The 55732-nt window shown below is 71.0% G+C and carries 56 protein-coding genes, 1 tRNA gene and 1 pseudogene (1 of these 58 only partly in view); 38 read left to right on the top strand and 20 right to left on the bottom strand.

All coding sequences use genetic code 11. From position 1 onward, the window contains the following. Nucleotides 1–322: the 5' end (the start) of a hypothetical protein gene (locus ABD371_RS09305; protein ID WP_344474755.1), read on the bottom strand. Its footprint begins 752 nt before the window's first position; 322 of the gene's 1074 nt are visible here — the first part of the coding sequence; it begins with the start codon at nt 320–322; its stop codon lies beyond the left edge, outside the window. 55 nt (nt 323–377) lie between these two features. Further along, a complete protein-coding gene (locus tag ABD371_RS09300) occupies nt 378–1490 on the bottom strand; it encodes a LacI family DNA-binding transcriptional regulator (protein WP_344474753.1) in 1113 nt (370 codons plus the stop codon). Nucleotides 1491–1731: 241 nt separating this feature from the next. On the opposite strand from ABD371_RS09300, the gene ABD371_RS09295 reads away from it, so the two are divergent. The 12 genes from ABD371_RS09295 to ABD371_RS09240 all read left to right on the top strand — a co-directional run bounded on the left by ABD371_RS09295 (nt 1732) and on the right by ABD371_RS09240 (nt 14106). Continuing rightward, nucleotides 1732–2994, top strand: coding sequence for an MFS transporter (locus ABD371_RS09295; protein WP_344475008.1), 1263 nt, complete (start codon nt 1732–1734; stop codon nt 2992–2994). Nucleotides 2995–3003: 9 nt separating this feature from the next. Continuing rightward, nucleotides 3004–4365 (top strand): Pup--protein ligase, encoded by a 1362-nt coding sequence (gene pafA / locus ABD371_RS09290; protein ID WP_190124426.1) that lies wholly within the window; start codon nt 3004–3006, stop codon nt 4363–4365. Between the two features lie 219 nt (nt 4366–4584). Next, the gene (locus ABD371_RS09285; protein ID WP_344474750.1) at nt 4585–5523 is read left to right on the top strand and encodes an FKBP-type peptidyl-prolyl cis-trans isomerase; all 939 of its coding nucleotides are present in this window, start codon (nt 4585–4587) and stop codon (nt 5521–5523) included. 111 nt (nt 5524–5634) lie between these two features. After that, entirely contained in the window at nt 5635–6006 is a 372-nt protein-coding gene (locus ABD371_RS09280) for an FKBP-type peptidyl-prolyl cis-trans isomerase (RefSeq protein ID WP_344474748.1), read from the top strand. A gap of 131 nt (nt 6007–6137) precedes the next feature. Continuing rightward, the gene (locus ABD371_RS09275; RefSeq protein WP_344474746.1) at nt 6138–7094 is read left to right on the top strand and encodes a helix-turn-helix transcriptional regulator; all 957 of its coding nucleotides are present in this window, start codon (nt 6138–6140) and stop codon (nt 7092–7094) included. 13 nt (nt 7095–7107) lie between these two features. Continuing rightward, nucleotides 7108–8103, top strand: a complete 996-nt coding sequence (locus tag ABD371_RS09270; protein ID WP_344474744.1) for a helix-turn-helix transcriptional regulator — start codon at nt 7108–7110, stop codon at nt 8101–8103. An 82-nt stretch (nt 8104–8185) separates the two neighbouring features. Next, on the top strand, nt 8186–8449 hold the full coding sequence (locus ABD371_RS09265; protein WP_190124421.1) for a hypothetical protein: 264 nt from the start codon (nt 8186–8188) through the stop codon (nt 8447–8449). Between the two features lie 10 nt (nt 8450–8459). Then, nucleotides 8460–8660 carry a hypothetical protein gene (locus ABD371_RS09260; RefSeq protein WP_344474742.1) on the top strand — a complete coding sequence of 67 codons (201 nt, stop codon included), beginning with the start codon at nt 8460–8462 and terminating at the stop codon, nt 8658–8660. A 247-nt stretch (nt 8661–8907) separates the two neighbouring features. Next, entirely contained in the window at nt 8908–9195 is a 288-nt protein-coding gene (gene tatA / locus ABD371_RS09255) for a Sec-independent protein translocase subunit TatA (protein ID WP_190124419.1), read from the top strand. Nucleotides 9196–9305: 110 nt separating this feature from the next. Further along, nucleotides 9306–10208 carry a twin-arginine translocase subunit TatC gene (gene tatC, locus ABD371_RS09250; protein ID WP_344475006.1) on the top strand — a complete coding sequence of 301 codons (903 nt, stop codon included), beginning with the start codon at nt 9306–9308 and terminating at the stop codon, nt 10206–10208. A gap of 116 nt (nt 10209–10324) precedes the next feature. Next, nucleotides 10325–11221: a diacylglycerol kinase gene (locus tag ABD371_RS09245; protein ID WP_344474739.1), complete on the top strand. Its 897-nt coding sequence runs from the start codon at nt 10325–10327 to the stop codon at nt 11219–11221. A 56-nt stretch (nt 11222–11277) separates the two neighbouring features. After that, on the top strand, nt 11278–14106 hold the full coding sequence (locus ABD371_RS09240; protein ID WP_344475004.1) for a DEAD/DEAH box helicase: 2829 nt from the start codon (nt 11278–11280) through the stop codon (nt 14104–14106). A 214-nt stretch (nt 14107–14320) separates the two neighbouring features. On the opposite strand, the gene ABD371_RS09235 is transcribed toward ABD371_RS09240, so the two are convergent. Then, nucleotides 14321–15166, bottom strand: a complete 846-nt coding sequence (locus ABD371_RS09235; RefSeq protein ID WP_344474737.1) for a siderophore-interacting protein — start codon at nt 15164–15166, stop codon at nt 14321–14323. Between the two features lie 88 nt (nt 15167–15254). Then, entirely contained in the window at nt 15255–16160 is a 906-nt protein-coding gene (locus tag ABD371_RS09230; protein WP_190124522.1) for a 5'-3' exonuclease, read from the bottom strand. A 297-nt stretch (nt 16161–16457) separates the two neighbouring features. Here ABD371_RS09230 and ABD371_RS09225 point away from each other — a divergent pair, with 297 nt between their 5' ends. The 4 genes from ABD371_RS09225 (at nt 16458) to ABD371_RS09210 (ending at nt 20970) form a co-directional block, all read left to right on the top strand. Then, nucleotides 16458–17609, top strand: a complete 1152-nt coding sequence (locus ABD371_RS09225; RefSeq protein ID WP_344474735.1) for a quaternary amine ABC transporter ATP-binding protein — start codon at nt 16458–16460, stop codon at nt 17607–17609. Then, on the top strand, nt 17602–19398 hold the full coding sequence (locus ABD371_RS09220; RefSeq protein ID WP_344474733.1) for an ABC transporter permease/substrate binding protein: 1797 nt from the start codon (nt 17602–17604) through the stop codon (nt 19396–19398). The genes ABD371_RS09225 and ABD371_RS09220 overlap by 8 nt, the downstream gene beginning before the upstream one ends. Before the next feature lie 208 nt (nt 19399–19606). Beyond that, entirely contained in the window at nt 19607–20200 is a 594-nt protein-coding gene (locus ABD371_RS09215; protein WP_344474731.1) for a helix-turn-helix domain-containing protein, read from the top strand. Between the two features lie 2 nt (nt 20201–20202). Next, complete coding sequence (locus ABD371_RS09210) at nt 20203–20970, top strand: helical backbone metal receptor (RefSeq protein ID WP_344474729.1); 768 nt, start codon at nt 20203–20205, stop codon at nt 20968–20970. On the opposite strand, the gene ABD371_RS09205 is transcribed toward ABD371_RS09210, so the two are convergent. Next, on the bottom strand, nt 20891–21985 hold the full coding sequence (locus tag ABD371_RS09205; RefSeq protein WP_344474727.1) for an SLAC1 family transporter: 1095 nt from the start codon (nt 21983–21985) through the stop codon (nt 20891–20893). The genes ABD371_RS09210 and ABD371_RS09205 overlap by 80 nt on opposite strands. 70 nt (nt 21986–22055) lie before the next feature. On the opposite strand from ABD371_RS09205, the gene ABD371_RS09200 reads away from it, so the two are divergent. After that, nucleotides 22056–23036 carry a LysR family transcriptional regulator gene (locus tag ABD371_RS09200; RefSeq protein ID WP_344474725.1) on the top strand — a complete coding sequence of 327 codons (981 nt, stop codon included), beginning with the start codon at nt 22056–22058 and terminating at the stop codon, nt 23034–23036. A 56-nt stretch (nt 23037–23092) separates the two neighbouring features. Here ABD371_RS09200 and ABD371_RS09195 read toward each other — a convergent pair whose 3' ends face one another. From ABD371_RS09195 to ABD371_RS09185, 3 genes are all read right to left on the bottom strand, one after another. After that, a complete protein-coding gene (locus ABD371_RS09195; protein WP_344474723.1) occupies nt 23093–23797 on the bottom strand; it encodes a gamma-glutamyl-gamma-aminobutyrate hydrolase family protein in 705 nt (234 codons plus the stop codon). Between the two features lie 33 nt (nt 23798–23830). After that, nucleotides 23831–25339: an ethanolamine permease gene (eat, locus tag ABD371_RS09190; protein ID WP_344474721.1), complete on the bottom strand. Its 1509-nt coding sequence runs from the start codon at nt 25337–25339 to the stop codon at nt 23831–23833. A 90-nt stretch (nt 25340–25429) separates the two neighbouring features. Beyond that, the gene (locus tag ABD371_RS09185; protein WP_344474719.1) at nt 25430–26155 is read right to left on the bottom strand and encodes a FadR/GntR family transcriptional regulator; all 726 of its coding nucleotides are present in this window, start codon (nt 26153–26155) and stop codon (nt 25430–25432) included. Between the two features lie 78 nt (nt 26156–26233). Here ABD371_RS09185 and ABD371_RS09180 point away from each other — a divergent pair, with 78 nt between their 5' ends. The 4 genes from ABD371_RS09180 (at nt 26234) to ABD371_RS09165 (ending at nt 30331) form a co-directional block, all read left to right on the top strand. Continuing rightward, the gene (locus ABD371_RS09180) at nt 26234–27598 is read left to right on the top strand and encodes a glutamine synthetase family protein (RefSeq protein WP_344474717.1); all 1365 of its coding nucleotides are present in this window, start codon (nt 26234–26236) and stop codon (nt 27596–27598) included. Between the two features lie 70 nt (nt 27599–27668). Further along, nucleotides 27669–29036 carry an aldehyde dehydrogenase family protein gene (locus ABD371_RS09175; RefSeq protein ID WP_344474715.1) on the top strand — a complete coding sequence of 456 codons (1368 nt, stop codon included), beginning with the start codon at nt 27669–27671 and terminating at the stop codon, nt 29034–29036. A gap of 6 nt (nt 29037–29042) precedes the next feature. Next, nucleotides 29043–29825 carry a 3-oxoacyl-ACP reductase gene (locus tag ABD371_RS09170; RefSeq protein ID WP_344474713.1) on the top strand — a complete coding sequence of 261 codons (783 nt, stop codon included), beginning with the start codon at nt 29043–29045 and terminating at the stop codon, nt 29823–29825. Nucleotides 29826–29872: 47 nt separating this feature from the next. After that, the gene (locus ABD371_RS09165; protein WP_190124406.1) at nt 29873–30331 is read left to right on the top strand and encodes a PPOX class F420-dependent oxidoreductase; all 459 of its coding nucleotides are present in this window, start codon (nt 29873–29875) and stop codon (nt 30329–30331) included. A gap of 20 nt (nt 30332–30351) precedes the next feature. Here the strand turns inward: ABD371_RS09165 and ABD371_RS09160 are convergent, their stop codons facing one another. Further along, nucleotides 30352–31554 carry an amino acid deaminase/aldolase gene (locus ABD371_RS09160; protein ID WP_344474710.1) on the bottom strand — a complete coding sequence of 401 codons (1203 nt, stop codon included), beginning with the start codon at nt 31552–31554 and terminating at the stop codon, nt 30352–30354. Between the two features lie 696 nt (nt 31555–32250). Between ABD371_RS09160 and ABD371_RS09155 the strand changes: the two genes are divergently transcribed. From ABD371_RS09155 to ABD371_RS09145, 3 genes are all read left to right on the top strand, one after another. Beyond that, the gene (locus ABD371_RS09155; RefSeq protein ID WP_344475002.1) at nt 32251–33621 is read left to right on the top strand and encodes an alkaline phosphatase family protein; all 1371 of its coding nucleotides are present in this window, start codon (nt 32251–32253) and stop codon (nt 33619–33621) included. A gap of 103 nt (nt 33622–33724) precedes the next feature. Next, on the top strand, nt 33725–34711 hold the full coding sequence (locus ABD371_RS09150; protein ID WP_381734825.1) for a sugar phosphate isomerase/epimerase family protein: 987 nt from the start codon (nt 33725–33727) through the stop codon (nt 34709–34711). Between the two features lie 209 nt (nt 34712–34920). Beyond that, nucleotides 34921–35008, top strand: a tRNA-Leu gene (locus ABD371_RS09145). A gap of 88 nt (nt 35009–35096) precedes the next feature. On the opposite strand, the gene ABD371_RS09140 is transcribed toward ABD371_RS09145, so the two are convergent. Together ABD371_RS09140 and ABD371_RS09135 are read right to left on the bottom strand one after the other, a co-directional pair. Beyond that, entirely contained in the window at nt 35097–36368 is a 1272-nt protein-coding gene (locus ABD371_RS09140) for a tyrosine-type recombinase/integrase (protein WP_344474706.1), read from the bottom strand. A 5-nt stretch (nt 36369–36373) separates the two neighbouring features. Further along, entirely contained in the window at nt 36374–36748 is a 375-nt protein-coding gene (locus tag ABD371_RS09135) for a hypothetical protein (RefSeq protein WP_344474704.1), read from the bottom strand. A 367-nt stretch (nt 36749–37115) separates the two neighbouring features. Here ABD371_RS09135 and ABD371_RS09130 point away from each other — a divergent pair, with 367 nt between their 5' ends. The 7 genes from ABD371_RS09130 (at nt 37116) to ABD371_RS09100 (ending at nt 42395) form a co-directional block, all read left to right on the top strand. Then, complete coding sequence (locus tag ABD371_RS09130; protein ID WP_344475000.1) at nt 37116–37274, top strand: helix-turn-helix domain-containing protein; 159 nt, start codon at nt 37116–37118, stop codon at nt 37272–37274. Beyond that, the gene (locus tag ABD371_RS09125) at nt 37271–37786 is read left to right on the top strand and encodes a hypothetical protein (RefSeq protein ID WP_344474702.1); all 516 of its coding nucleotides are present in this window, start codon (nt 37271–37273) and stop codon (nt 37784–37786) included. Before ABD371_RS09130 ends, ABD371_RS09125 begins: the two co-directional genes overlap by 4 nt. A 273-nt stretch (nt 37787–38059) precedes the next feature. Beyond that, nucleotides 38060–38368, top strand: coding sequence for a helix-turn-helix domain-containing protein (locus tag ABD371_RS09120; protein ID WP_344474700.1), 309 nt, complete (start codon nt 38060–38062; stop codon nt 38366–38368). Nucleotides 38369–38399: 31 nt separating this feature from the next. Then, the gene (locus ABD371_RS09115; RefSeq protein ID WP_344474698.1) at nt 38400–38753 is read left to right on the top strand and encodes a hypothetical protein; all 354 of its coding nucleotides are present in this window, start codon (nt 38400–38402) and stop codon (nt 38751–38753) included. A 14-nt stretch (nt 38754–38767) separates the two neighbouring features. Next, nucleotides 38768–39682, top strand: a complete 915-nt coding sequence (locus tag ABD371_RS09110) for a phage major capsid protein (protein WP_344474696.1) — start codon at nt 38768–38770, stop codon at nt 39680–39682. A gap of 465 nt (nt 39683–40147) precedes the next feature. After that, the gene (locus ABD371_RS09105) at nt 40148–40894 is read left to right on the top strand and encodes an Lsr2 family DNA-binding protein (RefSeq protein ID WP_344474694.1); all 747 of its coding nucleotides are present in this window, start codon (nt 40148–40150) and stop codon (nt 40892–40894) included. A gap of 394 nt (nt 40895–41288) precedes the next feature. Beyond that, nucleotides 41289–42395, top strand: a complete 1107-nt coding sequence (locus ABD371_RS09100; protein WP_344474692.1) for a DUF3987 domain-containing protein — start codon at nt 41289–41291, stop codon at nt 42393–42395. A gap of 66 nt (nt 42396–42461) precedes the next feature. Here the strand turns inward: ABD371_RS09100 and ABD371_RS09095 are convergent, their stop codons facing one another. Together ABD371_RS09095 and ABD371_RS09090 are read right to left on the bottom strand one after the other, a co-directional pair. Further along, nucleotides 42462–42668 carry a DUF397 domain-containing protein gene (locus ABD371_RS09095; RefSeq protein ID WP_344474690.1) on the bottom strand — a complete coding sequence of 69 codons (207 nt, stop codon included), beginning with the start codon at nt 42666–42668 and terminating at the stop codon, nt 42462–42464. Beyond that, complete coding sequence (locus tag ABD371_RS09090) at nt 42665–43552, bottom strand: helix-turn-helix domain-containing protein (RefSeq protein WP_344474688.1); 888 nt, start codon at nt 43550–43552, stop codon at nt 42665–42667. Before ABD371_RS09090 ends, ABD371_RS09095 begins: the two co-directional genes overlap by 4 nt. Nucleotides 43553–44563: 1011 nt before the next feature. Between ABD371_RS09090 and ABD371_RS09085 the strand changes: the two genes are divergently transcribed. Further along, complete coding sequence (locus ABD371_RS09085; protein ID WP_344474686.1) at nt 44564–45739, top strand: methyltransferase domain-containing protein; 1176 nt, start codon at nt 44564–44566, stop codon at nt 45737–45739. Between the two features lie 128 nt (nt 45740–45867). Here ABD371_RS09085 and ABD371_RS09080 read toward each other — a convergent pair whose 3' ends face one another. The 4 genes from ABD371_RS09080 to ABD371_RS09065 are packed head-to-tail and all read right to left on the bottom strand — an operon-like array spanning nt 45868 to nt 48424. Continuing rightward, nucleotides 45868–46158 carry a hypothetical protein gene (locus ABD371_RS09080; RefSeq protein WP_344474684.1) on the bottom strand — a complete coding sequence of 97 codons (291 nt, stop codon included), beginning with the start codon at nt 46156–46158 and terminating at the stop codon, nt 45868–45870. Between the two features lie 49 nt (nt 46159–46207). Further along, the gene (locus tag ABD371_RS09075; RefSeq protein WP_344474682.1) at nt 46208–46732 is read right to left on the bottom strand and encodes a hypothetical protein; all 525 of its coding nucleotides are present in this window, start codon (nt 46730–46732) and stop codon (nt 46208–46210) included. A 4-nt stretch (nt 46733–46736) separates the two neighbouring features. After that, nucleotides 46737–47237, bottom strand: a complete 501-nt coding sequence (locus ABD371_RS09070; RefSeq protein ID WP_344474680.1) for an LIC_13387 family protein — start codon at nt 47235–47237, stop codon at nt 46737–46739. After that, complete coding sequence (locus tag ABD371_RS09065) at nt 47234–48424, bottom strand: FAD-dependent monooxygenase (protein WP_344474678.1); 1191 nt, start codon at nt 48422–48424, stop codon at nt 47234–47236. The genes ABD371_RS09070 and ABD371_RS09065 overlap by 4 nt, the downstream gene beginning before the upstream one ends. A gap of 70 nt (nt 48425–48494) precedes the next feature. On the opposite strand from ABD371_RS09065, the gene ABD371_RS09060 reads away from it, so the two are divergent. Further along, the gene (locus ABD371_RS09060; RefSeq protein WP_344474676.1) at nt 48495–49079 is read left to right on the top strand and encodes a TetR/AcrR family transcriptional regulator; all 585 of its coding nucleotides are present in this window, start codon (nt 48495–48497) and stop codon (nt 49077–49079) included. 386 nt (nt 49080–49465) lie between these two features. After that, nucleotides 49466–50902: an MFS transporter gene (locus tag ABD371_RS09055; RefSeq protein WP_344474674.1), complete on the top strand. Its 1437-nt coding sequence runs from the start codon at nt 49466–49468 to the stop codon at nt 50900–50902. Nucleotides 50903–51021: 119 nt separating this feature from the next. Here the strand turns inward: ABD371_RS09055 and ABD371_RS09050 are convergent. Continuing rightward, nucleotides 51022–51314, bottom strand: a pseudogene (locus ABD371_RS09050) (esterase); the annotation flags it as partial. A gap of 199 nt (nt 51315–51513) precedes the next feature. Between ABD371_RS09050 and ABD371_RS09045 the strand changes: the two are divergent. Next, nucleotides 51514–52230, top strand: a complete 717-nt coding sequence (locus ABD371_RS09045) for a DUF4158 domain-containing protein (protein WP_344474672.1) — start codon at nt 51514–51516, stop codon at nt 52228–52230. Continuing rightward, complete coding sequence (locus ABD371_RS09040) at nt 52221–52991, top strand: competence protein CoiA family protein (RefSeq protein WP_344474670.1); 771 nt, start codon at nt 52221–52223, stop codon at nt 52989–52991. The genes ABD371_RS09045 and ABD371_RS09040 overlap by 10 nt, the downstream gene beginning before the upstream one ends. A gap of 290 nt (nt 52992–53281) precedes the next feature. Here the strand turns inward: ABD371_RS09040 and ABD371_RS09035 are convergent, their stop codons facing one another. Both ABD371_RS09035 and ABD371_RS09030 read right to left on the bottom strand, forming a co-directional pair. Further along, nucleotides 53282–53764, bottom strand: a complete 483-nt coding sequence (locus tag ABD371_RS09035) for a hypothetical protein (protein WP_344474668.1) — start codon at nt 53762–53764, stop codon at nt 53282–53284. Between the two features lie 12 nt (nt 53765–53776). Next, nucleotides 53777–54244 (bottom strand): hypothetical protein, encoded by a 468-nt coding sequence (locus ABD371_RS09030; RefSeq protein ID WP_344474666.1) that lies wholly within the window; start codon nt 54242–54244, stop codon nt 53777–53779. A gap of 250 nt (nt 54245–54494) precedes the next feature. Between ABD371_RS09030 and ABD371_RS09025 the strand changes: the two genes are divergently transcribed. Together ABD371_RS09025 and ABD371_RS09020 are read left to right on the top strand one after the other, a co-directional pair. Next, nucleotides 54495–55016 carry a SigE family RNA polymerase sigma factor gene (locus ABD371_RS09025; RefSeq protein ID WP_344474998.1) on the top strand — a complete coding sequence of 174 codons (522 nt, stop codon included), beginning with the start codon at nt 54495–54497 and terminating at the stop codon, nt 55014–55016. Continuing rightward, entirely contained in the window at nt 55013–55591 is a 579-nt protein-coding gene (locus ABD371_RS09020; RefSeq protein ID WP_057660988.1) for a PASTA domain-containing protein, read from the top strand. Before ABD371_RS09025 ends, ABD371_RS09020 begins: the two co-directional genes overlap by 4 nt. Nucleotides 55592–55732 lie beyond the last annotated feature (141 nt).

The raw sequence follows: 55732 nt of genomic DNA, 5'->3' as shown, positions 1-55732 counted from the left end.
GGCGCGGTTCGTCGTGACAGCCGTGCCACGGGGTGTGCGGAAGCTCCCAGAGCGTCTTTCCGTCGGCGGTGACCCGGCGGACCCCGGCGGCCTCGCAGACGATCGCGCCGTCCTCCAGCGCGGCGGCGGTGGAGCGCGGCGGCAGGGGCAGGGTCCGCAGCGGGGCGAGGGCCCCGGAGAGAAAGGTCCTCGCGTCGTGGATCTCCAGCCGGCCGTCGTCCGTCAGGGCCAGCCGTCCGCCGGTGAGCGGGGTCACCGAACCGGTCGTGTGGACCGTTCCGACCAGGGTGGCGTCGATCGGCGTCTCCGCCGTACTCGTCATGATCACGATCGTTCCACGCGGCACGTGCGGGCTCAAGGGCCGTCCCGGCGGTCCGTCAGCGCACGGATCCGGGCACGGGACCGGTGGACTCGCGGACGACGAGCTGTACGGGAAGCTCGTCCCGCGCCGGGGCGCGCCCGTCGAGCACCGCGAGCAGGGCGTGCATGCCGCGCTCGCCGACCTGTTCGGCGGGGAGCCGTACGGTGGTCAGCTCGGGCTCGACGGCGGTGGCGAGGGCGAGATCGTCGAAGCCGGTGACCGAGAGATCCTCCGGGACGCGCAGGCCGAGCCTGCGGGCGGCCTTGCAGACTCCGGCGGCGAGCGTGTCCCCGTCGCAGACGACGGCGGTCGGCCGGGGTCCCGGCGCGGTCAGCGCCCGGTGGGCGGCCTCCCGGGCGGCGTCGACGGTGAAGGGCCCCCGGACGGTCCGCACACTCGCCCCGGGGACCGCGCCCACGGCGGCGGCCAGGGCGCGGGCGCGGACCTCGAAGGTCCAGGAGTCGATGGCCGGGGCGAGATGCAGATACCGGCGGTGGCCGAGGTCCAGCAGATGGTCCGCGACCCGGCGGACGCCGTCGGCGATGGCGAGGTTGACCCGCGCGGCGGCCCCCCGGTCGTCGGGGTCGCTGTCGAGCATCACGAGCGGCAGGCCGGAGGCGCGCAGGGCGGTGAGCGCGTCGGTGGCCATCGAGGAGGCGATCACGCCGTCCAGGGCCGCGCGGGCGGAGGCGAAGGGGTCCTTGGCGGGGCCGATGCCCCCGGGGGAGGGGTAGACGACCACGCCGAAGCCGTGCCGCTCGGCGACGGCGGCGGCACCGGTGTAGACGCGGGCGAAGAACTCGTGGGTGAGCGCCGGGACCACCAGGAGCGCGGTCCTGGTGTGGCCGAGCCGCAGATTCCGGGCGGCGAGATTGGGCCGGTAGCCCAGCGAGCGCGCGGTGTCGCGGACGGTGTCGGCGGTGCCGGGGGAGACCCGGCCGCGCCACTTGTCGCCGAGCACGAGCGAGACGGTGGCCTGCGAGACCCCGGCGGCCCGCGCGACGTCCCGGCTGGTGGGCCGGGCCCCGGGAGGGACGCCGTCGCCCGGGGGAGCCGGCTCCGCCTCCGGGGCCGTGACGCGGCGCGGTCCGCCCCCGCCGGGAGCGGGCGGGCGCTGCCCGTCTGCCATGGTGCCGTCCTTCGCTGCGCCGCCGTCCGCGCCGGGCGCGGGTCCGCGGCGAGGCGGTGCTGTGGACCCGCGGACTGTCGACATGGTACGTATGAGCCTCGACGTTATACGTAACACCTCGGCCGGGCCGGGGAGAGGGGGGCGGGACGTGGTGTCTGAAGCCACCGGAACCGGCGAAGCGACCGGGGCCGTCGGAGACACCGGGAGCACCGGGAGCACCGGGAGCGGCGGATACGCGGACATCCTCAGGGCCCCGCACGCCGCGCGGCTGCTCGCCGGCACGCTGGTGGGGCGGCTGCCCCACGCCACGGGCCCGATCGCCATCGTGCTGTTCACCCGGGCCGAGGGCGGCGGCTACACCCTCGCGGGCGCGCTCGCCGCCGTCTACGGCACAGCCACCGCGATCGGGCAGCCGCTGCTCGGACGCGCCGTGGACCTGCGCGGACAGCTCAGGGTCCAGCTCCCCGCCGCGGTGGTGTCCGCGCTGGGCATGGTGGTGCTGGCCGTCGCCGGGATCGGCTCGCTGCCCCTCGCGTACGCGGCGGTCTTCGTCGCCGGGCTGTTCACCCCGCCCCTCGAAGGAGGGCTGCGGGCCCTGTGGCCGAGCGTGCTGGGGAGGGAGGACCGGGTGCACCGGGCCTATGCCCTGGACGCGGTCGCCCAGGAGGTCATGTTCACCGTGGGGCCGCTGCTGATCACCCTGTTCGTCTCGCTCTGGTCCGCCGGGGCGGCGCTGATGGTGATCAACGCGATCGGGGTGCTCGGCGCGCTCGTCGTCGTGCTCTCCGAGCCGTCCCGCGCCTGGCGCTCGGCCCCCCGGGAGGCGCACTGGCTGGGCGCGCTGCGCTCGGGCGGACTGCTGGCCCTGCTCGGGTCGTTCTTCTTCGTGGGGCTCGCCCTCGGCTCCATCACCGTCGCGGGCGTCGCCTACGCGGACGACCACGGCCGGGACGCGATCTACGGCCTGCTGATGGCCGCCCTGAGCCTCGGCGCGCTGATCGGGGGCGTGTTCTACGGGGCCCGCCGCTGGGCCGGCCCCCCGGAGCGCCGGCTGCTGGTCATCGTGGCCCTGCTCGCGGTCGGCTATCTGCCGCTGGCGCTGACGCCCGGCGTCGCCGCCATGACGGCCCTGACCGCCCTCGCCGGGCTCTTCCTCGCCCCCGCGATCGCCTGCGCCTTCGTCGTCGTGGACCGGCACGCGCCGCGCGGCACGGTCACCGAGGCGTTCTCCTGGCTGGTGACCACCTTCGGCGTGGGCGCGGCGGCGGGCACCGCCGCCGCCGGTCCTGCCGTGGAACTGGGCTCCACCTCGTGGGGCTTCGCGGTCGCCGGGGCCGGCGGAATCCTCGCCCTGCTCGTTCTGACGGCCACTCAGAAGACCCTCGCCGGACCGGGCCGCGCGGTGGACGTCGCCCGCTCCCTTCCGGACCCGCCGGCGCGATCAGCCGAAAATGATCGCAATGGTGCCGCCGAACCCGGTTTCAGCTCAGGCCCTGAGGCGTAATGTTCAGACATGGACCGCCGCATTTTCGGGCTGGAGAACGAGTACGGCGTCACGTGCACGTTCAGGGGACAGCGCCGACTGTCACCTGACGAAGTGGCGCGCTACCTCTTCCGCCGAGTTGTCTCATGGGGCCGCAGCAGCAATGTCTTCCTGCGGAACGGCGCCCGCCTCTACCTCGACGTGGGATCGCATCCTGAATACGCGACACCGGAATGCGACAACGTGACCGAGCTGGTCACTCACGACAAGGCCGGAGAGCGGATTCTCGAAGGTCTGCTCGTCGACGCCGAACGCCGCCTGCACGAGGAGGGAATCGCGGGCGACGTCTATCTCTTCAAGAACAACACCGATTCGGCGGGAAACTCCTACGGCTGCCACGAGAACTATCTCGTCGCCCGCCACGGAGAGTTCTCCCGGCTCGCGGACATCCTCATCCCCTTCCTCGTCACCCGCCAGCTGCTCTGCGGCGCGGGCAAGGTGCTCCAGACCCCCCGCGGCGCGGTCTACTGCGTCAGTCAGCGGGCCGAGCACATCTGGGAGGGCGTCAGCTCGGCGACCACCCGGTCCCGTCCCATCATCAACACCCGGGACGAGCCGCACGCGGACGCCGAGCGCTACCGCCGACTCCATGTCATCGTCGGCGACTCCAACATGTCCGAGACCACGATGCTGCTCAAGGTCGGCGCGACCGATCTGGTGCTGCGCATGATCGAGGCGGGCACCGTGATGCGCGATCTGACCCTGGAGAACCCGATCCGGGCGATCCGCGAGGTCAGCCACGACATCACCGGGCAGCGCAAGGTGCGCCTCGCCAGCGGCCGTGAGGCCTCCGCCCTGGAGGTCCAGCGGGAGTACTACGAGAAGGCCGTCGACTTCGTCGACCGGCGCGGCATCCGCACCGGCACGGTCGAGCAGGTGCTCGAACTGTGGGGCCGCACCCTCGACGCGATCGAGGCCGAGGACCTGGACCGGATCGGCACCGAGATCGACTGGGTCATGAAGTACAAGCTCATCGAGCGGTACCGGGCCAAGCACAACATGACCATGTCGCACCCCCGGGTCGCGCAGATAGACCTTGCCTACCACGACATCCACCGCCGGCGCGGGCTCTACTACCTCCTGGAGCGCAGGGGGCAGGCCGCGCGGATCTGCAACGACCTCAAGATCTTCGAGGGCAAGTCGGTGCCCCCGCAGACCACCAGGGCCCGGCTGCGCGGCGACTTCATCCGCCGGGCGCAGGAGCAGCGGCGGGACTTCACCGTCGACTGGGTCCATCTCAAGCTCAACGACCAGGCGCAGCGCACGGTGCTCTGCAAGGATCCGTTCCGCTCGGTCGACGACCGGGTGGAGAAGCTGATCGCCGGCATGTAGCCGTCCGATCCCCCCAGGGCGACCCGGCCGGTGGGCACAGGAGTGCCACAGGTCGCCGGAACGTCACCCGGGCCCCGTACGTTGCTCGTGCGGGGCCCTCGGCACGCCCTAGAGTGTCGGGGACTCCAGGGGGTGTCGTGTGGTGGGGACTGCGCCGACGCCGCAGTCCCCACCACACGACACCCCCTCCACCCCGACGTCTGATGATCTGAGGAACACGTGCGCCGAATCGCCGGCCTTCTTGTCGTCCCCGCGCTGCTCTTGTCGACAGCGGCGTGCGGCAGCGAGGAAAAGGGCTCCGACTCCAGCCCCTCCCAGGGCGGACTGCCCGCCATCACCGAAGGTGCCAAGTTCGGTGAGAAGCCGACGCTGGCGAAGGGCGAGGGCACCCCTCCCAAGAAGCTGAAGGTCGAGGTCATCAGCGCGGGCAAGGGCGCGGTCCTCAAGAAGGGCGACCAGGCCCAGGTGAACTACCTCGGCCAGGAGTGGGACGAGAACAAGCCTTTCGACAACAGCTTCGACCGGGGCCAGCCCTTCGACGTGGCCATCGGCGGCCAGGGTGTCATCCAGGGCTGGCAGGAGGCCCTGAAGGGCCAGAAGGTCGGCAGCCGTCTGGAGGTCTCGATCCCGCCGGACCTCGGCTACGGCGCGCAGGGCCAGGGCGACATCAAGGCCAACGCGACGCTGGTCTTCGTCATGGACATCGTCAAGGGCACCACCGTCCCGGTCTCCGCCGACGGCGCGGAGGTCCCCCAGAACGACACCGCGCTCCCGAAGATCGGCACCAACACCGACGGCAAGGCCCCCTCGGTGACCATCCCCAAGACGGACGCGCCGAAGAAGCTGGTCTCCAACTACGTGCTGGAGGGCAAGGGCCCCGAGGTGACCGACAAGGACACCGTCGTCGCCAAGTACGAGGCGTACATCTGGAAGGGTGCCAAGCAGTTCGACAGCACCTACAAGGCGGACTCCACCGTCAGCTGGCCGCTGGCCCAGGTGACCGTCGAGGGCCTCAAGGAGGGGCTGATCGGCAAGAAGGTCGGCAGCAGGGTGCTCCTGGTGATCCCCTCCGACAAGGCCTTCGGCGACAAGGACCAGAACGGCATCCCCAAGAACTCCACCCTGGTCTTCGCGGTGGATCTGCTCGCGAAGGCCTGATCCGGCCGGGAGCACGGCGGCCACGGCGGCCACGCCGGACTCGGCCCCCGGCCGGGCGAGGTGCGAGACTGTCCCGGTTGCCCGTACACCGTTTTACGAGGAGCAGTATCAGTGAGCATCGAGAAGCCCGAGATCGACTTCCCGGAAGGCAAGCCGCCGGCCGACCTGGAGATCAAGGATCTCTGGGAGGGCGATGGCGCGGAGGCCAAGGCCGGTGACTATGTCGCCGTCCACTACGTGGGTGTCGCCTTCTCCACGGGCGAGGAGTTCGACGCGTCCTGGAACCGCGGTCAGACCTTCAAGTTCCAGCTCGGCGGCGGTCAGGTCATCGCCGGCTGGGACCGGGGCGTCCAGGGCATGAAGGTCGGCGGCCGCCGCCGGCTGACCATCCCCGCGCACCTCGGCTACGGCGACCGCGGCGCGGGCGCCGTGATCAAGCCGGGCGAGACGCTGATCTTCGTCGTCGACCTGATCTCGACCTGATCCCGTCCGATCCGGTCCGCCGGGGCCCATGCTCTTCTCGGGAGCATGGGCCTCGGCTTTTGTCCCGACACCCCGGGGCGGTACGGTCGGCGGTGCGGAAGCGACTCAAGCAGAAGAGGTGCAGGGCGTCGATGGCCATTGCCAAGGCCGAGCGGCTGATGAATCTGGCGCTGTGCCTGCTCGGGACGCGCCGCCCGCTCAGCAAGCGTGAGCTGCGCGGGTCCATCGAGGCCTATCTCGAAGCGGGCTCGGACGAGGCCTTCAACCGGATGTTCGAGCGCGACAAGGACGATCTCCGCGAACTCGGCCTCGTCATCGCCACGGTGGAGAACCTCGACGGAGAGGTGGGCTATCTCGCCCGCCGCGACAGCAACCGGCTGCCCCCGATCACCCTGGACGCCGAGGAGGCCGCCGCCCTCGGGCTGGCCGCCCGGGTCTGGCAGCAGGCCAGACTGGCGGGGGCCGCGAGCGGCGCGCTCCAGAAGCTGCGCGCGGCCGGGATGCCCGAGGCGGAGGACGCCTACGACCTCCCGTACAGCGCCCTGGAACCCCGTATCCCGGTCCATGAGACCGCCTTCGAACCGCTGATGCTCGCCTGCCGCGACCGCAGGACCGTGGTCTTCGACTACCGCAAGGCGACCGCCGCCCGCCCCGAGCAGCGCCAGGTGGAGCCCTGGACCCTGGAGTGCTGGCGCGGCCACTGGTATCTGGCGGGCTGGGACCGCGACCGGCGGGCCGAGCGCGTCTTCCGCCTCTCCCGCATCACCGGCCGGGTCCGCTCCCGCGCCGGGGCCTTCACCGCGCCCGTGCCCGATGTGGTGACCGTCCGCGAGACCGTCGAGAGCTGGGCCGGCGAGACCGCCACCCGGACCGCGCGGATCCGGCTGCGCACCGGCAGCGGCTATCCGCTGCGCGCCCGGGCCCAGTCGGTGCGGGAGCTGGCCGGCGGCTGGGAGGAGCTGGAGATTCCGTACGGGCACGGGCTGGACGCCTGGCTCGTGGAGTTCGGCCCCGATGTGGTGGTCGTGGAGCCCGCTGATCTGCGGGCCGATGTCATGGAGCGGCTGCGCGCCGTGGCCAAGGGCTGAGGGGAGTCGGACCATGGCCGCCAACGCCATTGACCAGACCCGGCGGATGCTGTCGCTGGTGACCTATCTGCGGGAGCGCCCCGGGGCCCGGGTGGGCGACGTCGCCCGCGCCTTCGGCATCACCGAGGACGAGCTGATCTCCGATCTCGATGTGCTGCCCATGTGCGGGACGAGCTTCCGCGGCGGCGATCTGCTCGACATCGACACCGACGGCGACCGGATCTGGTGGCACAACCCCGACGACGTCGCCGAGCCGCTGCGGCTCGCCGCCGACGAGGCGACCGCGCTGCTGGTCGCCGCGCGCGCCGTGGCCACCCTGCCCGGTCTGCGCGAGGGCGACCGGGAGGCGCTGCTGCGGGCCACCGCCAAGCTGGAGACGGCGGCGGGCGAGGCGGCCGGGGCCTCCTCCCGGCTCTCGGTGACCTTCGAGTCCGAGGGCGGTGTCTTCGCCGAGGTGGACCGGGCGATCTCGGAGCGGCGGCGGCTGTGGGTGCGGTACTACTCGCCCGCGCGCGACGAGCTGACCGAGCGCGAGGTCGACCCGATCCGGCTCTTCGCCGTCGGCCACACCTATATGGAGGCCTGGTGCCGGCTCTCGGAGGCGCGCCGGACCTTCCGGCTCGACCGGGTCGCCGAGATCAGACTGCTGGACGCGCCGTCCGCGCCGCCCGAGGTCGAGCTGCGGGATCTCTCCGAGGGGCTGGTACAGCCCTCGGCCGACGACCCCGAGGTGATCGTGGAGGTCGGGCCCGCGGGCCGCTGGGTCGCGGAGTACTACCCGCACGACAGCGCGGAGGAGCTGCCCGACGGCGGTCTGCGCATCACCGTGCGGACGCCGTCCCCCGCCCTGCTGCGCAGGCTCGCCCTCCGGCTCGGCCAGGACGGGCGGATCGTCGCCCCCGCCGAGCTGGCGCTCAGCGCCCGGGACGCGGCCCGGCAGGCGCTGGCCGCCTACGAGCAGGCGGAGGGCGGCGGCGGGACCGCGCCCGTCGCCGGGGCGCACGGCTGATGCCCGACGACGGGGCGTACGCGGCCGGGCCGGCCGTGACGCTGTCGCCCGGGACGGGCGGGGAGAGGGAGGCGTACCGCACATGTCGCTGATTTCAGGGATCGCGTCCTCGGTCGGCCCGGTGCTCTTCAAGGCCGCCTGCCCCGACTGCCGGGCCCGCTTCGAACTCGCCGCGGAGGCGCTGCGGCTGGCGATCGGGGCCAGCCACCGCACCACCTTCTACTCCTTCACCTGCCCCGAGTGCGGCTCCGCCGTGCGCAAGCCGGCCGGGGAGCGGATCGTCGAACTGCTCACCGGCGGCGGGGTCCGCACCCTCCGTCTCACCCCCGGCTCCGGAACGGTCTAGGTTCTCCCCCATGCTCTGGCCCATGCTCGCCGTCGCCCTCGGCTTCCTCGGCATCGCCGTCCTCGGTCTGCTCGGCATCCGGGTCTTCGTCGAGGCCCGGCGGCTCGGTCTGGAGGTCGCCCGCACGACGGAGCGGATCAACCGCGCGGCGGAGGATCTGGAGCGGGCGGCGACCGGGCTGGCGCGCACCGGGGAGACGCTCCGCCCCTGATCCGGCCCTCGCCGTGTGCGTGGCCAATGCAGAAGATGGTCATTACACCCTGATGTGACGCGCAGGTGACCGGTACTCTGAGGTACGGCGGCACAGGTGATGAGGCACCACCCGCCGACGGGAGTTGCCGGGGGGTTGCCCCCTGTTTACCCCCGAGAGTTACGATCGAACGGCTGTGGCGTGGTACCTCCATGCCCCGGCCGACAGCACAGACCATGCCGCCACGGTGAGAAGGTAGACCAGAATTATGCCGAACCTCGGTCCGTTGGAGATTGTTCTCATCCTCCTCGTCGTCATCCTGCTCTTCGGCGCGAAGAAGCTTCCGGACATGGCGCGCTCCCTGGGGAAGTCGGCGCGCATCCTGAAGAGCGAGGCCCGGCAGATGAAGTCCGAGGGCGGCCAGAGTGCCGCCGCCCCCGCCGAGCCCAAGGCACAGGACCCGGTCCAGCCGGCTCCCCGTACGATCCAGGCCTCGCCGGGCGATGTGCAGAGCGCCCGCCCCGTCGCCGAGCCCACCGACTCCGCCCAGCGCTGACCACCCGGGCCGCCTCTCCTCGACGGAGGGCGGTCTGCCGCATGAGATGAGGACGTGGGTTGCTCAAGCCTGCCCGCTCGAAGAGCCCGGAGAAGGACCCCGAGGGGCGGATGCCACTCGCCGAGCACCTGCGTGAGCTGCGTAACCGGCTCGCCAAGGGACTGCTGGCGATCGTCGTCATGAGCATCATCGCGGTCTTCTACAACAAGCAGCTGATGGACTTCCTCGCCGCGCCCGTCCCGGCGTGCGAGAAGGGCCAGTCCAACGCCGGCGGCCAGTGCGCCGAGATCGTCTTCAACAAACTGCTGTCGCCGTTCACCACCACCATCAAGGTCACACTGCTGGCCGGCTTCGTCCTCTCCTGCCCGGTCTGGCTCTACCAGCTGTGGGCGTTCGTCGCGCCCGGTCTGCACAAGAGCGAGAAGAAGTACACGTACTACTTCGTCACCGCGGCCGTCCCGCTCTTCCTGTCCGGCGCGTACCTCGCGTACCTGATCATGCCGATCAGCTTCGAGATGCTGCTGAAGATCACCCCGGACGCGGCGGGCAACCTGCTCGAACTGGACGACGTCCTCGACTTCTCCGTCCGCATGGTGCTCGTCTTCGGCCTCGCCTTCGAGCTGCCACTCATCCTGATCATGCTGAATCTGGTCGGTTTGGTCACCGGCCGCCGCATGTCCGGATGGTGGCGGGGCGTGATCATGGGCGTCTTCGTCTTCGGCGCGATCGCCACGCCGACCACGGACCCCATCGGCATGATCGCCCTCTCCGGGCCGATCGTCGTCCTCTACTTCGCGGCCGTGGGCTTCTCCCTCCTCAACGACAAGCGCCGCGCGCGCCGCGATCCCGACGCCGCCCTCGACGACGACGAGGCGTCCCCGCTCGACCTCGGCGGCGACGACGACGGGACCACCGAGCCGGTCACCGCCGGACGCTCCCTCCCGGAGCAGTCGAAGGGCGAGTCGGACGGCGCGCGCACCCACCGGGTCAACGGCTACGACGACATCACCTGAGCCTGAACCTGAGCCGGAGCACCGGGCGCGGATCGTACGTACGTAGGGACACGGGACCGGAGGGCATGCCCTCCGGTCCCGTTGTCATGATCCCGCAGTGCAGTAACGTCACGCGGGTGACCAGCCAGATCACCCTCTTCGTCAACCCCACCGCCGGACGCGGCAGAGGCGCGCGGGCCGCCCGCCCGGCGGCCGACGCGCTGCGCGAGGCCGGATTCTCCGTGCGCACCGTCCTCGGCGAGGACGCCGCCGACGCGCTCCGCCGCGCCCGCGAAGCCGTCGACGCGGGCACCGGCGCGCTCATAGCCGTCGGCGGCGACGGCCTGATGTCGCTCGCGCTCCAGGCCGTCGCCGGGACCGGCACCCCGCTCGGGGTGGTCGCGGTCGGCACCGGCAACGACTTCGCCCGCTCGCTCGGACTGCCGGTCAAGGACCCCGCCCGCGCCGGGCGGCTGGCCGCGGACGCGCTCACCGCCGGCACGGTCCGCACGATCGACCTGGGGCGGGTGGGGACGAAGTGGTTCGGCACGATACTCGCCTCCGGCTTCGACTCCCGCGTCAACGACCGGGGCAACCGGATGCGGCTGCCCGGCGGCCGGTTCCGCTACGACCTGGCGATGCTCGCCGAACTGGCGGCGCTGCGCCCCATCCCGTACCGGATCGCCCTCGACGACGGGCCGGTACGGGAGATCGAGGCCACGCTGGTGGCGGTCGGCAACGGGCCCCTGTACGGCGGCGGGATGCGGATGTGCGCCGGGGCCGTGCTGGACGACGGCCTCCTCGATGTGACGGTGGTCGCCGGCTGTGACCGCAGGACCCTGCTCCGGGTCTTCCCCCGGGTCTACCGGGGGACGCACCTGGACCACCCCAGGGTCACCGTCCACCGGGCCCGCTCGGTGACGCTGCGGGCCCCCGGGATCACCGGATACGCGGACGGGGAGCCGGTCGGGGCGCTGCCGCTGACCGCCGAGTGCGTGCCCGGCGCGGTGGGGGTGCTGGCGGCCACCCGGTGAACAGGCATTTAAGTCCGCGCTGACTGTCGTACCTCTTGGGTAGGCTCGTGAGCAAGATGACCGAGGATCTCTCACCCGCCGAGCGCTATGCCGCCGCCCGCATCCGCGCAGCAGAGGCGGCCACCGCACTGGCCCCCTTCCGCGAGATGTACGAATTCGACCTGGATCCCTTCCAGATCGAAGCCTGTCAGGCCCTGGAAGCGGGCAGGGGCGTGCTTGTCGCCGCGCCCACCGGCTCAGGGAAGACCATCGTCGGCGAGTTCGCCGTCCACCTCGCCCTCCAGCAGGGCCGCAAATGCTTCTACACCACCCCCATCAAGGCGCTCTCCAACCAGAAGTACACCGATCTCGTCAAGCGCTACGGCGCCGACAAGGTCGGCCTTCTCACCGGCGACAACAGCGTCAACGCCGACGCGCCGGTGGTCGTCATGACCACCGAGGTGCTGCGCAACATGCTGTACGCGGGCTCCCAGGCGCTCCGCGGCCTCGGCCATGTGGTGATGGACGAGGTGCACTACCTCTCCGACCGCTTCCGGGGCGCGGTCTGGGAGGAAGTGATCATTCACCTCCCCGAGTCGGTGACGCTGGTGTCGCTCTCGGCGACCGTGTCCAACGCGGAGGAGTTCGGCGACTGGCTGGACACCGTCCGCGGCGACACCGCCGTGATCGTCTCCGAGCACCGGCCCGTTCCGCTGTGGCAGCACGTGATGGCCGGCCGCCGGATGTACGACCTCTTCGAGGAGGAGAGCGACCACGGCGGGCGCGGCACCGCGCGCCGCGAGGTCAGCCCCGATCTCGTCCGGCTGGCCCGGATGGAGAACCAGCGCGGCTACAACCCCCGCGACCGGCGGCGCGGCAAGATGGTCCGCGAGGCCGACCGGGAGCGGGAGCGCCGCCAGCGCGGCCGGATCTGGACGCCCGGCCGCCCCGAGGTCATCGACCGGCTCGACGCGGAGGGGCTGCTGCCCGCGATCACCTTCATCTTCAGCCGGGCCGGCTGCGAGGCCGCCGTGCAGCAGTGCCTCCACGCCGGGCTGCGGCTGAACAACGACGCGGCACGGGCCCGGGTCCGCGAGATCGTCGAGGAGCGCACCTCCGCCATCCCCACCGAGGATCTCCATGTCCTCGGCTACTACGAGTGGCTGGAGGGCCTGGAGCGCGGGATCGCCGCGCACCACGCCGGAATGCTGCCGACCTTCAAGGAGGTCGTGGAGGAGCTGTTCGTCCGGGGCCTGGTCAAGGCCGTCTTCGCCACCGAGACCCTCGCCCTCGGCATCAATATGCCGGCGCGCTCGGTGGTGCTGGAGAAGCTCGTCAAGTGGAACGGCGAGCAGCACGCGGACATCACCCCCGGCGAGTACACCCAGCTCACCGGCCGGGCCGGCCGGCGCGGCATCGACGTCGAGGGCCACGCGGTCGTGCTGTGGCAGCGGGCGATGGACCCGGCCGCCCTCGCGGGCCTGGCCGGGACGCGGACGTACCCGCTCCGTTCCAGCTTCAAGCCCTCGTACAACATGGCCGTCAACCTCGTGCACCAGTTCGGCCGGCATCGCTCGCGCGAGCTGCTGGAGACCTCGTTCGCGCAGTTCCAGGCGGACCGCTCGGTCGTCGGCATCTCCCGCCAGGTCCAGAAGAACGAGGCGGGTCTGGACGGCTACCGCGAGGGCATGACCTGCCACCTCGGGGACTTCGAGGAGTACGCGCGGCTCCGCCGCGACCTCAAGGACCGGGAGACGGAGCTGGCCAAGCAGGGCGCGGCCCAGCGCAGGGCTGCCGCCGCCGACTCGCTGGAGAAGCTCCGGCCCGGCGATGTCATCCACGTCCCCACCGGCAAGTTCGCCGGGCTGGCGCTCGTCCTCGACCCCGGCGTCCCGGCCGGGCGGACCGGCGGCCACCGGGGCTTCGACTACCACGACGGGCCCCGGCCCCTGGTGCTCACCGCCGAGCGGCAGGTCAAGCGGCTGGCGGCGATCGACTTCCCGGTCCCGGTGGAGACGCTGGAGCGGATGCGGATCCCCAAGTCGTTCAACGCGCGCTCGCCGCAGTCGCGGCGCGATCTGGCGTCCGCGCTGCGCACCAAGGCCGGTCACATCGTGCCCGACCGGCACCGCAAGTCCCGTTCGGCCGCCGCCGACGACCGGGAGATCTCCCGGCTGCGGGCGGAGCTGCGGGCGCACCCCTGCCACGGCTGTGACGAGCGTGAGGACCATGCCCGCTGGGCGGAGCGCTTCCACCGGCTGAAGCGGGACACCCAGCAGCTGGAGCGCCGGATCGAGGGGCGCACCAATACGATCGCGCGCACCTTCGACCGGATCGTGGCGCTGCTGACGGAGCTGGACTATCTCCGCGAGGACGAGGTCACCGAGCACGGCCGGCGGCTGGCCCGGCTCTACGGCGAGCTGGACCTGCTGGCCAGCGAGTGTCTGCGCGAGGGGGTCTGGGAGGGGCTGAGCCCGGCCGAGCTGGCGGCCTGCGCCTCGGCGCTGGTCTTCGAGGCGCGCCAGTCGGACGACGCGGTGGCCCCGAAGATCCCCGGCGGGAAGGCGAAGACGGCGCTCGGCGAGATGGTCCGCATCTGGGGCCGGCTCGACGCCCTGGAGGAGGATTTCAAGATCAACCAGGCGGAGGGCGTGGGCCAGCGGGAGCCGGACCTCGGCTTCGCGTGGGCCGCGTACCAGTGGGCCTCGGACAAGGGGCTGGACGAGGTGCTCCGCGAGGCGGAGATGCCCGCGGGCGACTTTGTGCGCTGGTCGAAGCAGGTGATCGACGTTCTCGGCCAGATCGCGGCGGCGGCTCCGGCGGAGAGCGGGACGGTGGCGAGGAATGCGCGGCGGGCGGTGGACGCGCTGCGGAGAGGGGTGGTGTCGTACAGCTCGGTGGGGTGAGCGGGGCCTGCGGCCCGTGCTGGGGGAGGGTCCTGAATTGGCGGGCCTGCCCGAGCGGGGCCACGGGGCGCGGGGTCCGTCCTCAGACTCCCCCTGGGCTTCGCCCGGGAGGTGCCCCCAACGGGCTGGAAATTGGCCCCCTTGCCTTGGGAGATTTGAGAGAGCCCCCGGCCCGGGAGCGGGCGGGGGGCTCTGGTGCTGACCGGGGGGTGGGTCAGGCGGCCTGCTGCTGTTCCTGCTCGCGCTCGACCTGGTCGTTCCATGCGCGCTTGACCTGGCGCCAGGCCTCGTCGGTCTTGCCGAGGCGCCAGTAGCCGGAGATGGAGAGGCGCTCGCGGGGGATCTGCCGCTCCAGGCGCAGATGGCGGCGGAGCTCCTTCACGAACCCGGCTTCGCCGTGGACGAAGGCGTGCACCTGGCCCTCGGGGAATTCGAGGTCCTTCACCGCGGCCACCAGGGACTCGCCGGCGGGACGGCCGGCCCGGTGCAGCCAGGTGATGCCGACGCCGTCCGGGGTGACGATCTTCTGCTCGTCGGCGGCGTCCTCGATCTCGACGAAGGCGTGCACGCGCGCGCCCTCGGGCATGTTCTCCAGGGCGGCGGCGATCGCGGGCAGCGCGCTCTCGTCGCCCACCAGCAGATGCCAGTCGGCCGCCGGGTCCGGCGCGTACCCTCCGGCGGGGCCGAGGATCCAGACGGTGTCACCCGGCCGGGCGCGCCCGGCCCAGGGGCCGGCCAGCCCCTCGTCCCCGTGGACGACGAAGTCGATCGTCAGCTCGGTGCGGTCGCCGTCCCAGCGCCGCACGGTGTAGGTGCGGTTGGCGGGCCACTGCTCGCGCGGGAACTCCGCCCGGACCCGGTCGATGTCGAACGGCGAGGGGTAGCTGACGCCCTCCTGGGCGAAGAGCAGCTTCACATAGCTGTCGGTGTGGCCCTCCACATCGAATCCGGTCAGTCCCGCACCGCCCAGAACGACGCGGACCATGTGCGGCGTGAGCCGCTCGGTGCGGACCACGGCCGCCTCGAAGGACGTCGGTACCTGTGCCGATTGGTCTGCCACGGCGGCCTCCCTGTATTGATTACATCGCTTAGGCTTACCTAAGTTAGCACCTCGTGGGACCAACTTCGCCTCAGGGAAACCAGCCTTCTCACCGGCGAAGAGTGGCCAGCAATCGCTGTAGCGCCCCGCCCAGCCCCCACCGCGCGGCCAGCTCCTCCAGCGTCTCGGGATCGCGAGGCTCGTCCGGGAGCGCCGGATCGAAGGCGGGCAGCGGTACGTCCGGGGCCACCCGGACCACCTTCGGCGCGACCGCCACATACGCACGGGCCTCGTCCAGCCGCTTGCGCTGCGAGGGCGTCAGCCTCGCCGCCGGATCGTCCACCGCGGCCATGATCCCGGCGAGATCGCCGAACGCGTCGAGCAGCTTCGCGGCCGTCTTCTCGCCGATGCCGGGCACCCCCGGCAGCCCGTCGCTCGGATCCCCGCGCAGCAGCGCCAGATCCACGTATCCCGGCCCGTCCACCCCGTACCGCTCGCGCAGCCACGCCTCGTCCGTGAGCTGGAGCGTCCCCACTCCCTTCAGCGGATACAGCACCCGGCGACCGCGCGCGTCGTCGACCAGCTGGAAGAGGTCGCGGTCGCCGGTGACGATGTCCACCGGCCCCCGCGCGCGGGCGGTGAGCGTGCCGATCACATCGTCGGCCTCGTAGCCGTCGGCCCCGATCCGGGCGATCCCGATCGCGTCCAGCACCGCCGCGATCACCGGGACCTGCGGGGCGAGGGTGTCCGGGGTCTCCTCCTCGTCGGGGCCCGACTCGGTCTCCACCGCGACGCGGTGCGCCTTGTAGGAGGGGATCAGATCCACCCGCCACTGCGGCCGCCAGTCGTTGTCCCAGCAGGCCACCAGATCGTCCGGATGGTGGTCCTGGACCAGCCGGGTGATGAATTCCAGCAGCCCGCGCACCGCGTTGACCGGGGTGCCGTCCGGGGCGCGGACCGAGTCGGGGACCCCGAAATAGGCCCGGAAGTAGAGGGAGGCGGTGTCGAGGAGCATCAGGCGTCGCGTCACCCCCCGATCATGCCGTACCCCGGCGGCGGTCTTCCGGCGGCCGGTCCGTGCCGCCCGCATCCGGCTCCGTGCCCGCCCGATACCTGCCCCGCACCCACCCCATGTCTGTGAAGTGGGTCACTGTCGCGTTTGCCCGGTAAGAGCGGGGGCAGGCGCGGCAGCGGAGCCGCCCCCCGCCGTCCACCACGACGTGCCGGGGCGCGCGGGCGGAACCCGCCGGGCTCCGCGGTTCGCCGGTCAGGGTGCGGCGGACCGCTTTTCGGTTCAACGCGTGAGGTATATGTGTCCAGGCTCCAGGCCGAGCATCTCTACAAGGTGTTCGGAAGACGACCCGAGGAAGCGATCCAGCGGCTGGAAGGGGGAGCCGACCGCGACGAACTGCGCGCCGAAGGCACGACCGCGGCCGTGGTCGACGCCTCGTTCACCGTCGAGCCGGGACAGATCTTCGTCGTCATGGGCCTCTCCGGGTCCGGCAAGTCCACCCTGCTGCGCATGCTCAACGGACTCCTCGCCCCCACCTCGGGCCGGGTCCTCTTCGACGGCCAGGACCTGACCGCCCTGACCGGGGGCGAGCTGCGCGCCGTACGCTCCCGCAGGATCAGCATGGTCTTCCAGCACTTCGCCCTCTTCCCGCACCGCAGCGTGCGGGAGAACGCCGCGTACGGCCTGGAGGTGCAGGGCGTCCCGCGCGCCGAGCGCGACCACCGGGCCGCCGAGGCGCTCGCCCTCGCCGGCCTCGCGGGCTGGGAGGACTCCTGGCCCGACGAGCTGTCCGGCGGTATGCAGCAGCGCGTCGGACTGGCCCGGGCGCTCGCCACGGACGCCGATCTGCTGCTGATGGACGAGTCCTTCAGCGCGCTCGACCCGCTGATCCGCCGCGACATGCAGGACCAGCTCCTCCAGCTCCAGAAGACCCTGAGGAAGACCATCGTCTTCATCACCCACGACCTCAACGAGGCCATGCGCCTCGGCGACCGGATCGCGGTGATGCGCAACGGCCGCATCGTCCAGCTGGGCAGCGCCGAGGACATCCTCGTCACCCCCGCCGACGACTACGTCGCCTCCTTCACCCAGGACGTCGACCGCTCCCGGGTGCTGACCGCGGGCGCGATCATGGCCGACCCCGAGAGCGTCCTGGGCGAGGGCCCGGAGCGCCGGAGCGCCGAGGACGTCCTCGCCGCCGCTCCCGCCACCGTGCCGGCCGACACGCCGATCATCGAACTCTTCACCCCCTGCTCCACCAGCGAGGCCCCGGTCGCCGTCGTCGACGGCACAGGCACGCTCACCGGCGTCGTCCCCCGCGCCAGGCTGCTCGCCGTCCTCGGCGAGCCGATGACCCCCTCGTCCGCCCCGGAGAGCGGACCACCGGCCGCCGCGACGCCCGCCCCCGGCGACCGCACCCCGGCCACGGCCGAGGCGGTGGCCCGTGCCTAGGCTCGACATCGGCGACTGGGTCGACAGCGGAGTCGACTGGCTCCGCCTCCATCTGGAGTGGCTGTTCGACGCCGTCAGCGCCGTCGTCACCGGGATGTACGACGGCATCGACGCGGCCCTCTCCGCACCCGAACCCCTGCTCTTCGCGGGCGTCCTCGCCATCGCCGCCTGGTGGCTGCGCGGGCTGCTCGCCGGAGTCCTCGCCTTCGCGGGTCTCGCGCTGATCGACTCCATCCAGCTCTGGGACGACGCCATGTCGACCCTCTCGCTGGTGCTCGTCGCCACCCTCGTCACCCTGGCGATCGCCGTGCCGCTCGGCGTCTGGGCCTCCCGCTCCACGACCGTGAGCGCGGTCGTCCGGCCGGTGCTGGACTTCATGCAGACGATGCCCGCCATGGTCTATCTGATCCCCGGCATCATCTTCTTCGGCGTCGGCGTGGTCCCCGGCATCATCGCCACCATCGTCTTCGCCCTGCCGCCCGGCGTGCGCATGACCGAGCTGGGCATCCGCCAGGTCGACAAGGAACTCGTCGAGGCCGCCGAGGCCTTCGGCACCACCCCGCGCGACACCCTCTTCCGGGTCCAGCTCCCGCTGGCCCTGCCCACCATCATGGCCGGGGTCAACCAGGTCATCATGCTGGGCCTGTCCATGGTGGTCATCGCGGGCATGGTCGGCGGCGGCGGCCTCGGCGGCGCGGTCTACCGCGCCATCGGCAACGTCGACATCGGCCTCGGCTTCGAGGCGGGCGTCTCCATCGTCATCCTCGCCATGTACCTGGACCGGATGACCGGCGAACTCGGCCGCCAGGTCTCCCCGCTCGGCCGCCGCGCCGCGGCCCGCGCCGTCGCCGCCGCCGGCCGCCCCAGGCTCAGGGACTACCGTCCCCGGCCCGTCGTCGCGCTCACCGGGGCGGTCGTCCTCGCCCTCGTCGCGGGCGGCATCGGGATCTTCGGCACCGAGAAGTCCGGCCGCCCCGCGGGCGCGGCCGACATCGGCAAGGGCCGCCAGGTCACCATCGGCTACATCCCCTGGGACGAGGGCATCGCCTCCACCTTCCTCTGGAAGGAAGTGCTGGAGCGGCGCGGCTTCGAGGTCGAGACCAAGCAGCTGGAGGCCGGGGCGCTCTACACCGGTCTGGCCGGCGGGCAGATCGACTTCCAGACGGACGGCTGGCTGCCCGTCACCCACGCCCAGTACTGGAAGAAGTACGGCGACCGGCTGGAGGACCTCGGATCCTGGTACGGCCCCACCTCGCTGGAGCTGGCCGTCCCGTCCTATGTGGACGGCATCGACTCCCTCGCCGACCTCAAGGGGCAGTCGGGGAGGTTCAAGGGCCGGATCATCGGCATCGAGCCGAGCGCCGGAATGATGGGACTCCTCAATGACAAGGTCCTCGACGCCTACGGCCTCGGCGACGAGTACGAGGTCGTCGACGGCTCCACGCCCGGCATGCTCGCCGAGCTGAAGCGGGCGTACCAGAAGAAGGAACCGATCGTGACGACCCTCTGGTCGCCGCACTGGGCCTACAGCACCTATGAGCTGAAGAAGCTCAAGGACCCCGAGGGCGCCTGGGGCAAGGGCGACGGCGTCCACACCATCGCCCGTAAGGGCTTCGCCGCCGACCAGCCCGAGATCGGCCGCTGGCTGAAGGACTTCACCATGACCGAGAAGCAGCTCACCAGCCTGGAGGCGCTGATCCAGCGGGCGGGCACCGGCGAGGAGCAGCACGCCGTACGCGCGTGGCTGAAGGAGAATCCCGAGGTGGAGGCGGAGATGGCCCCCCGGTAGGGCGCCCTTCCCCGTACCGGATCACCCCGGGGCGGCTCCCGCGGACAGCGGGAGCCGCCCCGTCCGGTTTTCGCCCCCGCACGCCCCCCACCTGCCCTCCGCGGGCTTCCACGGGCTCTCCCGGGCCCCCGTCCGGTGCGCCGTATGCGCGCGGCCGGAGCCGGAAGCTGCGTATGGTGAGACAGGACCAGGAAGGGGAGCCGGGCGCATGGACGCGAAGGACGGCAAGGACCCGAAGGAGACCGAGCGTCTTCGCGTGGGCGCCGCCGTGCGCAGACGCCGCCGGGCGCTCGATCTCACACTCGCCGCGGTCGCCGAGCGCAGCGGCCTCTCCGTGCCCTTCCTCAGCCAGGTCGAGAACGAACGGGCCCGGCCCAGCACCCGCTCCCTCCAGCGCGTGGCCGACGCCCTGGAGACCACCGTCGGACGGCTCGTCGAGGCCTCCGACGCGGCCCGGACCATCGCCGTCGTCCGGGCCCCCGCCGACACCGAGGACGACCTGGTCTACGCGCGGCGCACCCGCCGGCTGGTCCGGGGCAGGCACCAGCTGGAAGCCCTGGAGTTCACCGGCGAGTACGACACCGAGGGCGAGTTCCAGCACCGCAACGACGAGATGATGTACGTCGCCGACGGCGCGGTCGAGGTCGAGGCCGAGGGTCGCGCCCACCGCCTCGGCCGCGGTGACACCCTGTTCCTCTCCGGTGGCGTACGGCACCGCTGGCGCGCCACCGTCCCCGAGACCCGCCTCGTCGTCGTCACCGTCGCCGACCACATCGCCGAAACCCCCGCCGACCCCCGCTGACCATGCGCGTCGTCTCCCTGGTGCCCTCGCTCACCGAGGCCGTCGCCGTCAGCGCCCCGGGGCTGCTCGTCGGCGCGACCGACTGGTGCGAGCACCCCGCCGGTCTCGACGTCGTACGGGTCGCAGGCACCAAGAATCCGGACCTCGCCGCCGTCCTCGCGCTGAGACCCGATCTGGTCATCGCCAACGAGGAGGAGAACCGGCCCCAGGACCTCGACGCCCTGCGCGCCGCCGGAGCCCCCGTCCTGGTGACCGAGGTACGCGACCTGGCGCAGGCCTTCCGCGAACTGGAACGGGTCCTCGTCGACGGCTGCCGGCTGTCCCGCCCGCGCTGGCTCGACACCGCCGAGGAGGCGTGGGCTGCCGTCCGCCCCCTGGCCGACCCGCCGGTCCCCGCCGTGGTGCCGATCTGGCGACGGCCCTGGATGGTGCTGGGCCGGGACACCTTCGCCGGGGACCTGCTCGCCCGGCTGGGGATACGGAATGTGTACGCGGCCCACCCCGAGCGTTACCCCCGCATCCCCCCGGAGCGGCTGCGCGAGAGCGGGGCCGCGCTGGTGGCGCTCCCCGACGAGCCGTACCGCTTCACCGCCGACGACGGCCCCGAGGCCTTCCCCGGACTGCCCCCTGCGCTGCTCAGCGGCCGGCATCTCACCTGGTACGGCCCCTCCCTCGCCGAAGCACCCGCCGTCATCGGGGCGGCACTGCGGGCAGCGCTCCCGCCAGCACACCGCGCGCCGTACGCCAGCCCGCCACCGCCCAGGCCGTGAGCAGCAGCGCGTACAGAACGGCCGCCAGCGCGGTGAAGACCGAGAGGCCGGTACGGTCCGCGAGCCCGGCCGCGCCCGTCACACAGGTGCCCACCGGGAAGGTGAAGGCCCACCACCCCATCGTGAACGGCATGCCGCGCCGCAGCGCCCGCACGGTCATCGCGCCCGCGAGCGCCAGCCACAGCAGCGCGAACCCCATCACCGGCACTCCGTAGAGAACCGACAGGGCCGTGAGACCGGAGCCGTACGGGGAACCGGAACCGGCCCCCGCCATATTGCTCAGCGCGGTGGCCGACTGCCCCAGCGGCCCGAGGACCAGGAAGAGCGAAGGGGTGAGCGCGAGCGGCGGCGGACCGCCGTGGACCAGCCGGGAGAAGACCAGCGGCAGGATCATCAGCGTCGCCAGCAGCGTCATCCCGAACAGCGCGCCGCTCGCCACCAGCACCGTCTCCCGCCACCGCCCGGTCGGCAGCAGCGGGAGCGAGGAGGCCGCCACCATCGGCGCGACCACCGGCAGCAGCCACACCGGGGACGCGCCGCCCGGCTCGATCCGGTGGCGTACGACCATCAGATACGGCACACCCAGCGCCACGGCGACCGCGCCGGCCGTGCCGGCCGTGAAGAGGGCGAACGCCAGCGCCGTGGCGGCGCTCTCCCCGATCAGCTCCCGGCCCGCCGTGAGCCCCGCCGTCCCCACCGCCAGCAGCGCCATCGGCGCACAGCCGTAGAACGGGGCCACCGAGGGGTCGAGCAGATCGGCACGGGCCTGATCGCGGTGGCGCAGCCAGTGCCCGGCCCGCCCGGCCAGCACCAGGACCAGCAGCACGGCGGAGACCGCCCACACGGCCGCCAGCGCAGGGCGCGCGCCGGGCACCGGGAGGGCCGCGCCCGCCGTCGCGACGACGGCGGTGCCCATCACGGTCGCGTACCAGTTGGGGGCGAGCCCGCGCAGCGCCGCCGGACGCCGTACGGAGAGCGCCCGAGGGCCTGGGCTGAGGCGTACGGCGGTGGTCATGCCCCCACTCTCGGACGCGCCGGGGGCCCGCGCCAGGAGCCCCCGGGCTATGGGGTCATAAGCTGGGGTGATGAGTGAGCGTCGCGCGGAGGGGACATGGGTGCCGCTGGCGCACCGGGTGCCCGAGCTGGGGGCGCTGGAACTGCTGCTCGCGGTCGCCAGGCTCGGCAGCCTGGGGCGCGCCGCCCGGGAGCTGGGCATCAGCCAGCCCGCCGCCAGCGGCCGGATCCGCTCCATGGAGCGTCAGCTGGGGGTCGCCCTGCTGGACCGCTCGCCGCGCGGCTCCCGGCTCACCGAGGCCGGGGCGCTGGTCACCGACTGGGCACGCCGGGTGGTGGAGGCGGCGGAGGCCTTCGACGCGGGCACACAGGCGCTGCGGGGGCGGCGCGACTCACGGCTGACCGTCGCCGCGTCCATGACCATCGCCGAGTATCTGCTCCCCGGCTGGCTCATCGCGCTGCGCGCCGCCCGCCCGGACACGGCCGTCTCCCTGCTCGCCGGGAACTCCGCCACGGTCGCCGAGCGGCTGCTGTCGGGCGAGGCCGACCTCGGTTTCGTCGAGGGGCTCTCCGTCCCCGAGGGGCTGGACGGGACGGTGATCGGACACGACCGGCTCGTGGTGGTCGCCGCCCCCGGACACCCCTGGGCCCGCCGGCGCACCCCGCTGACGGCCGCCGAGCTGGCCCGCGCCCCGCTGATCCTCCGCGAGCGCGGCTCCGGCACCCGCCAGGTGCTGGACTCCGCCCTCTCGAAGAGCGGCGGCCTCGCGGAACCCCTGCTGGAGCTGGCCTCCACCACGGCGGTGAAGGCCGCCGTGGTGAGCGGCGCCGGTCCCGCCGTCCTCAGCGAACTCGCCGTCACCGAAGAGCTGACCGCCCGCCGTCTCACCGAGATCCACCTCCACGACATCCCCCTCCACCGCGCCCTCCGCGCCGTCTGGCGCCGCTCCCAACTCCCCACCGGCCCCGCCCGCGACCTCCTCACCCTCACTTCCCAACCGGCAAATCCAGCCGCGCCGGGGGTCCCCCCGGCGAAGCCAGGGGGAGAGTGAGGCGCGGGGGTTCGGGGGCAGCGCCCCCGACCAGGGCCTCGCACTCGCGAGACGCCTCAGGCACGGGCACGGGCACCGGCACGAGCAGCCCCCACCAGCGCCCCCACCAAAGACAGCTCCTTCCCCATCTCCGGATGCCACTGCACCCCCACCCCCCACCCCCCGGAGACCACCTCCACCGCCTCCACCGTCCCGTCCTCCGCGTACGCCGACACCGTCAGCCCCTCCGCCACCCGGTCCACCGCCTGGTGGTGGTAGGACGGCACCTCCGTCGCGTACGGCACGATCGAGGCGTAGCGGGTTCCGGGCACGGGCTTGACGGTGTGGGAGGTGAAGACGCCCTCGCCGCCGGTGTGTCCGTCCAGGTGCTGGAGCAGCGTCCCGCCCAGGGCCACGTTGAGCAGCTGCATCCCCCGGCAGATCCCCAGCAGCGGCACCCGCGCCGCCAGTGCCGCGTGGATCAGGGCGAGTTCCCAGGCGTCCCGCTCGGGGGCGGCGGGCCCGGTGCGCGGGTCGCGTTCGGCTCCGTACCGCCGGGGTTCGACATCCGCGCCGCCCGCGACGATCAGCCCGTCGAGGCGGGTCAGGACGGCGGGGGCGGAGGCCGGGTCGGGGTCGGGCGGGATCATCGCGGCGAGGCCGCCCGCGCGCTGCACCAGGGCCGGGTACTGGGCCGGGAGCAGCGCGGCGGGCATGTTCCACAGCCCCCAGGCGGCGGGGCTGAGATAGGTCGTGACGCCGATGAGCGGCTTGGTCACCATGGCTCCGTTCGGTTTCGGTCGGGTCGGCCCGGGTCAGGCCCGTTCGAGTTCCGCCTCGGCCGCCGCGAGCGCCGCGAACTCCTCCTCCGGAGCCCTGGCCACCAGATGCCGTCGACTGTAGATCGCGAAGTGGGCGACGGCGACGGCGTAGAGCCCGAGCGCGGTGAACGCCGCCGCGATGTCCACGAGGAAGGTCGCCGCCAGGGCGGCGAGGGCGAGCAGCAGGGCGACGGACGAGGTGAGCGTCCCGCCGGGGGTGCGGTACGGGCGGGGGAGCCCGGGTTCCCGGCGGCGCAGCACGATGTGGGAGAGCGCCATCAGGGCGTAGCTGATCGTCGCGCCGAAGACCGCGATGTTCAGCAGCCGTGCCCCGTCCCCGGTGGCGGCGGCGAGGGTGAAGCCGATCGCGCCGGGGACGAGCAGTCCGAGGTAGGGCGATTTGCGGCGGCTGGTGAGGGAGAGGACACGGGGCAGATAGCCGGCCCGTGAGAGCGCGAAGAGCTGGCGGGAGCCCGCGTAGATGAGCGAGAAGAAGGACGCGACCAGGCCCGCGAGCCCCGCGTAGTTGACGAAGCGGCCGAGCGGGGTCGGCGCGCCGTCCCCCTGGACGGCGACCACCAGCGGGTTCCCGGCCTCCTGGATCGCGGCGGAGCCCCGGGCCCCGGTGGCGGCGAGGAAGGTGAGCACGGCGAGGAGGACCAGGATGCCGAGGGAGGCGGCGAGCGCCCGGGGCATCGAGCGCACCGGGTCCTTCGCCTCCTCGGCGGCGAGCGGGACGCCCTCGACGCCGAGGAAGAACCACATGCCGAAGGGGAACGCGGCCCAGATGCCCAGCAGTCCGAACGGCAGCCAGGAGTTCGCGCCGAACGCGCTCTCGTCGGCGGGGATGTCGTTGAGCCGGTCCACGCTGAACTCGGTGAACGCGCCGACGGCGAAGATCAGCAGCGCGGCGACGGCGATCGCGGTGACGACCAGGCTGAAGCGGAGCGCCTCGCCGACTCCCCAGAGATGGATGCCGATGAAGATCACGAAGCAGGCGAGCAGCACCGGCCACCCGGACTCCAGGCCGAAGAGGCCGAGGGACTCGACGTAGTCGCCGATGAAGAGGGAGATCGCGGCGGGCGCGAGGATGTACTCGATGAGGATCGCCGTGCCGGTCAGAAAGCCGCCCCAGGTGCCGAGCGCCCGGCGGGCGAAGCCGTAGCCGCCGCCGGCGGTGGGCAGGATCGCCGACAGCTCGGCGAGGGCGAAGACCAGACAGGCGTACATCACGCCCATCAGCAGGGTGGCGATCGCCAGTCCGCCGAAGCCGCCCTTGGAGAGTCCGACGTTCCAGCCGGAGAAGTCGCCGGAGACGACATAGGCCACGCCGAGGCCGGTGAGCAGCAGCCAGCCCGCACTGCCCCGGCGCAGGGTGCGGCGGCTGAGATAGGCGTCGTGCGAACGGGCCCCGGAGGCGGCCTCGGAGGCGGCGGCGGAGTCGGAGGAGGGGTCGGCGGGGTCGGCGGGGGAGGGGACGCGATCGGTGGTGCCTTCGGCCATGGGACGCTCCCGGCGTTCAAAGGTTTGTATGAATACCTTTGCGGTCGGGGGCGGGCCGCGCAAGCCCCGCGCACCGGGCCGCGGGATCCGTCAGGGCAGAAAGCCCCGCAGCAGCGCGGCGGTGCCCTCGCAGTGCTCCCGCATCAGCTCCCGCGCGCCCTCCGGATCCCCGTCGAGCACCGCCTCGACCAGGGCGGTGTGCTGGTGCTGGGAGTGCTCCAGGTTCCGCACCAGCAGCGGGATGCAGTCCAGCAGATCGTTGAGGGTCGCCCGGACGGCGGCGTACTGGGCGGCGAGGGTGGCCGAGCCGGACAGCTCCGCCAGGGTGAGATGGAGCAGGGTGTCCCGCCGCCGGTACTCGGCCAGCGGCGCGTCCCGGGTGGCGGCCAGCGCGGCGCGCAGCCGCCGGGCGTCCTCGCCGGCCGGCGGCCGGGCCGCGCACAGCCCGGCCGCCCCGGTCTCCAGCACCTCGCGGAAGCGCAGGGTGTCCTCCACGTCCACGTCCGCGACGCGCCTGCGCAGCTCGTCCTCGCCCGGGGCGTCCGGGCGCGCCAGCACGAAGGTCCCGCCGTAGCGGCCCCGCCTGCTCTCGACCAGCCCCTGCTCGGTGAGCACCCTGAGCGCCTCGCGCAGGGTGACCCGGCTGATCCCCAGCCGCTCGGCCAGCTCGCGCTCGGCCGGCAGCCGCTGCCCGGCGGCGACCAGACCGAGCCTCAGCAGCCGCAGGATCCGCTCCAGCGCCTCCTCGAAGCCGTTGCCCGCGCGCACCGGGCGCAGTACGGATTCCAGCCGATCAGGGTCATCGATGGTGGCCACGTCGACGTTTCCTCTTCCCTTCAAAGGTATCCAGCAATACCTTATGGCTTCCGGCTGATCCAAGGAGGCGTACGTCCCGTGGCAGACCGCACACCCCCGCTCGCCGTCGAGGAGCTGCGCTCCCTCGTCGCGAGCGGTGAGATCGACACCGTGGTGCTCGCCTTCCCCGACATGCAGGGACGGCTCCAGGGCAAGCGGTTCGCCGCCCCGTTCTTCCTGGACGAGGTGGTGGAGCACGGCACCGAGGGCTGCGACTATCTGCTCGCCGTCGACGTCGAGATGAACACCGTCGACGGCTACGAGATGTCCTCCTGGGACCGGGGCTACGGCGACTTCGCCATGCGCCCCGACCTCTCCACCCTGCGCCGCGTCCCCTGGCACGAGGGCACCGCGCTGCTCGTCGCCGACCTCGCCCGGCACGACGGCTCACCCGTCGCCGTCGCCCCCCGCCAGATCCTCCGCCGCCAGCTGGAGCGCCTCGCCGGACTCGGGCTCACCGCCCAGGTCGCCACCGAGCTGGAGTTCATCCTCTTCAAGGACAGCTACGAACAGGCCTGGGACCGCGGCTACCGGGGGCTCACCCCGGCCAACCAGTACAACACCGACTACTCCGTCCTCGGCACCGGCCGCGTCGAACCGCTGCTGCGCCGCATCCGCCGCGAGATGGCGACCGCCGGACTGACCGTCGAGTCCGCCAAGGGCGAGTGCAGCCCGGGCCAGCAGGAGATCGCCTTCCGCTACGACGAGGCCCTCGTCACCTGCGACCAGCACGCCCTCTACAAGACCGGAGCGAAGGAGATCGCCGCCCAGGAAGGCGTCTCGCTCACCTTCATGGCCAAGTACGACGAGCGCGAGGGCAACTCCTGCCACATCCATCTCTCGCTCACCGACGCCCGGGGCGACAACGCGATGGCGGGCGACGGGCCCGGCGGGATGTCCCCGGTGATGCGGCACTTCCTGGCCGGACAGCTCGCCGCGCTGCGCGACTTCTCCCTGCTGTACGCGCCCAACATCAACTCCTACAAACGGTTCCAGCCCGGGACCTTCGCCCCCACCGCCGTCGCCTGGGGCCACGACAACCGCACCTGCGCCCTGCGCGTGATCGGCCACGGCCGCTCCAAGCGCTTCGAGAACCGGCTGCCGGGCGGCGACGCCAACCCGTATCTCGCCGTCGCCGGACTGGTCGCGGCGGGACTCCACGGCATCGAGCAGGGGCTCGAGCTGCCCGAGGAGTGCACCGGCAACGCCTACACGGCGGACCACGCCCATGTCCCCGCCACCCTGCGCGAAGCCGCCGAGCTGTGGGAGAACAGCGTCGTCGCCAAGGCCGCCTTCGGCGACGAGGTCGTCGCGCACTACACCAACATGGCCAGGGTCGAACTCGCCGCGTTCGACGCCGCGGTGACCGACTGGGAGCTGCGCCGCTCCTTCGAACGACTGTGACGACCGCGCCGACCGCGACGACCGTGCCGACCGTACCGACGCGCCGACCGCGCCGACTGTGAGGGACGCCTTGCCGAACACCCACCACGAAGTCCTCAACCCCGCCACCGGCGAGACCGTCGCCACCGTCCCCGCGACGACCGCCGCCGGGGTCGACGCGGCCGTGGCCCGCGCCGCCCGCGCCCAGCGGGGCTGGGCCGCCGCCGCCCCCGCCGACCGGGCCCGGCTGCTGCGCCGCTTCGCCACCGTCGTGGACGAGCACATCGAGGAACTCGCCCTCCTGGAGGTCCGCCAGGCCGGACACACCATCGGCAACGCCCGCTGGGAGGCGGGCAACGTCCGCGATCTGCTCGACTACTCCGCAGGCGGGGTCGAACGCCTCACCGGCCGCCAGATCCCCGTCGCCGGCGGACTCGACATCACCCTCCTCGAACCGCTCGGCGTCATCGGCGTCATCGCCCCCTGGAACTTCCCGATGCCCATCGCCGCCTGGGGCACCGCCCCCGCGCTCGCGGCCGGGAACGCCGTACTCCTCAAACCCGCCGAGACCACCCCGCTGACCGCCCTGCGCCTCGCCGAACTCGCCCTGGAGGCCGGCCTCCCCGAGCATCTCTTCCAGGTACTGCCGGGCGCGGGCGACATCGCGGGCCGGGCCCTGGTGGACCACCCCGGCACCGCGAAGATCGTCTTCACCGGCTCCGTACGGATCGGCACTGCCGTCATGGCCCGCTGCGCCGGACTGGTGAAGCCGGTCACCCTGGAACTCGGCGGCAAGAGCCCCAACGTCGTCTTCGCCGACTCCGACCTCGAAGCCGCCGTCGCCGCCGCCCCCATGTCCTTCCTCGACAACAGCGGCCAGGACTGCTGCGCCCGCACCCGCATCCTGGTCCAGCGCACCGTCCACGACCGCTTCCTGGAACTCCTCGCCCCCGCCGTCGAGTCCGTCGCCGTCGGCGACCCCCTGGACGAGAAGACCCTGATGGGCCCGCTCATCTCCCGGGCCCAGCTGGACAAGGTGCGCGGATACGCCCCCGACACCCTGCCCGGCATCAGGGGCACCGCCCCCGACGGACCCGGCTTCTGGTTCCCCCCGACCGTCCTCACCGGCGTCGCCCCCGACGCCCCCGTCGCCCGCGAGGAGGTCTTCGGGCCGGTCGCCGTCGTCCTGCCCTTCGAGGACGAGGCCGACGCGATCCGGCTCGCCAACGACACCGACTACGGACTCTCCGGGTCCATCTGGACCCGGGACGTCGGCCGCGCCATCCGTGTCTCGCGCGCGATCCGGGCCGGCAATCTCTCCGTCAACTCCCACAGCAGCGTCCGCCACACCACCCCGTTCGGCGGATACCAGCACTCCGGCATCGGCCGCGAACTCGGCCCCGACGCCCTCACCGCATTCACCGAGACCAAGAACGTGTTCTTCAGTACGGAGGCCTGAACACCCATGACCGAGACCATTGTCTGCCGCCGCCTCGTGGGCCGTACCGCCGTCATCACCGGAGCCGGCAGCGGCATCGGCCTGGCCACCGCCCACCGGCTCGCCTCCGAGGGCGCGAACGTCGTCTGCGCCGACATCGACGAGCGGGCGGGCAAAGCCGCCGCCGAGGCCGTCGGCGGCCTCTTCGTCCAGGTCGACGTAGTCGACGCCGAGCAGGTCGAGGCGCTGTTCGCGACGGCCTACGACACCTACGGCTCCGTCGACGTCGCCTTCAACAACGCCGGCATCTCGCCGCCCGAGGACGACTCCATCCTCACCACCGGACTGGACGCCTGGAAGCGGGTCCAGGACGTCAACCTCACCTCCGTCTACCTCTGCTGCAAGGCGGCCCTTCCTTACATGCGCCGCCAGGGCCGGGGCTCCATCATCAACACCGCCTCCTTCGTGGCGATCATGGGAGCCGCGACCTCGCAGATCTCCTACACCGCCTCCAAGGGCGGCGTCCTCGCCATGTCCCGCGAACTGGGCGTGCAGTTCGCCCGCGAGGGCATCCGGGTCAACGCGCTCTGCCCCGGCCCCGTCGACACCCCGCTGCTGCGCGAGCTCTTCGCCAAGGACCCCGAGCGGGCCGCCCGCCGGCTGGTGCACATCCCGCTCGGACGATTCGCCCGCCCGGAGGAGATCGCGGCGGCCGTCGCCTTCCTCGCCAGCGACGACTCCTCCTTCGTCAACGCCACCGACTTCCTGGTGGACGGAGGCATCGCCGGGGCGTACGTCACCCCCCTCTAGGGCCCGGGCGCGGGAATCACCCCGGGGGAGAGGGAGTTGGGGGAGACATGACCAAGACCCCGGGCCCCGCCTCCCTCTCCGACGCCGCCCTCTCCGAGCTGCTGGGCGCACACCGCTTCGGCACCCTCGCCACCCTCAGACGCAGCGGACACCCGCATCTGACCACCATGGTGTACAGCTGGGACCCCGACGCCCGGATCGTGCGCTTCTCCACCACCGCCGACCGGGCCAAGGCGGCACACCTGCGGCGCGACCCCCGCGCGGCGCTCCACGCGCAGGGCGACGACGTGTGGTCCTTCGCCGTCGCCGAGGGAGAGGCGGAAGTCTCCGGGCTCACCACCGAGGCCGGGGACGCCGTCGGCCGCGAACTCCTCGGCATACTCCCCGACTCCATGCGCCCCGACGACGAGGAGGCGTTCCTCGCCCAGATGGTCGTCGAGCGCCGGGTGGTCATCCGGCTCAAGGTGAACCGGCTCTACGGCGTGAGGATCGACCTCGACGGCTGAGCCCGGGGGCGGGGCGGGGGCTAGAGAAAGGTCCGGCCCTCGCCCCGGTAGGTCGGCACGGACCCGGTCACCCGGTCCCCCTCGACCAGCCACAGGGCGTCGAAACGCTCGCACAGCTCCCCGGCCTTGGCGTGCCGGAACCACACCTTGTCCCCGATCAGCAGATCGTCGGCGGGCGGCCCGAGCAGCGGGGTCTGCACCTCGCCCGCGCCCTCCCGCCGGTCGTAGCGCAGCCCTTCGGGGAGGTACGGGAGAGGGGAGCGGTCCCGGCCCGCCGGGCCGGACGCCGGATAGCCGCCGCCGAGCACCGTCACCGCACCCACCCCCGGACGGCGCACCACCGGCTGCGCGAACAGCGCGGCGGGCCGCCCGGAGAACGAGCTGTAGTGGTCGAACAGCCGGGGCATGAACAGCCCGGAACCGGCCGCGACCTCCGTCACCGCCGACTCCGCCGCCGTCCGCCCCACACTGCCCGTGCCGCCGCCGTTCACGAACTCCAGCCCCGGCACCACCGCCCGTACCGCGCGCACCGCCTCGGCCCGTCGCCGCACAAGATCATTTCGCGCCACCCGCTGCATCAGCCGGACCGCGCCCGACAGCAGCGGAGCGCCCTCGTACGCATCCCCCACACCCGCTATGTGCCCCTCGTACGCCATCAGCCCCACCAGCCGGAACCCCGGGCGGCGGGCGATCGAGCGGGCCAGCTCGGCCAGCCGGGCCGGCTCGCTCAACGGGGAGCGGCGCGCCCCGATCCGCACCCGGCCGCCCAACAGCCGCAGCGCGGTGTCGAGTTCCAGACAGACTCTGATCTCCGCCCGGCCGCCCGACCGCGCCCGCTCGATCAGTTCCAGCTGCGCCGGATCGTCGATCATCACGGTCACGGCGGCGGCGAGCCGGGCGTCGCCCGCGAGTTCGGCGAAACCGGCCCGGTCGGCGGAGGGATAGGCCAGCAGGACATCGTCGAAACCGGACCGCGCCAGCCACAGCGACTCCCGCAGCGTGAACGACATGACCCCGGCGAACCCGCCCCGGGCGAGCACCCGTTCCAGCAGTGGACGGCACCGTACGGACTTGCTCGCCACCCGCACGGGCTTGCCCGCCGCCCGGCGCGCCAGGTCGTCCGCGTTGGCGTCGAACGCGTCGAGGTCGACCACCGCGAGCGGGGCGTCGAGATGAGCGGTGGCCCGGTCGTAGCGGGCCCGGTCGGCGGCGCGTGACGTCATGGGCCGAGCCTGCCAGACCTGATTACCAGGGGGTAGGGGGACGTTTTGGGCAGATCCACACGAGCCCGGGGTCACGGTCCCGTGGGGCGGGCACCAACCCGTAGAGTGACGCGGAAGCGGTGACGGACGGGGCTGCCCGCGGTGGTGGAACCGCCGGTCACGGGGACCAGACACGGGGGGCGGAATGAGCACGGAGGCAGAACGCCCTCCCCTCCCAGGCTCACCGGCCCCCGACGACGAACCCCCGCCCCCCGCCCCGCAGGCGCTGACACCGGCCCCGCCGCGTTCGGGCCTCACCGGCCCCCCCGGCCCCGGCCCCGCGAACACCCCCGCCGAGGACACCCCGGCGGGCGACCCCGAACCCGACTCTGATCCCGGCCCCGGCCCCGGCCCCGGCCCCGCCCCGGCCCCGGCCCCGGCCCCGGCCCCGTCGCGGGAGCGCGACGAGGACACCCGGTCGCTGCGGCGCGAACCCGCCCGCCGCCCCCAGGACCCCCGCACCCCGTGGCCCGCCCGCGGACGGTCCGGGCCGCCCCGGCCCGCACCCCCCGCCGACCTCCCCCGCCCGCGCGGCTCCTCGGACACCCGCCCGGCTCCCCCCGCGCTCCCGCCCCGCCCGGCCGCACCCCCGCGCCGCCCCCCCCCCCCCCCCCCCCCCGCCCCCCCCCCCCCCCCCCCCCCCCCCGGCCCACCCCTCTGCTCGTCGTCGACGTCGTCGGCCTCACCCCCCGGCTCCTGGAGCACATGCCGCGCCTCAAGGCCCTCGCCGCGTCCGGGTCGCGGGCCCCGCTCGCCACCGTGCTGCCGGCGGTGACCTGTGCCGCCCAGTCGACGTTCCTCACCGGAACACCGCCCGCCGAGCACGGCATCGTCGGCAACGGCTGGTACTTCCGTGAGCTGGGCGAGGTGCTGCTGTGGCGTCAGCACAACGGTCTGGTCGCCGGCGACAAGGTGTGGGACGCCGCCCGCCGCGTCCACCCCGGCTACACGGTCGCGAACATCTGCTGGTGGTACGCGATGGGCGCGGACACCGACATCACCGTCACCCCCCGGCCCGTCTACTACGCGGACGGCCGCAAAGAGCCCGACTGCTACACCCGGCCGCCTTCCCTGCACGACGAACTCGTCGATGAACTGGGCGACTTCCCCCTCTTTCGTTTCTGGGGGCCGGGCGCGGACATCGTGGCCTGCCGGTGGATCGTCGGCGCGGCCTGGCACATCATGCGCAGCCATGACCCTGATCTGACCCTGTGCTACCTCCCTCATCTCGATTACGACCTACAGCGCTATGGCCCCGACGATCCGCGCTCCCACCGTGCCGCCGCCGAGCTGGACGCTGTCATGGCACCGCTGCTGGACGACGCGCGCGAGCAGGGCCGTACCGTCGTCGCGCTCTCCGAGTACGGCATCACTCCGGTGAGCCGCCCCATTGACATCAACCGGGCTCTGCGCCGTGCCGGACTCCTCGAGGTACACACCCAGGACGGTATGGAGTACCTCGATCCGATGACGTCACGAGCCTTTGCCGTGGCCGACCATCAGATCGCCCATGTCTATGTGCGCCGGCCGGCGGATCTGGAGGCCACCCGGGAAGCCCTCGCCGGGCTCCCCGGTGTCGAGCGGCTCCTCGACCACGAGGGCAAGAAGGCAGAGGGCCTCGACCACCCCCGCTCCGGCGAACTCGTCGCCGTCGCCGATCCCGACGCCTGGTTCACCTACTACTACTGGCTCCACGACGACCGGGCCCCGGACTTCGCCCGGCTGGTGGAGATCCACCGCAAACCGGGCTACGACCCCGCCGAGCTGTTCATGGATCCGAACGACCCCTATGTACGGCTCAGGGCGGCCGGGGCGCTCGCCCGCAAAAAGCTCGGTATGCGGTACCGCATGGCCGTCGTGCCTCTCGACCCGTCGCCCGTCCGAGGCAGCCACGGCCGCCTGCCCCTGAGCGATGAGGAAGGTCCGCTCATTCTGTGCTCCACCCCTCGTGCTGTGGACGGCCGCGTCGCGGCCACCGATGTGAAGGCCCTGCTGCTGAGGCTCGCCGGCCTTCACCGAACTCGTTGAACTCACTGAACCACATCCCGCCGACCACGAGGAGTTATCCACAGTGAGCCGCTTCGGCAAGGACGGCGACCCCGAACTCATCCACAGATTGAGCCGGCGAGGCATGCTCGGCGTGGCAGCGGGTACTACCGCCGCCGCCCTGCTCGGCCCCGCCGCTCCGCCCGCCTCCGCGTCCCCCGGCGGCAAGGACGGGGAGCGGGGGAGGGGTCGCCCCGTACTGCCCCGGGGCCGCCTCGGAATACAGCTCTACTCACTGCGCGACAAGGTGACCACCCTCGGTTTCGCGGCCGTCTTCGCCGAGCTGGAACGGAACGGCTACGACGAGATCGAGTTCGCCGGCTACCAACAGGGCTCCGCCGGCCCGCTCACCCTCGCCCGTCTGAAGGACCTCACCCGCGACCACGGCCTCAACCCGATCGGCAGCCATGTCGGCTACCACTCCGCCAACCCGAACGCCTACACCTTCGCCCAGAACCTGGACAGAGTCCTCGACGACGCCCAGACCCTCGGCCTCCCGCACATCGGGACGGCTTCCTCGCCCTTCCGGTACGGCACCACGGTCGACGCGTGGAAACGCGCGGCCGAGGACTTCAACACCTACGGAGCCGCCGCCCGCCTGCGCGGCATCAAGTTCTACCAGCACAACCACGCGGAAGAGTTCTCCTTCGCCACGGACAAGCCGCAGGTGCGCCTCTACGACGTTCTGCTCGCCGAGACCGATCCCGATCTTGTCTTCCTGGAGATGGACATCTACTGGGCCCATGTGGCGCGGCACCGATTCAGCGAACGCCCGGACGGCACTCCCGCCCCCTTCGACCCGCTCCGCTACGTCCTTCGCCGCCCGGACCGCTATCCCCTCTTCCACGTCAAGGACGGCGACCGGGACGAGACCGTCCGCGACGGCTACCGGATGACAGACGTCGGGGACGGGGACATCGACTACCAGGCCTTCATCTCCGCCGTGAACAGAACTCCCGGCGGCCGCCGTGATCACCACTGGCAGGCGGAGCACGACAACCCGGCCGACTCCCTCTCCTTCGCCCGCAAATCCAGCGCCCACCTGCGCTCACTCCGCGAACACGACTGCTGACCGCCCCACCGGGACCGGCTCCCTTCCCCGAGCCCCGCCCCGACACTCCCGCCGCCGCCATCGCGAGCCCCCGGGGCTCGCCCCGGCCGCCGGTCACCCACGGTGCCCTGTCAGGGCTCCAGCCCGCGTAAGCGCAGGCCAGGGGAGGTGAGGGTGAAACTCCTGGTATTGTTTTCCCTGTCGCCACGGGAAACCGGGGCGGTCACCTGGTCCGGGTGGCGGAATGGCAGACGCGCTAGCTTGAGGTGCTAGTGCCCTTTATCGGGCGTGGGGGTTCAAGTCCCCCCTCGGACACCAGCTAAGACCCCAGTTGATCTGGGGTTTTTTGCTTTTCCGGGCAGTGGCGTGACCAACCACATGACCAACGGCCCAGAAAGTTTCCTGATCAGACCAGGGATGAGAGGCCGAGTCGGCCCGCGCCGGAGGCAGCCAGGCGGCGCGCTCCGTCCTTACGTGAGTGGCCGTACCGGGTCATGGTGTAGCCGGGCGAGTGGTGCCGAACGTTGGCGGAGACCTCTACGGGGTTCTCCCCGGCCTCCAGATCGTTCGTGACCTTGCTGTGCCTCCAGTCGTGAATCCGGAAGTCGTCTGGCAGGCGCAGCCGGTTCCGCAGGGTGCGCCAGCGGGCCGAGACCTTCTCAGGGTCCTGGGGTCCGCCCGCCTCGCCCCGGTACAGCTTGAAGCCGTCCCGGGCGAACACGAGGTCATGATCGACCCACGCGGGGCCGAGCTGTTCCCGTTCGGCGTCCTGGCGCTCCTTCTGGCGCTTGAGAACGTTCATGACGGCCTGGTCCACGTAGATCCGGGCGTTGGCGTCGCCGTCCTTGGTGAGCTTCCGCAGCCGGTAGTCGTTGCCCTCCTCGACCACGACCCAGCCCAGTTCGATGGAGCCCTCGTCCCAGTGGATCAGAGACCATTTCATGCCCAGTGCCTCACTGCGCCGGACGCCGGTTGCGGCGTAGACGGTCCACAGGGGGGCGTCGCGGAGGCAGTGGTGCGTCAGTCCGCCGTCACAGGCCCGGTTGCCGCAGGGCTCCCACACGGTGCCCAGGAAGCGGGCCGTCTGGCCGTCGTCCAGGGTGGGGAAGTCGCGTTCCTGTGCCCGTATCTCGCGCCCGGTGGGCGGGTTGGCTGCGGCGGCCGGGTTGGACGGGATCAGCTTCGGCACGGCCGCGCCGAGAGCCCCGGAGAGGATGTTGTGCACGTGCCGCACACTCTTCGCCCCCAGGGGCTTTCCCTTGTTCGTGGGGCAGGGGGCCGTCTCCAGCAGCCGGTACAGATCGTTCAGCGTGTCGTCGGTGACCTCGGACAGCTTGATGCCGCCGATGTGCGGCTTGATGTGCAGACGGATCTTCGTTTCGTACCCGGCCACGGTCGTCCCCTCCTTTCTGAGGTTGGTGTGCCACTTGTCGAGCCAGTCACCCAGCTTCATATCCGAGCGGGCCGCGACCTTGCCCGCCTCATGGTCGCTGTGCCACTGACGGAGCGCCTTTTCCGCCTCCGTCTTGGTCCTGTACTCGCGGCCTATCCAGTAGCGCTCTTTCTTCCCGGTTGCCTTGCTGAAGTGGAGGGGCGTACGAACGCCCCAAGTGTTGGGTCTGCCTTTGCGGGAGATCTCTTCCGGAGTCCCGCCGAGCCCGTTGCCTTTCTTGGCCACGTGGGTCAGTTGCCTTCCTGCTCACGCTGCCAGTGAGCGAGGATCGCCGACGCCTTGCCGGTGAGCCTCTGCCCGTCCCACAGGCCGAGTTCCTTAGATCGTTTGATGCGCTCGGACATCGTGGCCTTGCCGATGCCCAAACGGCCGGCCAGCTCCCCTTGGGGGGCGGTGGTGCCCTTGGAGCGCATCCGGGCCAGCTCGGCCACGAGAAGCGTGTAGTCCTCGTCTGAACGACAGCGTGAGGGCACCGGGTAGGGTCCGCGCATCACCCTGTCCTCTTGCCCGGCCAGCGCGGCGCGGGCCCCTGCCTTGATCTCTGCCATCGGGATCTGGCGGAGAAGGTTGGCCGGGATGCCGTCCGTTTCCAGCGCCTCGCTCATGCCCTGATCAATGTTCTCGTCGCTTCCCCCTAGCGCGAGGCGGACAGTCAGCTCAGAGGGACCGCTGAACGGGGCAGCGACAGGACAGCGCGCCGTGACGAGCCAGGGGCCGTAGGCGCGGTGCCAGACCAACTCGTCTCCGTCGCTATGCCACTCATGGCTTGTCTCGTGTGGTGTTGGCGTGTTCACAAGATCGAGACTAACAGAATCCGAACGCGCAGCGTCAAGTTCGGAGTCTGTGACGATTGCCACCAATCCGAACGTGGCGCAACTTGTTCGGTACGGGCATTCTGGGAGTGAGCCGGATGGCAGCAGGGCGAAATAGTCGCCCACCGGCCAGCAGAGGGATCTTGTGCGCGCAAAGCTGATGACTGTTGACGACGTGGCCGAATATCTGAACAAGCCCCGATCATGGGTGTACGGGAACTGGAAGGCCGAACAGATTCCGTTCCGGAAGCTGGGGCAGTCACTTCGCTGCCGCCCTGCCGATCTGGACAGGTGGCTGGACGGGCAGGAATCGGCTTGAGCTACCGATTCGCCAAGGTCTACCGGCCGGAGAACTCGAACCCCGTAATCGGTAGTGCGCGGCTGCATCTGGAAACCCGCATGTGGCTGCTTGCGCTGGACCGGATGCAGAGGGGAGGGCACGCCCCTTTGAGGTCGGGTGAACTGGAACTGATCCTCATGAACGAGAAGGGGGAGCCGTACAGCGACGGGCGTTACCGACAGGTTCGGGGGAACCTCGTCAAGGCCGGTCTCCTGGCCCCGTCCGCTTCGGCCCGGTGCCTGCTGGTGCCGTCGTCGGTGGCCTCCATGGATGCTCCCACCAGAGACCGGGAGAAGTGCGCTACGCACGGCCACAACGTCCCCTGGGACGGTCGTCATGGCGAGTGGATGTTCTCCACGCCGGAGCGGGCACGGGAATGGGAGTTGGAGTGCGACAACGTCGCCCGGGGAGGGGAACCGTTCCCGTCGTCCTCGTGGGCCCGCAGAGTGCGTGAGGGCACCGTTAACGGATCGGCGGCCTCGGCGGCTTGATTGCAAGGTGGAAAGGTACGGGCTTTCTTAAATAGAGGGAATGTGGCCGGGGCGGGTGCAGGAGCCTCGGCCCTTCCCTCTGCACCTGACCTCTTGATTCCTTCATGGCCGCTTTTTGGGGCGGCCTGAAGTGATCTGATACTCATCTTCATGCAGAGGTGTCACTGAATGCCTGAGATTACATCTACATACATGATGAGAGGGTTACTTAGATAGTTCTCTCAAGAGGTGGCAGTCAGAACCCCCGGCCCTTACGTGGGTCGGGGTTCTTCCATGTCCACGATCATGCATTTCTGCATGGAACTGAGTGGAGTTTTCATGTTCGACCGACACGCTTTCGCTGCCCGTCGTATCGCCCTGGCCCTGTCGGTTGAGGATCTGGCGCAGGCCATGGGCGTAGCACCGTCCACCGTTCACCGGTGGGAGTCCGGCGCCACCAGTCCGAGCCTTACAACGCTCGTCCTCGCTGCCCGGCACTTGCGTACCTCGCTCTTGGTACTGGTCCGGGACGACGGCTCTCCGGGGCGCAGGACGGCCGAGGCGGTTGCTGCCTGCACGGCAGACGAGAACCGCAATCTGTGAGCAGTTGATTAGATCTTGAGGAGGTGTCGCCATGAGCGACGACCAGAGCGATTCCCCATTCCCGGATGTGCCGCCGGCCGACCCGACCGCTTCCGTCCGGGCCGAGGTCCAGCGGGAGTACGCCGCCAAGCTGGCCGCGGCTGAACTCAGGACCCGGGCCGCCAAGGATGGAATCACCCTTCCGGACGGTTTCACCGATTTCCTTGATTCTTCGAAGCTTCTCGGTGAGGACGGTTCCCCATCGGTTGAGGCCATCGGCAAGGCCCTGGCCCCCTGGGCGGTACCGAAGGAGCCTGAGTTCACCCAGCTCAAGGGCGCGGGCCACTACGCACGCCAGCGAGGCCCCGCGCTGCCCACCATTTCCCTTGATGTTCGCAACCGCTGAACTGGAGTACCCGTATGGCCCTTTCGTATCAGTCCCCCGGCACTACCACCTTCGTTCCGGAAGTGTGGGATGCCGAACTCCTCACGGCCTTTGATCCTCTGCTGGTATGGGCGTCTCCCATCGTCTCGAACTACAAGTACGAGGGGGACATTCGGCAGAAGGGTGATGTGGCCCACATCAACAGCCTTCTGCGGCCGACTGTCGGGGATTACAAGCTCCCTGACGGGATGACGGCCCAGCGTCCTGAGACGGTTGATCAGAAGCTGGTCATCACGGAGGCGAAGTTTCTTCAGGTCCTGATTGAGGACGCGGAGCGGGTGCAGCTCACGGCGAAGAACCTGAATTCGCCGATCAATCAGCAGATGATTCGCTCCCTTGCCCGTGAGGCCGACACCTTCATGGGCGATGTCATCACCAATGGCGCTACCGCTCTCCCGGTGGTCAAGGCGACGGCCCAGAACGCGCCCCAGGCGCTCTATGGCGCGATTCTGGACATGATGCTGGCTCTGGATGACGCCGACGTTCCGGCAGGCCGCTACGTGGTCGTCTCGCCCCGTGTGAAGCGTCATCTTGTGGAGCATCCGGCCGTTGCCAATGCCTCCGCCTACGGTGAAGGCGGCGTGACCGCAAATGGTGTCGTTGCCCGTCTCGCGGGGTTCACGATCCTCACTACCACGGCCATGCCGACCGGCGTGGACATCGTGGCCGGTCACAAGGACTTCAGCACATACGCGAGTCAGTTCACCGGCTTCCGCGAGGGTCAGTCGGAGAAGTACCGGGCGGACTACATCGACACCCTTCACCTTTACGGCGGGAAGATCGTCCGCTACCCGGAAATGGACACGAAGAAGACCGACAATACCTTTGATGAGTCCAAGCCCACCAAGGGCATTGTGAAGGCTTCCGTGGACTGGTCACTGGCCGCCTGATCCCGGATTCCCTATGGGCCCCCACCGATTGGTGGGGGCCCATTTTTGTTTGCCCGGAACCCGGTAGGTGTAATTCTCCAATTCCCTTACGGGCCTCGCTGAAAGAGTGACGATTTCCGCAATCATTTCGGCATCAAATAGCCTAAAACGGCCCCGCTTCCCGTATTGACCGCACTTCCACTGGGGGAATGTCTCCGATAATTGAGTAAGTGGCAATAGTTTGATACCCGTACCTGGTTCGAGAAAGGCACCCCCGGTGGTCCCTATCCCAATCTAAGCTCCCATTACCCCCACTCTCTTTATCGCACATTAATGCATCCGTGATCTGTTCGTGATAAGAATTGAGTTGTCGTGGGGCAGGATGTTGATCAGTTCCGCATCACCGAATGCGGGGGCCGTCAGAGCGAAACGCTCCGGCCCGCTCGCTGAAACTTCGTACCTGTTCTCACCAAAGGATTTCCGGCTATGCGCAAGACCGTTCTCGTTCCTGTAGAGCACACCTACTGTGATGCTCACATAGCGCGTGACGGGTCCGAGGAAGAGGCAACCACCACTCTCGCTCTGGCAGAGCGCACGTGGGATCTCTGTACGGAGCATCACGCCACCTTCGGCCGGTACCTGGTGGATGCTCTGGGCTCCGGTCTCCCGGATACCGGCGAGTCGACTGATGAGCCCCTGGTGATCGTTGCCCAGCCGGAGCCGGAGCCGGAGCCGGAGCCGGAGCCGGAGCCGGAGCCGGAGAGCGAAGACGTGTCGGCCCCTGACTCCGTGCCGTCTGTGATGCTGGCCGGTGAGGTGCCGGGATACGACTGGGACACGGCCCGTGAAGCCGTGCGGAACCTCGGCTATGAAGTGGTCGGCCGTGCTGACGACTCCACCGTCCTACTCATCCTTGGGGAGGGTGGCGAGCGCAACGGGACCAAGCTGCGGGACGCGTCCGAGCGCGGCATCCCGTGCATGGACGCGCGGACCCCGGGACGGTTCCGTGACGCGGTGCGGGCCGGTGAACTGGTGGGTGGTGACCCGCTCCCGGAGCCTGCCAAGACGGACCGGTCGGGGATGAGCGACCGGGAGCGCAACCGGCTGATCCGTTCATGGGCGCGTGGCCAGGGCTTCACCGTTCCCACCCAGGGCCGTATCCCGATGCACGTGCGACACGCGTACGAGATGGCTCACCGGGATGCCCCGGAGGGAAAAGCGGCAGCGGCCTGAGCGCCGCTCCCACCGTGCCGGGCGCGGAGCGCGCCCGGCACCCCCGGCCACAGGCCACCCAACTAACCTTCCCTGAGATAGAGGCAGCATGAACACCCCCGTTCTTTACGGTCCGATCGGCCGTGCGGTCCGCAAGGTCACACCGTTTCTGGAGACCGACGCATTGGGGGTGTACGTGGCCGCTCTGTCGATGTGGTCCGCCGCCATCGGCGGAACCGTCAAGGTCTCTTCCCGTGGCAACGCTCGCCCGGTTCTCCTGTGGTCTGCGCTGGTAGCCGGTACGGGACGGGGTAAGGGGACCGCTCTCCGGGCCGCGCTTCAGATCCTGGACAGGTCCCTTGGCCGGTTCGTCGCCACGCACACCACATCGGGGATCACGTCCGGCGCGGCTCTGGTGAACGCCCTGTTCGAGCGGCAGGAAGCGACGGAAGAGACCGAACAGGGGCGGGACGTCCGGGCCCTGGTGGTCGAAGAGGAGTGGACGGAGGTCTTGAAGCGGGTCAAGCGTGACCCGTCGTTCACGACCAAGCTCCGGGCCGCGTGGGACGGGGCGACGCTCCGCAACACCACCAAAGAGGGGCCGCAAGAGGTCCGCGATCCCGCCATGGTCCTTCACTCCCACATCACCCCGTCCGACTGGGCACGGTACGTCGGCGAATCGGAAGCGGCCGGAGGGTCGTACAACCGCATCCTCCCGTTCCTTCTCGGATCGGTGCCGATGCTCGATGACGACCGAATCAGCCTGCCGACCGTGGACGGACGGGAACTGTCCGACGCGTACGCGTGGGCCACCGCACGGCCCCGGGTGATCACACTCTCGGACGACGCCCGGCCCCTGTGGCGGATCATCCGCCGCTACGCCCGCATCCTGGGGGAGACCCTGCCGGAAGGGCAGGCCGTGTTCATCGAGCGGACGGCGGAACAGACCCTTCGCACGGCCGCGTGCCTCGCAGCCTCCGAGTGCTCGGAGATCATCACGGATCGGATGCTGTCGGCCGCATTCTCCCTCGTTCGCCGTTCCGTCCAGGACGCCGTACGGATCACCAAGGGAGCCACGGCCCCGAAGGTGAAGCGTCAGCCGCCCAGCCTGGCCGACAAGGTACGAGCCCGGATCGAACTCCACGGCGGCCGGGCCACCTCTTCCCAGGTTCTCCCCTATGTGGGAGCGACCGCCCACGACGTCCGGGCACTACCCGGAATCACGGTCACCGTGGAACGGAACGGAAAGAGCGGCCGACCCGCCACCGTCTTCACCTTGAGCGAGAACAGTTCTCGTCACTCAGAACCCCAGCCGGCCAGCGCGGAGCGTGACAAGAACCGGGACCACCATTCCCATGACGTTGAGTCGCGGCCGGCCAGCGCGGAGCGTCACGAGAACCGCGCCACCGTCGTCCAGATCGACGCCTACCGGCCCGCGCCCACTCCGGCCCCGGCACCCTCGCCGATCCGGAAGCGGCCCGCACCGGTTGCGGACGGCAACCCGTTCCGCGCACTCCTCTAACCAACCAAACGGCCCCGACCGGATCACGCCCGGACGGGGCCGTTCTGTGTTTCATAGGTTCGGGGCCTACACCTGGGGGAACGCCCCACCTTTGACCGCGCCGACGAACGACGACCAGGCCGAAGGGTCCATGGTGACGGCCGGTCCGTCAGTCACCTTGCTGTCCCTCATGGCTACTGTGCGAGGGGCGACGCATACCTCAACGCAGTTGCCGTTTCCATTGCTGTACGTCGACTTCAGCCACTGTGTGCTGTTGGGATCTTTCCTGTTCATGGCTCCCTATAGCTCCCTGCCACCTCGGAGATCAGGCGTCGTGACGCCTGCTCGTCAAGCGCTGCGTCCCAGATTCCAGCGAACGCAGCCTCGTACTGGTCTACTTCCTTCGGCTTGTCCAGGTACAAGCCGCCTGTGTATCCGTCCGCATAGACCGTTGGCGGTTCCGTCGCGACCCCATCGCCGTTCACAGGGAACCGCAGGATGACGAACGGTCCACTGACGATGCCCAGGTGCGCTCCGGCTGCGAACGGCACGATTCTGATGGCGATGTTCGGCAGCTCGGACACGTACACGAGGTGTGCGAGTTGCGCGGCCATGACAGCGCGCTCGCCGATGGGGCGGCGCAGCACGGTTTCCGCCAGGGCCACGCGCAGTTCGGGTGGGTCGGTCACGCGGGTGAGGAGTGTCTGCCGTTCGATACGGAGCTGGACGCGACCGTCAAGGTCGTCCTCGTTCATCTCCGGATAGTGAGTCCTGGTGATCTCACGGGCATATCCGTCGGTCTGAAGCAGGCCCGGAACTACTTCAGATTCGTACGAGTGCAGGCTTGTGGCGGCCTCTTCCAGGCCGACGTATACGTCGAACCCTTCCGGGATGAGGTCGCCGTACGAGTGCCACCAGCCACGGGCCTTGGTCTCCTTGGCGAGGCCCATGAGAGCCTCGGTCAGGTCCGGAGCGGCACCGTAGACGACACACATCGCCTGGACGTCCAGGGCACGTAGGGGCGTTTGCCCCGTTTCGATCCGCCACATCTTTGCTTCTGACCACTCCAGCTTCACCGCCGCAGCGCGGACGGTCAGGCGGGCGCGGTTGCGAAGTTCCTTCAGGTGACGCCCCAGTTGTCGACGCGGGACTGTTGACCCTGTCGGCCCCTCTGTCATCTCCACTCCTTCTTCTGGCCTCAGTATGACGGACTCTCATCACTCACGATGAAAGTGGTCTAACACTCGTCCCGAACCACAGACCATCAGTTCGACTACCTAATGCCGAGACATTGCCATGAAGTCTTGCATGGCAATGCCCCGCCGTGCAGTCTGGAAATCCAGACGCGCGACAGCATCATCGGTGCCGATGGGGTTAGTTGACGCGTGGTCAGACAGCGCGGAGACGTAGGGGGTGATTGGTAATGGGCGAGGACGGGTCCGTGAGTGCTCTGGTGCTTCGGGTGCCGGAGCTTGAGCCGGTTCCCATGGTTGGGTGCTGCATCTGCTCTGCGGCATCTCGTCAACGTGAGTCTGCGCGGGTGCTGGGGAGCGTCGTAACTGTTCGCCACTGCGACGACGTCATCAGGCAGCATCCCCACCGCCGATACACAGACAGGGAGGGGTGAGGCAATGGATAACCCGTTGAGGTACCCGCCGTGTGAGTGTTCCGACCCCGACTGTCCGGAGCGCACGCCCAGCGAGCAGGCCGAACCCCGGGTGGAAAGTCCCGTGCTGGCCGCGCTCCGGGCCCGCGTCCGGGAGGATAACGGCCGCCGTGCGTCGGGAAGGGGCGCGAGATGAACAAGCTCCGTCCTTACGCCGTGGCCGTCGGTATGGCCGTCGCCTATGCAGTCTGCGCGGGCCTGTTGATCGCACTCGCCTGGAATGGCCCCTGACGAGACTCCGCCCCTGCCGGACACCAACCGATCAGGCTTCCCCAAGCTCGATGGAATCCGGCAGGGGCGGGCAAGACCCCGCCCGACTGACTGCGTGACGGTCGGCGGTCGGGCGGGTTGACTGAACGACAACCGGAAGGAGAAGGGCATGATCCGCAACGCCTTCAGTAACGACGGTGGCGACGGAGGCGACGGCCTGCCGGGCGAGCCGTGGCCTGGACCGCCCGCCCCGCCCACCCCGGACGGCGGACCTGGCGTCCCCAACCCCCCGAAGAAGTGAGGTAGTCACCCCGTGACTGCCAACGCACACCAGGACCGCCCCAGCCGCACCGAGCTGGGGCGTGTCCTCATGTCGGGCGGAGCCCTCCCCTCGGACTGGGCCCCCTCCTTCGCGGCCGTCCCCCGGTCGGCGTTCCTTCCTGAGCTGATGTGGCCCTTCGACATGGGCGCGGGAACGAGCGTCGCCGTGTCCCGGGCGGACGATCCGGCCACCTGGTACGGGTACGCGGACGCGGACGTACCCGTCGTCACCCAGTGGGACGACGGAAAGCACACCGGGACGGAACCCGGCCAGGTCTCCACCTCGTCCGCCTCGATGCCGAGCGTGGTGTTCCGGATGCTCCGCGACCTGGACGTACACCCCGGGAACCGGGTGCTGGAAGTCGGCACCGGGACCGGATGGAACGCGGCCCTGCTCGCCCACCGGACCGGTGCGGGCAACGTCGTCACCGTGGAGGTGGACGGAGCGGTCACCGAACAGGCTCGGGCATCCCTGAAGCGGTTCGGCGCAGCCGTACGGGTCATCCACGGAGACGGATACGAGGGGTACGCGGAAGGCGCACCGTACGACCGGATCATCGTGACGGCCGGGGTACGCCACATTCCCTTCGCCTGGGTGGAACAGGCCCGCCCAGGCGGGCTGATCGTCGCCCCCTGGGGGACGCACTACGGGAACGGGGACACCGTGGCCCGGCTCGCCGTCGCACAGGACGGAGGCAGCGCGTCAGGGTCCTTCACGGGGCCGGTGGAGTTCATGAAGCTCCGGGCGCAACGGCTCTCTCCCGTCGTCCACAGCGACTACGTGACGGGCGGCCCGGAAGACCGGGACGCATCATCCACGGACCTCACGGAGGACGTGTTCCTGGGGGACCGCTTCAGCCCTCAGCGGTTCGCCGTCAGCCTCCGGGTCCCGCACTGCCACCACGTGATCGCTGAGAAGCGGGACGGAGCGCGGCCGGTGTGGCTCTACGGGCTCACCGATCGCTCATGGGCGTGCGTGATGTTCCGGGACGGCGACACGGCGCGCGTCTGGCAGTCCGGACCCCGCCGTCTCTGGGACGAGGCCGAAGCCGCCTACCGGTGGTGGGAGAGCGAGGGGAAGCCGGGCCACGAGCGGTTCGGGCTCACCGTGACAGCGGAAGCCCAAGCCGCCTGGCTGGACGAACCGGAGGCGTCCTGGCCGGTCTGAGGCCAGTGGGCCGCATGACCAACGCATGACCAACAGCGGTCCGAAACGGCCGGAAACGCTGGCAACACATGACCAACAGAGACTGTCAACTCGGTGGCGTGTCACCAGCGTTTCCGCAGCTCAGAGGCTTAAAGTGCTGGTGCCCGAGTGGAGAGTTCAAGTCCCCCCTCGGACACCAGCAGGAACCCCAGTTGATCTGGGGTTTTTTGCATTTCAGGGCGATGGCGTGACCGGCCACGTGACCAGCGATCCGGAAAATTTCCTGGTCGGAGCAGCGATGACAGGCCGAAGAAGTGCTCGGCCTGGTCGAGGATGATCTTCTCGCCGTCCTCGGTAGTCCCGGGCGGGCGGTTCCGGCGCGAGTCGAACGGGTCGGACAGTTCTACCCGGATCGTCGCGGTACCGAGGGTCGGGGTCACCTGTTTCTCCGTTTGGCCGGGCGGCAGGGTCCACGGGCCGTGCGGTCCTTCAGTGCAGGGTGACCTTGAGCAGCACGATCAGCAGGCCGATCAGCAGATTGGCTGTCCCTGCCATCAGTGCCAGCCGCCCTGTGACGCCGGCCCGGAGAGCGGCGAGAGTCGCCCAGCCGACCTGGCCGGCGATCGCGACGCAGAGGGCCAGCCACAGGGTGCCTTCCGGGCCGAGCCCGAGCAGTGGGCTGAGTGCCACGGCGAGGGCCGGTGGGACGGCGGCCTTGACGATAGGCCACTCGGCGACGAAGTCCTGCCGGACGATTCTGCCGGTCAGGGCTCCTTCCACGATCCGTTCCCCGAACAGGCGGGCGAATACGTGTGCGGCCCAGAACACCACTCCGGTGCCGAGCAGCAGCAGTACGAGCTGCAACCGGGGGAACGGCTCCTGCGGGTCCGTGCCGACGACCACTGACGCGGCGAGCAGCGAGCCGTACACGGCACCCGTGTAGTCGGCCCGTGCCACGGCGGCGGCGGGCGGCCGCGGTGCCGGTGGCTCCTGTGCGCCGGTGCTGTCTTTCATGCTTTCAGTGTCGCCACGCAGCTGCTGTCCCGCACGGCCGCGGTCGGGCCGCAGGGGCCGCCCTGCGCAGGGACAGGGCGAAGGCGCAGCTGGTGATGGTGAGGATGACGATCGGGGGAGGGGGCAGCAGGGGGACGGATACGGCCAGGGCGGCGAGGGAGACCGTGAGGGCGAGCCGGCCGAAGGCGGTGCGGTGCTGGATGAGGGTGGGGGCGTGGCGGATGGCGGTGAGGAGGAGGAGGCCGGTGGCGATGATGAAGAGGGCCATGGCGATGCTGAAGCCGTTGAAGAGGTCGAGGACTGTGCGTTCCAGGCCCAGCAGGGTGAAGGCGGGCTCTCGCATGGCGAGGTCGGCTTCGCGCTGTCGCGGGGATTCGCTGAGTGCTGAAGCGGCGGAGAGGGCGAGGTGGCCGACGCCCAGGAGGACGAAGCCGTAGGCGCCGACGGTGAAGGGGCGGACGGAGTCCGCCCGGGGGAGGGGGCGGGATGTGTCCGAGGGGTTCACTGTTGCTCCTTGAGGTCGGTGGGGGCGGAAGGCGGCTGCCAGTCGAGGACGGTGTCCAGGGCTCTCAGGGACAGGGCCTGCGGCGTGGCTCGTACGGCCAGGTCGCGGACGGACGCGGCAAGAGGGTGGGAGAGTCGGGCGAGTTGGCCGATGCGTCGGGAGCGGCGGCTGATGCGGGTGGTTCGCCGGTGTCTGGCTTCGGTGTAGGCGGCGAGCGCGGCGGGTGTGTCGTCGGTGGAGGCGAGGAGGTGTGCCGCGACGACGGCGTCCTCGATGGCCTGGCAGCCGCCTTGGCCCAGGTTGGGGGTCATCGCGTGGGCGGCGTCGCCGAGCAGCGCCACTCCGCGGGTGTGGAACCGGGGCAGAGGCGCGGCCAGTTCGTGGAAATGGTGGTGGAGGATGTCGACCGGGTCCGGGGCTCGTCGGCTCAGCCGGTCCAGCAGGGCGGGTATGGGGTCGTGCCAGGTGCCGAAGCGCCGGGTCAGTTCGGCGTGGTGGTCGGCGGGCCTTGTGCCGGGGTCGGAAACGGCGGTGGCGTAGGCGTAGATACGGCCGTCGGCGAGTGGCACGATGCCGAACCGCTCGCCTCGTCCCCAGGTCTCGGCGGCCTGCTGGGCGGGTAGGCCCGCGCCGGGCAGCACCGCGCGCCAGCCGGCCTCACCGGCGTGGCGCAGCCCGTGGTGGCCGGGGAAGAGCTGTTCGCGGAGCGTGCTGCGGATGCCGTCGGCGGCCAGTACGACATCGGCGCGCAGGTCGCCCGCCGACGTACGCACGGACACGCTGTCCCCGGAGTCGTCCACGCCGGTCACCGATACGCCGAGGCGCAGGGCATCGGGCGGCAGGGCGGCCGCGAGGGTGTCGATCAGGAAACCGCGGTGCACGGCGCGCGCGGCTGTTCCGTGGCGGGCGGACAGTGCGCCGCTGTCGGGCCGGCTGAGCCAAGTGCCGTCGGGTGTGCGCAGCCCGAGCAGGCCGGGCAGGGCTTCGCCGGTCCGCAGGCCGGGGCCCAGGCCGATCGAGTCCAGGGCGCGCAGCGCGTTCGGGGCGAGCACGATGCCCGCGCCGATGCCCGTGAGCGCGGAGGCCCGTTCGCAGACGGTGACGCGCCAGCCCCGGCGGTTCAGGGCCACCGCGGCGGTGAGGCCCCCGATTCCGCCTCCGGCCACAACGGCATGACGAACACCCATGTCGACCACCCCTCTGTCTCTACATCTGTAGAGGTCGATGGGTCGCACTCTACATCTGTAGAGTGCGGGGATGTCCATCTCCGACCGCCGAAATCTGATCGCCGACGCCGCCATCGGCACCGTGGCCACCGCCGGGCTGCGCGGGCTGACCCATCGCGCGGTCGACGCCGCCGCAGGGCTGCCGGCCGGCAGCACGTCGTACTACTTCCGCACCCGCGGTGCTCTCATCGGCGCCTGCTACCTCCGCCTGGCCGAACTCTCGGTCGCCGACGCGGACCGCTGGGAAGCGGACCGCGGCCATCCGGACCTGGATTCCGCCGCGGAAGGGCTGGCCGCACTGCTGCACCACTGGCTGACGGCGGCGCGCGACCGCCAGCTCGCCCGCTTCGAACTCAGCCTGGAAGCGACCCGCCGGCCGGAGCTGCGTGCCGACCTCCAGGCCGCCGACCTCGCCGTCCGGGCCAGGGCCGCCGATCTGCTGGCGGCGCTCGGGGCTCCCCGTCCGGCGTCCGCGGCGGATCTGTTCGTCGCCTGGACCGACGGGCTGCTGTACGACCGGCTCGCCGGCGCACCGGCCGCGACCCGCCCGCCGCCCGATGCGGCCGAGCTGACCGCCGTGGTCCGGCGGATGCTCGAAGCCGCGCTTTCCGCCTGAGCCCGCCACCCGGCCGGGCCGGTGGAGTTGCCGGGGGTGCGGTCCGGCGTCCGCCGGCGGCGGGAGGCGTCTGGTCCGAGGAGTCCATCGTCACGGGCGAGGCCATGGCTCCTTGCCCGCGCTGACGCCCGGGGTCGTGCTCCGTACCGCCGTCGACCCCGGGCGGCCCCGCCCGATATTGCGGCGGATCCCTGGCGTGTGTCGACGGGTCATCAGTAAAAAACCCCAGTTCACCTGGGGTTTTTTGCGTTCTCGGAGAGCTGGGCGCCCTGTGGGCCGGAAGGGCCGCCGATGGGATCGAGGTGGGGGGAGCGGGCACGGAATACCCGAGGGGGGTATATTGCTGACGCGAGGAAAGATACCCCCCTCCGGTATAGGAGACAGTTATGTCAACCCCACCCGCCGCTCCCAGTCCACGTCGCTGGACGGCGCTTGTTCTTATTGCCCTGGCCCAGTTCACGGTCATCATGGACACGTCCATCATTGGCGTGGCTCTCCCCAAGATGCAGGTTGACCTGGGCTTCTCCCCGGAGGGGTTGTCCTGGGTCTTCAACGCCTACGTCATCGCCTTCGGCGGGCTGCTCCTGCTCGGCGGGCGGCTGTCCGATCTGTTCGGAGCCAAGCGGATCTTCAGCGCCGGCTGGGTCGTGATGGCCGGCGGATCCCTGGTCGCCGGTCTCGCGTCCGAGGTCTGGGTCGAACTGACCGGCCGTGCCCTGCAGGGCGTCGGCGCCGCGCTGATCGCCCCGGCCGCCCTGACCCTGCTGATGATGCTCTTCGGCTCCCGCCCCAAGGAGCTGACCAAGGCGCTGGCCCTGTACGGCGCGGCGGCCCCGGCCGGAGGCACCGCGGGAGTCTTCCTCGGCGGCGTCATCACCGAGTACGCCAGCTGGCCCTGGGTGTTCTACATCAACATCCCGATCGCCCTGGTCGTGCTGGCCCTCAGCCCGTCCGTCATGCCCTCGTCCCCGGTCCGCCGAGGCTCCGTCGACCTCGCGGGAGCGGCCACCGTCACCCTGGGACTGGCCACCGCCGTCTACGCCATCGTCCGCGCCCCCGAAACCGGCTGGGGCTCGGCGCAGACCTGGCTCGTGCTGCTGGCCGGCGTGGCCCTGATCGCCGCGTTCGTCGCCATCCAGTCCAAGCGCCGCGAGCCGCTGATGCGGCTGGGCATCTGGCGGGCCCCCAACCTCGCCGGAGCGAACATCGCGCAGCTGCTGATGGCCGCCGCGTGGATCCCGATGTGGTTCTTCCTCAACCTCTACCTCCAGCAGGTCCTGGGACTGGGCGCGTTCGCCTCCGGCGCGGCCCTGCTGCCCATGACGGTCGCCATCATGATCATGATGATCGTGCTGGCACCCCGTCTGATGGCCCGCTTCGGAACCAAGCCGCTGATCGTCACCGGCCTGCTGGCCCTCGCCGCCGGCATGCTCTGGCTTTCCTTCGCCCGCGCCGACGGCACCTTCTGGGTCGATGTCCTGCCAGCCTCCCTGCTCGCCGCGGCCGGCATGTCGCTGGCGTTCATCCCCTCCCTCGGCACCGCGCTGTCCAGCGCCCGCCCCGAGGAAGGCGGCCTGGCCTCCGGCATCGTCAACACCAGCTACCAGGTCGGCTCCGCGCTCGGACTGGCCGCCATGACGGCCGTGTCCGCCGCGTACGGCGCGAGTGAGATCGGCGACCCCGACGCACTCACCAACGGCTTCTCCGCCGCCTTCCTCGGCGCGGCCGCCCTCGCCGCCGTCGGCGCCATCGCGTCACTGCTCACCCTCCGCACCGCCCCCGCGCACGGTCAGAAGCAGCCCGCCGGGGCCAACGCGGCCTGACGGCGCCATCGGCCTCGCGCGCTCGCGCTCGCGCAACGCATGTGCCGCCTGACAGGGGAAGAGACCCCTGCCGGGCGGCACAGCATGTTCACAGGGGCCCCGCGCCGGGGGGCGGCCTGTCACGCCTTGCGGAGCCGCGCGACGCCGCCGTCGATGTCGCGTTCGAGGGCCCAGCGGCGTACGAAGTGCCCGCCGGGGTCCTCGTACGACTCGTGCGGAATGCGGGCGGCGGAGTCGAGCGCGGCCCGGAACTCCCGCTCTCCGGCGAGCACCTGGTTCTCATTGAACGTCCGCCGCCCAGGTCCACGGCCGAGGAGGCCAGATTGGCCCAGTGGACGACCGCGCCGTTGTCGCGGCGCAGACTCGCGGGGCCGGAGTGGGAGCTCACCGAGGCGAAGTGACCCCAGTACTTGGGGTCCAGCCAAGGTGAGCCCCAAAGGGGCGGTGAGACGATCTTGAAGGCGTGAGCCCGCGTTCCGGGCCCACCACCGAGGGCTTGGCCCTGTCCCGGGTTCCGCTGTTCTGATCCTTCACCGGCGCTGACGCCGCGATGATCCCGCGCGGACGTGTACGGCGCGTCCGGCAGGGGCTGGGCATCGGGTGGGGTGGGGATGACTTCGATCGAGCGGACTGCGTATCCGCGGTTCAAGCGGCTGATCACCGCGCGCGAGCTGCATGTGTTCTTCACCCCGTCCGAGGAGGAGCGGGCGTGGGCGGAGGAGGCCGCGGACTCCGACGAGCACCAGCTCGCGCTGCTGCCGGCGCTGAAGTCGTACCAGCGGATGGGTTGCTTCCCGAAGGCGCACGACGTGCCGGAGCAGGTGGTGGAGTTCGTGCGCCGGGCGGCGGCGCTCCCCGAGGACACTCTGCCGGTGTACGGGTCGGAGCGGACGGCCAAGAGCCAGCGGAGCATGGTCCGCCGGCGGTGCGGGATGCGCTACGACGGGCCGGGCGCCCGGGCGCTGGCCGAGGAGACGATGCGGATCGAGGCGGCGTCGAAGAACAACCCGGCGGACCTGATCAACATCGCGCTGGAGAAGCTGGTGGAGGCCGGGCTGGAGATCCCCCGGTTCTCCACCCTGGACGCGATGGCCTCCACCGTGCGGGCGCGACCTCCAGGCCGAGGGCCACCCGGTCGACCCGCTCGACCTCGCCCAGGTCTCCCCGTACCTGACCGAGCACATCAAGCGGTTCGGCGAGTACTCCACCCACGAACTCGGCATCACCCCCGACGCCTACGACGCCCGCCTGGACGTCGACTTCAGCGTCCTCGGCGACGACGACAAGGCAGCAGCAGCGTGAAAGGCGGGGCCCGGTCATGCCGTTGAGCGCCATCCATGCCGAGCACGGCAGCCTGGACCTCACCCTGGACGGCCTCGGCTGCGAGGGTCGCATCACCTGGGAGCAGATCCACCGGGCCCGCCCGCGTGCGCCGCTGACCTGCCCCGAGTGCGAGTGGGGCCTGTGCCCCGAGTACTCGCAGACGGGCCTGCGCTACTTCGCCCACGACCCCGACGCGCCCGAGTGCTCGCTGCGGGAGGAGACCGAGCAGCACCGCCGGCTCAAGCGCGACCTCGCCGAGTGTTGCCGCCGGGTGCCGGGCTGGAGCGCCGAACTCGAACAGGCCGGACCCGAGCGCGCCTGGCGGGCCGACGTCCGCGCCACCCACACCGCGACCGGCCGCCGGTACGCCTTCGAGGCCCAGCTGTCCACGATCGGCATCGACGGCCCCCGCGGCCTGACCGAGGGCACCGCCCGCATGGCCGAGGCCGGTGTGCCGGCCGCGTGGGTCACCACCGGCTCCCGCGCCTGGCTGGGCGCCGTCCCCACCATCCAGGCCGAAGCACAAACCGGCCCCACCCGGCCCGTACGCGCGGGCCACTGGACGTACCTGATCAGCAGTTGGACCCCCGCCGCAGAGAGCCGGACACCGGCACGGCTGACGGACTTCGTGCGTGCTGTGCTCACCGGCGAACTCGTCGCGCACCGGGTGACCTGCCCCGCCCGCGACGACTGGTCCACCCGGCCGGGCTGGTCATGGGTCTGGGCGACCCCGAAGGACATCGCCGAAGCAGCCGCCTACGTCTAGCGCCAGGCCCGCGAGGCCGAAGAGGCACGCCGCCGGGCCGAAGCCGAGGAACAGCGGCGTCCGGCCGCGCTGTCCGCCGACTGCGACCGCGTGCCGGGCGGGGACGGAGGACGGTCCGGCCCGCAGCCGCCCCACCGGCAAGTACAGGGACTTCAACGAGTTCGAGATCCTCGCCCGGATCTGGCCCGCCGGTGCGTGGATGCCCCAGGAATGACTCTCGCCGTCGAACGCCCGAGCCAAGAGTTTCGACCGATACTCTTCCGGCCGCGAGTCAGCGCCGAAGGGCGGCCTCAGCGGTTGCGCAGGGCCGGTCCAACACCCATCCAGCGGGGCACGGGCCTGTCAGCGAGCTCCGGCTGGCCGGAGTCCTCGGCGGCGATGCCGATCAGCCGCCGTACCTTGTCGCGCTCGGGCTCGGGCGCACGGACACCGGACCGGACGTCGGCCATGATCAGCCGGAGCGGATGGGCCTCTACGCGGACACGGCCTCGCTGGTGCTCGGTGAGGTGCCGCCTCGCGATGTAGAAGTTGTCCGCGCAGTCCAAGCCCGCAGCGAGTGCGGTCTGGTCGATGCGGTCGCCGAGGTGGTGGCCTCCGGCGGTCCAGGCGTACCAGATCCGGCAGGAGCCGTCCGGCCGGTAGAACACCGTGTACAGGAACATCTCCGGGCCGAAGTCGGCGGCGATGCCGTCGACCACGGCCTTCTCCACCGGGGTCGGGTCGCCGGTCGGCGTGAGAATGACCGGTGCCGTGGGCGAGAGCGCAGGCAACATCGTGGCTCCTCCTCAGAACCAGTGGGGGCGGTAGGCGCCGCCCGCGCGGGTGGGGCAGTCGTCTCCAGGCCGCAACGGCAGGTTCCCGGCCTCGTACGCGGCGTCGATCTCGTCCTTCGTCAGCTCGCGGTTTCCGACAGCGGTGAACTCCCACTTGCTGGACTCGACCTCGCTCCAGCCGTCCGGGTCGAGTTCGTAGACGCGGCGCACGAGGCCGTCCACGGCCACGATCGCGTACTGGGCCTCAGCACGGACCCTCTTGCCAATGGGCCAGATCCCCCGGTCGCTCGTGTACTGCCCGGCGTCGCCGACTTCGCCGTACGCGCCGTGCGGGTCGGCGGGGTCCTCCCGAACCCGGTCCCGCCGCGAGATCACCGCGGCCACCTTCTTGCCGTGGCGGACATGACCGAAGCGCTGCTCGGCGGCCTGTCGGCTGGTGCCGAGCGCGTCGCCGACGTCGGCGAACGTAGTATCTGGCAAGAGGCGCCCCGTTCTTCTCGGCCGACTGCGGGCCGCCCGCCCGGCGGCCCTCCGCTTCGCCGGGCCCCGCCCGCACCCCGGGCGGCAGCGGCGCGAGGTCCTGGGACACCCTTCCGTCCCGGCTGTGATTCACGTCACTGCCGGCGGCTCGGTGCAGCACCCGGCCCCGTTCCGCCGTCATGGGGGCAGTGATCGGGACGGGACGAGGAGAGGAGGTCGGCTGGTGAGGTTTCGCAGGAGCGGTCCGGGCATCGGATTCACGGAGTTCGTCGCACAGCGGTCGGGAGCGTTGTTCCGCACCGCGTATGCGCTGACCGGTGACGTGCACGTGGCCGAGGATCTGGTGCAGGAGACGCTGGAGCGGGCGTGCCGACAGTGGCGGAAGGTCGCGGTGGCGGACTCGCCGGAGGCGTACGTGCGCAAAGTGCTGGTCAACCTGGCCAACGACCGCTGGCGGCGGCTGTCGCGCCGGGGCGAGCGCCCCGGGCTGTCGGGGGTGCCCGAGACGGCCGACCCCCGGGACCGGTTCGGGCAGGCGGATCTGCGCGCGGAACTGATCGAGGCACTGCTCGGGCTGCCGATGGGCATGCGCAGCGTGGTGGTCCTGTACTACCTGCACGATCTGGACGCCCGGCAGGTCGCCGACGTCCTGGACATCTCTCCGAGTGCGGTGAGGTCCCAGCTCGCCCGCGGCCTGGCCAAGCTGCGCGATTCCGTATCGGGCGCCCAGGCGCCGCCCACGCCGTCGGCCGCTTTCGGAGGTACGAAGTGAGGAACACGTCGTCCGGACCGGCCCCGTTCGAGCCGGGCCTCGAAGCCGAGCTGCGTGCCGCGGTGGCCTCCTTCGCCGACGGGCCGACGGCGCCGGTCGTCGACGCGGCCGCGATCGAGCGAGCCGTCAGCCGCAGCCGCCCCCGCCGGGCGCTCCTCGGCACCGCTGCGGCGTGCTGCGTGCTGGCGTGCGCCACGGTGGGGTTCTTCGCGCTGAAGCCCGTGCCGCCCGCGCCCGGCGCCTCCCCGTCCCTGTCCCCACCGGCGAACGGGGCGTGCACCCCGCTCGCCACCGGCACCCCCAAGAGCGGAAGCGCCGATGCGACTCCGACACAGGAGCAGGAGCAGACCGCGGGAGCGGGCATCGCGCTGCCGGACCTGGCCGGCATGCCGGTCGAACAGGCCGGAAGCCTGCTGCGCGGACTCGGACTGAGCTGCACGATCATGCGGCACACGGACTGGAACGCTCCCGCCGGGCAGGTGATCAGCAGTCAGCCCCGGGGCGGCGCAGAACCGGTGGCACCGGGCTCGTCCGTCCTCCTGCTGGTCTCGACGGGCAAACCCGGCGGAACCTGAGCGACCAAGCCCTTCGGCCCGCGCACCGGCCGAGTGACCCAGGGGCCGGTGCCGGGCAGTCCGTCGACCGCGACGCACCGGCTGGACGCCCGCCCCTCCGGGCCGCTGCTGGACTTTTCCGAGGGGCGCGTGCGGGGAGGG

It is taken from the genome of Streptomyces amakusaensis (assembly GCF_039532665.1).
Lineage (GTDB): Bacteria > Actinomycetota > Actinomycetes > Streptomycetales > Streptomycetaceae > Streptomyces > Streptomyces amakusaensis.
This window is presented reverse-complemented; position numbering and strand designations above follow the sequence as displayed.

Coding starts and splice junctions, on each gene's coding strand:
- ABD371_RS09135 (WP_344474704.1), bottom strand. CDS start 36,748: ATGAGCGAGGCGCTGGAAACGGACGGCATCCCGGCCAACCTTCTCCGC.
- ABD371_RS09060 (WP_344474676.1), top strand. CDS start 48,495: ATGTCCATCTCCGACCGCCGAAATCTGATCGCCGACGCCGCCATCGGC.
- ABD371_RS09265 (WP_190124421.1), top strand. CDS start 8,186: ATGTCGCTGATTTCAGGGATCGCGTCCTCGGTCGGCCCGGTGCTCTTC.
- ABD371_RS09065 (WP_344474678.1), bottom strand. CDS start 48,424: ATGGGTGTTCGTCATGCCGTTGTGGCCGGAGGCGGAATCGGGGGCCTC.
- ABD371_RS09095 (WP_344474690.1), bottom strand. CDS start 42,668: ATGAACAGGAAAGATCCCAACAGCACACAGTGGCTGAAGTCGACGTAC.
- ABD371_RS09160 (WP_344474710.1), bottom strand. CDS start 31,554: ATGACGTCACGCGCCGCCGACCGGGCCCGCTACGACCGGGCCACCGCT.
- eat (WP_344474721.1), bottom strand. CDS start 25,339: ATGGCCGAAGGCACCACCGATCGCGTCCCCTCCCCCGCCGACCCCGCC.
- ABD371_RS09110 (WP_344474696.1), top strand. CDS start 38,768: ATGGCCCTTTCGTATCAGTCCCCCGGCACTACCACCTTCGTTCCGGAA.
- ABD371_RS09270 (WP_344474744.1), top strand. CDS start 7,108: ATGGCCGCCAACGCCATTGACCAGACCCGGCGGATGCTGTCGCTGGTG.
- ABD371_RS09205 (WP_344474727.1), bottom strand. CDS start 21,985: ATGACCACCGCCGTACGCCTCAGCCCAGGCCCTCGGGCGCTCTCCGTA.
- ABD371_RS09215 (WP_344474731.1), top strand. CDS start 19,607: ATGGACGCGAAGGACGGCAAGGACCCGAAGGAGACCGAGCGTCTTCGC.
- ABD371_RS09195 (WP_344474723.1), bottom strand. CDS start 23,797: ATGGTGACCAAGCCGCTCATCGGCGTCACGACCTATCTCAGCCCCGCC.
- pafA (WP_190124426.1), top strand. CDS start 3,004: ATGGACCGCCGCATTTTCGGGCTGGAGAACGAGTACGGCGTCACGTGC.
- ABD371_RS09230 (WP_190124522.1), bottom strand. CDS start 16,160: ATGCTCCTCGACACCGCCTCCCTCTACTTCCGGGCCTATTTCGGGGTC.
- ABD371_RS09105 (WP_344474694.1), top strand. CDS start 40,148: ATGCGCAAGACCGTTCTCGTTCCTGTAGAGCACACCTACTGTGATGCT.
- ABD371_RS09115 (WP_344474698.1), top strand. CDS start 38,400: ATGAGCGACGACCAGAGCGATTCCCCATTCCCGGATGTGCCGCCGGCC.
- ABD371_RS09090 (WP_344474688.1), bottom strand. CDS start 43,552: ATGACAGAGGGGCCGACAGGGTCAACAGTCCCGCGTCGACAACTGGGG.
- ABD371_RS09300 (WP_344474753.1), bottom strand. CDS start 1,490: ATGGCAGACGGGCAGCGCCCGCCCGCTCCCGGCGGGGGCGGACCGCGC.
- ABD371_RS09120 (WP_344474700.1), top strand. CDS start 38,060: ATGTCCACGATCATGCATTTCTGCATGGAACTGAGTGGAGTTTTCATG.
- ABD371_RS09055 (WP_344474674.1), top strand. CDS start 49,466: ATGTCAACCCCACCCGCCGCTCCCAGTCCACGTCGCTGGACGGCGCTT.
- ABD371_RS09035 (WP_344474668.1), bottom strand. CDS start 53,764: ATGTTGCCTGCGCTCTCGCCCACGGCACCGGTCATTCTCACGCCGACC.
- ABD371_RS09240 (WP_344475004.1), top strand. CDS start 11,278: ATGACCGAGGATCTCTCACCCGCCGAGCGCTATGCCGCCGCCCGCATC.
- tatA (WP_190124419.1), top strand. CDS start 8,908: ATGCCGAACCTCGGTCCGTTGGAGATTGTTCTCATCCTCCTCGTCGTC.
- ABD371_RS09275 (WP_344474746.1), top strand. CDS start 6,138: ATGGCCATTGCCAAGGCCGAGCGGCTGATGAATCTGGCGCTGTGCCTG.
- ABD371_RS09210 (WP_344474729.1), top strand. CDS start 20,203: ATGCGCGTCGTCTCCCTGGTGCCCTCGCTCACCGAGGCCGTCGCCGTC.
- ABD371_RS09075 (WP_344474682.1), bottom strand. CDS start 46,732: ATGAAAGACAGCACCGGCGCACAGGAGCCACCGGCACCGCGGCCGCCC.
- ABD371_RS09130 (WP_344475000.1), top strand. CDS start 37,116: ATGACTGTTGACGACGTGGCCGAATATCTGAACAAGCCCCGATCATGG.
- ABD371_RS09200 (WP_344474725.1), top strand. CDS start 22,056: ATGAGTGAGCGTCGCGCGGAGGGGACATGGGTGCCGCTGGCGCACCGG.
- ABD371_RS09045 (WP_344474672.1), top strand. CDS start 51,514: ATGACTTCGATCGAGCGGACTGCGTATCCGCGGTTCAAGCGGCTGATC.
- tatC (WP_344475006.1), top strand. CDS start 9,306: ATGCCACTCGCCGAGCACCTGCGTGAGCTGCGTAACCGGCTCGCCAAG.
- ABD371_RS09040 (WP_344474670.1), top strand. CDS start 52,221: ATGCCGTTGAGCGCCATCCATGCCGAGCACGGCAGCCTGGACCTCACC.
- ABD371_RS09260 (WP_344474742.1), top strand. CDS start 8,460: ATGCTCTGGCCCATGCTCGCCGTCGCCCTCGGCTTCCTCGGCATCGCC.
- ABD371_RS09150 (WP_381734825.1), top strand. CDS start 33,725: ATGCTCGGCGTGGCAGCGGGTACTACCGCCGCCGCCCTGCTCGGCCCC.
- ABD371_RS09165 (WP_190124406.1), top strand. CDS start 29,873: ATGACCAAGACCCCGGGCCCCGCCTCCCTCTCCGACGCCGCCCTCTCC.
- ABD371_RS09170 (WP_344474713.1), top strand. CDS start 29,043: ATGACCGAGACCATTGTCTGCCGCCGCCTCGTGGGCCGTACCGCCGTC.